The following is a 54,382-nucleotide window of genomic DNA, read 5'->3' as shown; positions in this document are numbered from 1 at the left end:
TCGAGAAGTACCCCGGGCTCGCGGACAGCGCTCGGAACCTGCGAGTAAGCCGGACGCGTACGGCCCGTGAGGAGGACCCCATGCGCATCGGGAACGCAGTGCAGTACGACCACTACGGCAGCTTCGACGTCGTCGAACTCGTGCCCCAGGAACGCCCCCAGGCCGGCCCCGGCGACGTCGTCGTCGAGATCGTGGCCGCCGGACTCAACCACATCGAGCGGTTCCTCCGCGAGGGGAAGCTCCGCGACCACGTCGAGCTCGAGTTCCCGGCCCACCAGGGCGTGGACTTCGCCGGCATCGTCCGGGCCCGGGGCGACGGGGTCCGTGACCTCAAGGTCGGGGACGAGGTCATGGGCCACGCACCGGAGGGCGGCTCCCACGCGACGTGGATCCGTGTTCCCCGTGGAGCCGTCGTCAAGAAGCCGGAACACGTCGGGTGGGAGGTCGCCGGGGGTCTGTACCTGGCGGGCTGCACCGCGGTGTCCGTCGTCCGGTCCCTCCGGCTCGGCCCCGACGACACCGTCGTGATCAGCGCGGCCGCGGGTGGCGTCGGGCACATCGAGTGCCAGCTCGCCCACGACGCCGGCGCGACGGTGATCGCGCTCGGCAGCCCCCGGAACCACGACTACCTGCGGCAGATCGGCACCCTGCCCGTCGCCTACGGGGACGGCGAGGAGGACCGGATCCGGTCGATCGCGAAGGGTCGCCCGATCACCGCCTTCATCGACAACCACGGGGCCGGTGACGCGCGCGGGCTCGCGTCACGGCTCGGCGTCGCCGACGACCGCTTCGTGTCGTCCGAGGAGCGTCGGGACATCGAGATCCGGTTCCTCCGCGCGCCGGCCGAGGACGAGGAAGCCCGGGCGCTGCTGACCATGCTCGGGAAGGCGGTGCAGGAGCACCGGGTCCAGATCCTCATCTCGGGCTTCTACCCGTTCGAGTACATCGTCGAGGCGTACGAGGACCTCGCCCAGATGCGGTCCCGCGGCAAGGTGGTCATCGGCATGCAGACGGTCGAGACCGGGGCGCGGCTCGACTGGTACCGCTCCGAGAAGGCACGGGACCTGCGCGACCGGTACGCCGACGAGCAGGCGGCGGGCACGCTCGCGAGCGGCTCGCCGGCCTCCCAGCCCGACTGATCGCACCAGCGGCGCCCCGGCGTCGCTCGTCGGTCAGGCGTCGCCCATCATCAGGCCCTCGATGTCGTGCTTCTGCTCGATCTGCTGCAGTTCCGGGACGATCGGGCACGACAGGTGTGCCCGCACCCGTTCGGGCAGTGCATCGTAGAACGCGCGGGTGACCGCCATGTCGTGGTGGTCGGCGTTCCCGGCACCCGGAGCGTCGATCCCGAGCACGAGGACCGGCCGGGGCTCGGACGACGTGTTCTTGGTGCCGTGGTGGATGGTCAGTGCGGAGCGGGCCGAGATGTCGCCCATCTCGGGGTACTTCCGGACCGCGCGCTCCTCGTACCGGGGCCACAGGTCCTTCGCGGGGAACATCTCGTGGTCGAAGGCGTCCGACTGGTCGAACTGCGTGCCCGGCGCGATCTCGAACGGTCCCATGGCATCGACGGTGTCGACCGCCGTGAGGTTGAACGCGAGTGACGTGAGTCGACCCGTGCGCTTGGTCTCGTCCGGCATCCGGAAGTCGCGGTGCCACGGCTGGTCGAGCGCGCCGGGGAACGGGATGTCGAAGCCGAGCTCCACGATCTGGTAGTCCGGCCCGAGCACGGCTTCGCTCACCCCGCGCACCCACGGGTGGTCCACCAGGTCGACGAACCCGCGGAGCTGCTCCGGGTGGATCTCGACGTAGAAGCGCCGGCGGCCGCGACCGACCGCGCCCCTGGGGTACCGGAGGGCCTGGTGGAAGGCCTTGTAGACGTCCTCCGCCATGTCGACGGTCCACTCGCGCGAGAACGCGCCCTTCTTCGCGATGGTCCCGTCACCGTAGATGCCCTCGATCCAGCGCACGGCCTCCTCGGAGGCTCCTGCCGGGATCGGGAACTCGTGGGGCCGGTTCTCTGTGACAAGCGAGGTCATCATCGTCCTGTTCTGCTCGGTACGGTCGACGCCGGTGCTCCGGCGAGGAGTGCTCTGTGACGGCCACGGCCACGCGGCCGCTGTGGTGACGGGACCGATCCGCGGTCCCGCGGGGTTGCCGTCATCCCCGTCGTACGCCCCGCGCGGGCGTCAGGCGCTCACGAACCGCGGGGCTCGGACCCGGTGACGGCTCGTCGGATCGCCTCGATCGGCATCTTCGGTTCGCGGTCCTCGGTGAGCAGGCCGTTGGTCTCCTGCAGCGTGTCGGTGAACTGCGTGTAGCAGCTGCCGGCGAGGAACTGACTCGCTCGGATCGCGTCGTAGAGCGCGGTGATCCGCTCGAGCCAGTCCGCGCCGTCGCGTGCGGCGCTGTAGCCCCAGGCGTCCACGCGTTCGACACCGGGCTGGTGGTTCACGCCGCCGAACTCGGTGAGCATCACGGGCTGCCCGCGGTCGACGGCGCCGCCGACGAGCATCCGCCGTCCGGACGGCCCGAACCCCGAGAGCAGGCGGGAGCGCGCGTCGTCGTCGGCGTACGTTTCGGCGAGCACCTCCCCGGAAGCCTCGTAGTCGTGCACCGACAGGATGTCCGAGTTCTGGTGCTCCCAGCCGTCGTTGGAGATCACGGGGCGCGTCGGGTCGAGCGCACGGGTCACGTCGGCGAGGGCCCTGGCGTAGGCCTGCTGCGCGGGGTCGGCGGCGATGTGCTGGACGCCCCAGCTCTCGTTCGCCGGGACCCACGTCACGATCGACGGGTGCGAGGCGTCACGCTCGACGGCGTCCATCCACTCCCGCACGAGGCGCTGGACCGCGAGCGGCTCGAACGCGTAGGCGCCGGGCGCCTCGCCCCACACGAGCAGGCCGAGGCGGTCGGCCCAGAACAGGAACCGCGGGTCCTCGATCTTCTGGTGCAGCCGGGTCGCCGTGAACCCGAGCTCCTTGATCAGCTCGACCTCGCGGCGGAGCGCCGCGCGCGACGGAGCGGCGAGGTGGGACTCCGGCCAGTAGCCCTGGTTCAGGACGCTGCGGACGTCGTACGGGCGGTCGTTCAGGAGGAACGCCCCACCATCCGTCCCGACCGACCGGATCCCGAGGTACGAGCTCACCGCGTCGATCGGTGCGCCCGAGGCGTCCAGGAGCGTGACGACCGCATCGATGAGGCGCGGCGTCTCCGGGGACCAGACGAGTTCCTCGTACGCCTGACCGTTGCGCTGACGGGCGATCGGGACAGTGGCCCGGACCGTGTTCGCGTCGGGGTGGACGTCGACGACGACGGTGCCGAGCGCTTCGTCGTCGTACCGCAGCGCAGCGCGGACCCGTGCACCCTCCGGCACGCGCCCCCTGAGCCGGACGTCGAGTTCCGCGGTCGCCGTGCGGATGTCGGCGGTCCACCGGAGCGCGGCGATGCTCGTCGCGGGGACGGCCTCGAGCCACACCGTCTGCCAGATGCCGGTGGTGCGGTGGTACCAGATGACGTGCGGCTGCTCGTGCCAGTCCTGCTTGCCGCGCGGCAGGGTCGCGTCGTGCGGGTCGTCCTCGGCGCGCACGACGAGCGTGTGTGCTCCGTCCGAGGAGCGTGTGAGCGCCCGCGTGGCGTCGAGGGTGAAGGGGGTGTGCCCGCCCTCGTGGGTGCCGAGGAACTCCCCGTTCAACCAGACGTCGGCGCGGTGGTCGACCGCACCGAAGTGCACCAGGACGCGTGGTGCGTCGTCACTCCGGCCGGCCGCCGCCAGGTCGTCCTCGGTGATGGAACGCGCGTACCAGACGACGGGGTGGTAGCCGGATGCGGCCACGCCCGAGGCGCTCGACTCCGGCGGGAAGGGGACGACGATCTCGTGCGTCGGGGTGAAGCCGTCGGACCACCCGGCATCGCGTCCGGCGTCGTCGTCGTCGTGGCGGAACGACCACGTGCCGTCGAGGTCGGCCCAGGCAGCACGCACGAGCTGCGGGCGGGGGTACTCGCCGTCCTGGTGACTGGCCGTCGGGAGCGCGGCACCGTCATGTCCGGGGCTGTCGGCAGATGGGGTCTCGGAGGGTGCGGCTCCGTCACCGCGCGGCGTGTTCATGCCGCCAGTGTGTCAGAGCATTCCAGCGCTGTAAAACTGGTGTCCGGGCTCAGCTCGTCGGTGCGCTCTCGCGGACCACGAGCGAGAAGTCCACGAGTTCGTGCCGGCCCAGGCCGTCGAACCCGCCGATGCGCTCGGCCAGCAGGTCGAGCGCCCGGGCCGCCAGCTGGCGCGTGTCGACGCGGAGGCTCGTCAGGCTCGGCAGCGTGAACGCGGCCATGTCGATGTCGTCCCAGCCCGTGACCGCGACCTGGTCGGGCACGCTGATCCCGTGGTCGGCGAGCGCCCGCAGGGCGCCGACCGCGGCCTGGTCGTCACGACAGACCAGGCCGTCGATCTGCAGGCCCGCGTCGAGCGCGGCGCGGAGCGCGTTCGCCGCGTGCAGGGGGCTGACCGACTCCGATGAAATCAGGAGCGACATGTCGAGTGCGAGACCCGATGCCTCCAGTCCCGCCTGGTAGCCGAGCAGGCGGATGTCGGACGTGCTCGACCGTTCCCGCTCCTCGTGCCCCAGGAAGCCGATCCGGCGGCGCCCGAGCGCCGCGAGGTGCTGCGTCACGAGGGTCGCTCCGGCCACGTTGTCGGCCATCACGCGGTCGACGCTCAGGGGCGCCGGGCCCTCGCCGAGCAGGACCATCGGCACGTCGAGCCGGTGCATCGCGATCTCCGTGCCCGAGAGCCGTGCCGGCTGGAACAGGACGCCGTCGACGATGCCCGCCTCGGCCGCGGAGGCGATGGCTCGTTCCCCCTCGACCGTCCCGCCGGTCTCCTCGATGAGCAGGCGGTAGCCCCGCTCCGCCGCGACGTCGGACACCACGTGCGCGAGCTCGGCGAAGTACGGGACCCGCAGGTCGGGGAAGGCCAGCGCGATCATGCCGGTCCGCCCCGTCGCCAGGCTGCGGCCGCGCAGGTTCGGACGGTACCCGAGGTCCTTGATGACCCGTTCGACGCGTTCGCGGGTCTCGGGCCGCACGATCGGACGGTTGCGGACGACGTTCGAGACGGTCTTCATCGAGACCCCGGCCACCTCTGCCACGTCCTGTAGCCGGACCTTCGCCATCTGCGTCTCCATTCGCCGTCGTCCCGCACGAAACGGACGCCGCAGAGCCTAGCGTTTGACTTTCGCGATTCCAGCGCTGTAACTTTCGGCAGTCGGTCCCATCGACGCTGGTGTGTCCGCCTCGGACCCGGCTCGTCGTGGGCGTCACTCAAAGGAGAGCAACTCAATGCGGAAACACCTCGCGAAGCGCGTCGTCGCGGCAGCGCTCACGGTCGGACTCGGCGTCGCCCTCACCGCCTGCAGCTCGGGCGGCGGCGGCACCACGGCCTCCGTGTCCGGAGGGGCCTACAAGGGCCCGAAGGTCACGGTGACGTTCTGGAACGGCTGGACCGGCGGCGCAGCCCCGGTGCTCGTGCCCAAGCTCGTCTCGCAGTTCAACGCCAGTCACAAGAACATCCAGGTCAAGGACGTCCCGATGCAGTGGGGCGACATCTCGTCGAAGCTCCCGCTCGCCGTCAAGGCCGGCAAGGGCCCGGACGTCGCCGTCGGGCACGGTGACGACATCGCCACCTACGCCGCGCAGGGCCTGCTGCTGAAGTCGGACAAGATCGTGAAGTCCCTCGGCTACACCGCGTCGGACTTCCCGAAGGGCCTGTTCGCCGGCAACCAGTACAAGGGCGACCAGTACGGCATCCCGTGGAGCGTCACGCCGCTCGGGCTCTACGTCAACAAGGACGTCACCACGAAGGCGGGCATCACCGACCCGACCACGACCGACGGCGCGAAGTACATCGCCAACCTGGACGCGCTGAAGGCGAAGGGTGTCCAGGGGGAGTGGGTCGACGGCTACGTGTTCACCGGCACGTTCGAGTTCGAGTCGCTCCTGTACCAGTACGGCGGCGACCTGTTCAACGGTGACGTCTCGAAGGCGACCTTCGACTCGCCCGCCGGCGTGAAGGCGCTCACCTACATGACGGACGCGATCAAGAAGGGCTACAGCCCGAAGAACGTCGCGCAGGACGGCAACATCAACGCCCTCGTCAAGGGTGACACCGCCTACAACTGGAACGGCGTCTGGCAGACCACGAACGACGCGCTGTCCAAGACGAACTGGGAGGCCACCGAGGTCCCGCAGATCGGGACGCAGAAGGGCGTCTGGGCGAGCTCGACCGACTGGGAGTTCCTCGCCAACAAGGGCCAGGACACGAACAAGACCGCTGCCGCCGCGGTGTTCGTCAAGTGGATGAACGACCACTCGTCCGGCTGGGCCGCGACCGGTGAGCTCCCGGCGAACAACAAGGTCCGCAACGACCCGTCGCTCGTCGCGAAGTACCCGCACCTCAAGCCGTTCCTCGCGGAACTGCCGTACGCCCACTACGAGACGGTCGCGCCCGGCATCACCAACGCCGAGGCCGAGATCACGACCGCGGTGAACAACGCCGTGCTCGGCAAGATGACGCCGAAGCAGGCGCTCGACGCCAGTGCCGCCCAGGCCACCAAGCTGCTCGCGCAGAACAAGGCGACCTACGGTGGCTAGTCTCCCCACCACCCCCGTCGGGCGGGCCGCACGGCCCGCCCGCCGGGGGGCCTCCCGGCGGACCGCGACCGCCTACGTCTTCCTCGCGCCCTTCCTCGTCGTCTTCATCGCGTTCGTGATCGTGCCCGCGGTGATGGGGCTCTGGATCTCGCTGCACCGCTGGAACTCGATGGTCCCGCTGCACCCGTTCGCGGGCCTCCAGAACTACCTCGACCTGTTCACGCCGGGGTCGACCACCTCGGGCGACTTCTGGCAGAGCATGCGCGCGACGGGCATCTTCACGGTGCTGAGCGTGCCCTTCCTGCTGGCGGTCCCCCTGGTGGCTGGCGTCCTGCTCAACCAGAAGCTCCGCGGCACCAACGTGTTCCGCGCGGTCTTCTTCGCGCCGTACGTGCTCGGCGTGGCCGTCATCGGTGTGATCTGGAAGTACCTCCTCGACCCGCAGTCCGGTGTCCTCAACCACCTGCTCGGGCTCGTCGGGCTGCCGAACGACACCCCGTGGACCGTCGACGTGCCGTGGGCCTGGATCTCGCTCGTGGGCGTGACCGTCTGGTGGACCTCCGGGCTGAACACCGTCATCGTCCTCGCGGGCCTCAAGGGCATCAGCGCCGACCTGTACGAAGCGGCGTCGCTCGACGGTGCGGGCCCGTTCCGCAAGTTCTTCAGCGTCACCCTGCCGGGTCTCCGGCCGGTGATGCTCTTCATCTCGACGACCACGATCCTCGCCTCGGCGAACATGTTCGGGCAGTCGTACATCCTGACGAACGGGCACCCCGGGACGCAGACCCGCACGGTGATCATGTACATCGCCGACCAGGGGCTCGCCCAGGGGAACATGGGCGCGGCCAGCGCGATGAGCTACGTCCTGTTCGCCGTGCTCGCGATCATCAGCATCGTGAACTTCCGACTGCAGAGGGAGAAGGCATGACCGCCGTCACCAGTGAGCCGACCGCCGCCGCCGAGCCGAACGGACGGCGGGTCGAGCGAGCTCCACGGCCGACGAACCGGCGCGGTCGGCCTGGACGACCGAACGGTGCCCGGACCGCGCTGTACACGGTGCTCGTCGTGCTGTCGCTGCTCATCGTGCTGCCGCTGCTCTGGATCTTCCTGACGTCGTTCAAGAGCGACTTCGACGCGATCAAGAACGCCGCGCAGCCGTTCCCGAGTCCGTGGACCCTGGACGCGTACCGCACGCTGTCGAACGGGCAGCAGCCGATCTTCCGCTGGTTCCTCAACAGCCTCGCGGCCGGGGCGCTGCAGACGGTGCTCATCCTCGTGACCGCGTCGATGGGGGCCTACGCGCTCGCCCGACTCGACTTCGTCGGCAAGCGCCTGGTGTTCGGCGCCATCATCGCCACGCTGCTGGTGCCCCCGGTCATCTTCCTGATCCCGAACTACCTGATCGTGCAGCAGCTCGGCTGGCTCGACACCATCTGGGCGATCACCGTCCCCGGGGCGGCCGGTGCGTTCGGCATCTTCTTCCTCCGGCAGTTCTTCTCCGGGCTCCCGGTCGAGCTCGAGGAAGCCGCGCGTCTCGACGGTGCGGGCGACTGGCGGATCTTCCTGCAGCTGGTCCTCCCGCTGTCGCGGCCGGCGCTGGCGACGCTCGCGGTCCTGTCGTTCCTGAACAACTGGAACGACTTCCTGTGGCCGGTGTACGTGCTCCTCAGCCCGGAGCACCTGACCCTGCAGCCGGGACTCAACGTCCTGTCCGGCGCCTACTCGACCCACTTCGGCATCGTGATGGCCGGTGCGGTCATCGCGAGCATCCCGGTCCTGGTGCTCTTCACGGTGGCACAGCGGCAGATCGTCGACTCCGTGGCGAGCGCCGGTGTGAAGGGATGACCGTCCGGCGACCCCGGCTGGCCCGGCGACCCCGGCTGCTCATCGCGGCGGCGGCCGTCGCGGTCGCCGCCGGGATCGCCGTCCCCGTCGAGTTGCACGCCGCTGCGGCGCGGGATGCCGCCGCCTGCACGCTCGACAACCCGATCGGCGTCGGTGCCGATCCCTCCGTCGTCCGACACGACGGTCACTACTACCTGGCGCAGTCCGACGGCCAGCGGTCGATCACGATCACGCGGTCGCGCACCATCGCCGGCCTCGGGACCGCCACCCCGACCGTCATCTGGACGGCGCCCGCGGGCACCGACCACAGCGCGGAGACCTGGGCGCCGGAGATCGAGTACCTGCGCGGCCGGTGGGTGGTCTACTTCGCGGCCGCGACCGACCGCGGTGGCGACCCGGCGACGAACGCGACGCACCGTGTGTTCGCCCTGACCGCGGACACCGCCGACGCGACGGGGCACTGGTCGTTCGCCGGAGGCATCGTCGGCGACGCGACCCACTGGGCGATCGACCCCAGCGTGTTCCGGTACCGCGGGTCCTGGTGGATGACGTGGTCCGGCACCCCGGCCGGCAACGGGGGAGACGCCCCGCAGCAGATCACGATCGCGCGCATGACCGACCCGCTCCACGTCGACGCGAGCACGACGACGACGATCGGCCGCCCGACCCGCGCGTGGGAGCACGCGGTGCAGGCGATCGAGGAGGGCCCGGAGCCGTGGGTCGGCCCGGACGGCACCCTCACGATCGTCTACAACGCGGATGCGTCCTGGACGTCCCACTACGCGCTGGGCGAACTCGTCCACGACGGCAGCGCGAACCTCACCGACCCGTCGTCGTGGGGGAAGCGCGGACCGGTACTGACCTCCGGCGGCCACGTGACCGGTCCGGGTGGGGAGTCGGCGCCGGTGCGCGGCCCGGGCGGAGTGCTGTGGAACATCTACCACGCGAAGACCGGGACCCAGGACGGTTGGGACGACCGCGCGCTGTTCGCTGCGCCGGTGCACTGGCGCCCTGACGGCACCCCGGACTTCGGGGGGACCGCTGCCGGGACGACGTCGTTCGACGAGCAGACCGGCCGCGCGTGCCGTTGACCATCGGTCGGCCGGTGCCTAGCTGAGGATGTCCTTCGTCGCGAACCGGCTGTACGCGAGTGCTCCGAACACGACGACGTAGCCGAGCTGCAGCAGCGCGTTGGACCCGAACGAGTCGAACGAGATCGGATCGCGCAGCAGGTCGCCGAACCCCAGCCACTGGTCGGAGAACAGGAACGGGTGCAGCCAGTCCAGCTGCGGGAGTTGGTCGAGGACCTGGGACGCGCCCGCGAGCACCACCGTCGCGGCCATCGCCCCCACCGGGACGGTCGTCAGGGTCGACGCGAAGAGCCCGATCGCGGACAACCCCAGCATCGACAGGGTCACGTACAGCGCGAGCAGCAGGGCCCGCCCCGCGTACGACCAGCCGTCGACCTGCGTGCCCGAGAGCAGCGTGACGGGTCCGATCGGGAAGAGCACCGCGCCGATCGCCGCTCCGACGAGCACGACGAGCACGGTGGCGGCGAGACAGAACGCGATCACCCCGACGTACTTGACGAGGATGAACCGCAACCGGCCGGTCGGCGCGACCAGCAGGTACCGGATCGTGCCGTGGCTGGCCTCGCCCGCGACGGTGTCACCGGCCACGACCCCGACGGTCAGGGGGAGGAACAGGGGGATCGACACCGTCAGCGCGGTGAAGGAGACGAAGAGCCCGTTGTTCGTGATGTCGCCGAGGAACGCCGGACCGCCGGAGTCCCGGCCCGTCGTCAGCCGGACCGCGATCGCGATCAGGATCGGCACGAGTGCGAGCGCGCCGAGCATCGCCCAGGTCCGCCGTCGACGGAAGACGAGTGCGAGCTCGGAGCCCAGGAGCGCGAAGGTCCGGGGCCGGCGGCCAGATGGGGACACAGCGGTCGCCGTCCCGACACGGTCCTCCCGGTCGCCTCCGCCGACGACGGCCGCGTCAGTGTCGGTCCTGGTCCCGGGGGCCGTGTGCTGGTCAGGCTGCGACATCGAATCCCTCTCCGGTGAGCGCGACGAACAGGTCCTCGAGCGTGCCACCGCCCACGGTCAGTCCGCGCACCCGGACGTCCGCGCGCACGAGTTCTGTCGTGATGCTCTCGGGCAGGACCTCGTTCGGCAGGTCGGCGACGAGGACGTCCGCACCGCCCTCGTGCCGTGGCACCAGGCCCAGGCGGGTCAGGACCGATCCGGCCTGGCCGAGGTCGGGCGTGCGGACCGTCACGGTCCGGGCGCCGGTCGAGCGGAGGTCGTCGAGCGATCCCTGCGCGACGATCCGGCCGGTGCGCATCACGGCGGCGTGCGTGCACACCTGTTCGATCTCGGCGAGCAGGTGGCTCGACACGAACACCGTGGTGCCGTCGTCGGCGAGGGAGCGGATGAGGTTCCGGACCTCGCGCGTTCCCTGGGGGTCGAGGCCGTTCGTCGGCTCGTCGAGCACGAGCAGGTCGCGGGGTGCGAGCAGTGCGTTCGCGAGCCCGAGCCGCTGCTTCATGCCGAGCGAGTACGCGTGCGCCTTCTTGTCCGCTGCGTGCGTGAGCCCCACCCGGTCGAGGGCGGCCGCCACACGGTCCTTCCGGGTCGCCGGGTCCGTGGTCGGATCAGCGGCGTCGAACCGGTGCAGGTTGGCGCGCCCGGACAGGTAGGGGTAGAACGCCGGTCCCTCGACCAGGGCGCCGACGCGGGGCAGGACCTCGTGCAGGGCCGTGGGCATCGGTCGGCCCAGGACGTCGATCGTGCCGCTGGTGGCGCTCGAGAGCCCGAGCAGCATCCGGATGGTGGTGGTCTTGCCGGAGCCGTTCGGACCGAGGAACCCGAACACGGCTCCACGCGGGACGGCCAGGTCGATGCCGTCGACCGCACGCTGCTTCCGGAAGACCTTGGCGAGCCCGGTCGTCCGGATCGCCAGCTCGACCCCGGCGCCGGCAGGTGTCACTGCCGCCGATCCGGCCTGGTCGGTCTGGCTCACTTCGCGGCGGCGACCAGGGCGGACACCGGAACGGCACCGGCCAGCACGCGACCGTCGTCGGTCAGGTAGACGGAAACGAGCGAGGTCTGCACCGCACGCCCGCCGGCGACCGCGGTGGTCAGCTGGTCGAGGAGGCCGGAGCCGTCCTTCCCGAGCTTGGAGCTGTCGACGGTCCCGGCGGGGAGCTCCGCGATGGTGTCCCACCCGGTGCCGTGGACCGTCGGGTCGACGCCCTGGCCCGGACGGACCGCGTCGCCGTGTCGTGCGCCGTGTGCGTGGTCACGAGCGGCCGCGTCGGAGAGGTCCTTCGTGGTCACCTTCGCGCCGCTCGGCGGGGTGAAGTCGAAGAGCCGCGCCGCCGGTGCGCCGTAGTCCAGGCTGCTGAACCCGACCGAGAACGCCGGGTCCTGCTGGCCCTTGGCGGTGATCGTCGCGCGGAGCGGCAGGCCGGTCTGCTGGTCGACCGCGATCCGGACCGAGCCGACGAGGGTGTCCGACGACTTCGGGGTCAGGGTGATCTGCCAGGCGTCGTGCCCCGCGACCTGCACCTCGGACGGCGTGGACACCTGCGTGCTCGGCGTGATGGCCGCGATTGCGCGGTCGGCGAGCTGCGCCGGGGTCGCCGTGCCGGCGGCGTCGGTGCCGGAGCCCGCGGTGTCCTTCGGCAGGGTCACGTGGGTCGCGGCGCGCTTCTTGGAGTCCCAGGTCCAGACGGTCGTCCCGTTGCGGACGACGTCCTGTTCGGCGAGCTGCTGGGTCAGCTGCACCCGCTGCTTGTCCGGGCCGTCGACGTAGAGCCGGGCGGTGTGCGACGAGGTGAGGAGGCTCAGCGTGTCGGCCGCGCTGCCCTCAGCGGACGAGCCGCCGGAGCCCGACGGGAGTTGCGGGAGGCCGAGCGCGCTGGTCTGCTCGAGCTTGCCGGAGTACTGGGCGTCGGAGGACTTCGCGACGCTCGCGATGACCTGCGCGGCCGTCGGGTGGTTCCCGGCGATCGGGGTGTTCGCGGCGTTCGCCATCATCGGGGCGGCGACGGCTCCGGCGACGACCACGGGTGCGAGGACGGCGGGCAACCAAGCTGACTTCTTCATCGGATCCCCTCGGGAACGAGCGACGGCAGCGATGCGCTGGAGTCGTGAGCACGGTACGTCCGCCAACCGACAGTCCGCTGGGCGTCGGGGCCCGGCGCTACGATCATCGGGCCCCCGCGTCGAAAGGTCCGCACCATGTCCTCCGAGATCCCGACCGGCGCCGGCACCCCTGCGGGCCCCGAGGGCACCCGGACCCGCTTCCCGCTCGACACCGTCTACCAGGCTGCGCGGATGTACTACCTCGAAGACGCCACCCAGGCGGAGATCGCGGACCGCCTGGGCGTCTCCCGGCCGACCGTCAGCCGCCTGGTGTCCGAGGCCCGGAAGGCCGGGCTCGTCCGCATCGAGGTCGTCGACCCGTTCCAGGACGAGACCGTCGCGCTCGCCGAACGCCTGCAGCTGGTGCTCGGCCTGCAGGCGGTGCACCTGGCAGCCGTCACGCACGCCGCGACGCTCGGGGTCGACCTCGCGCTCCCCGTCGCCGCCGCGGTCGAGGGGATGCGCCTCCAGCCCGGGGACGCCGTCCTGGTCTCCTCCGGCAGCACCGTGCACGACATCGCACACACCGCGATGCCGCCGATGCCGGGCGTGCAGCTCGTCCCGACGGTGGGTGGGCAGGCCGACCCGAACCGGTGGTTCCAGACGAACGAGATCACCCGGGCCGCCGCCGAGCGGTCCGGGGCGATCCCGGCGTTCCTCTTCGCGCCGGCGCTGCCGACCGAGGCGCTCCGGACCTCCCTCGACGCGGACCCCGCGTTCCAGCACGTCGTCGGCCTGTGGGGTCGGGCGAAGGGAGCGATCCTCGGCATCGGCGCCCCCGTCGTCACCCGGCATGCGCTGGCCCGGGGACTCCCCGTCGACGACGACGTGTTCGACCGGGCAGCGGGCGACGTCTGCCTCGACTTCTACGCCGCCGACGGCTCCCCGATCGAGTTCCCCGGGAGCGACCGGATGGTCCGGACCTCGCGTGAGGTCCTCGCGGCCGTCCCGCACGCCGTCGGTGTCGCCGTCGGCGAGCACAAGGTGCCGAGCATCCTCGGCGCGGTCCGCGGAGGCCTGGTGAACGAACTCGTGACGGACGCCGCGACGGCGCGCGCACTGCTCGACGCACTCGCCTGATCGACGCGACGCGCGTCGGGTGGTGGGTCGCGCCTCCAGGCCGGGAGGCCCGGATCGCCTACCGCGTGCGCCGCACGTCCCACAGGTGGTGCACCGGGTCGTGCGCGTAGTAGACCGCGAGCGACGCGACCGTGAACGTGCTGCCGTCGGACCGGAGGCCGGTCCGCTCGAGCTGGTCGTCCCGGACCTCGTCGAACGCGCGGGCAGCCCGGTGTGCGGCCTCGCCGAGTTCGCGTGCCACGACGGTCGGGTCCTGCTCGTCGTACCGGTCCTCCACCGCGGTGGCGTCCTGGTCCCAGTTCGCGAAGGTCGGGGCGTCCTCGGCGAGCATCAGCTGGAGCCGCCCGAGCATCCTGCGGTGCACGTCCCGCACGTGGGCGCCGTACTCCAGCGGGGACCACGTGTGGTCGTCCGGGCGCTCGTGCACGTCTGCTCGGGCCAGCTCGGCGGGCCAGGCGGAGGTGTTCGCGTCCATGATGCCGGGCACGTCCCGGATCGACACCGTGCTGCCGTCGTAGCCGCACTCGGGGCACGGGGAGTCGATGACCCAGGTCCAGTTCTTCGTCTCGGGTTCGATCGCCATGAGCGGGAAGCTACCAGCACGCCGGGCTCGCTCGACATGCGTGCGCATGTTCCGACGAGACGCGCGTCGATCGACAGGTCGATCGTCGCTCGATGCGCACGCACCGGATGTGGGTGCATGAGTCGACCGGGCACGCGTCGATCGACAGGTGGATTGCCGGCGCATGCGCGTGCATGAGCGCGACGCACGCGGCGCGGGTGCGTGCCGGATGAGGGTTCCGGGGCGCACGGGGTCGGCGGCGCTCCGTAGGGTGGCGGCATGCGACTGCTGCTGATCCGCCACGGCCAGACCCCCGCGAACGTCCACGGGATCCTCGATGCCGCGGTGCCCGGCCCGGGGCTCACCGAGCTCGGGCAGCGCCAGGCCGACGCCCTCCCCGCAGCCCTGGCCGACCGGGGGATCGAACGGCTCTTCACCTCCACGATGGTCCGAACGCAGGTCACCGCCGCGCCACTGGCCGCTGCGCTCGGGATCGAGCCGGTGGTGCTGCCGGGCCTTCGCGAGATCGAGGCCGGCGACACCCAGGGCAAGAGCGACAAGGTCTCCGTGCAGACGTACATCGCGACGGTGCACGGGTGGTCGCAGGGCGATCGGAGCACCCGGATGCCGGGCGCGGAGAGCGGCGACGAGTTCTTCGCCCGCTACGCGGACGCCGTGCGGCAGATCATCGCCACGGGCGCCGAGGTCGCGGCGGCGGTCAGCCACGGAGCCGCGATCCGGACGTGGGCGAGTGCTGCCGCGCAGAACACGCCGGACGAGTTCGGGACGCGGCGGAACCTGGAGAACACCGGGATCGTCGAACTCGAGGGATCGTTCGACGACGGGTGGCGGCTCGTGGACTGGGCCGGGGAGCCGGTCGGGGGAGACGACCTCGTCGACCGGAGTGCGCAGGACCCGACGGGCGAGCGGTTCTAGCGGGCGCGCGCCGGGCGGGAGGGGCGGTGCCAGCCGGCACCATGCCTCCCGTCCGCTGCGCGACGGCGGCGTTTGCGCGAGACGGCGGCGCCTGTGCCAGACGCCGGCGTCGCTGTGAGACGCCCCCGGACGCACGAGACGCCGCCGGAAGTGGCGGCGTCTCGCGCACTCGGCGGCGTCTCGGCGGGACGGGGGCGTTTGCGCGAAACGCCTCCGGGGACGCGAGACGCCGCCGGAGACCCGAGACACCTCCGGACGCACGAGACGCCGCCGGAAGTGGCGGCGTCTCGTGGGGTTGGCGGCGTCTCGGCGAGACGGGGGCGTTTGGGCGAAACGCCTCCGGGGACGCAAGACGCCGCCGGAGACCCGAGACACCTCCGGACGCACGAGACGCCGCCGGAAGTGGCGGCGTCTCGCGCACTCGGCGGCGCCTCGGCGGGACGGGGGCGTCTGGGCGGGACGGCGGCGTCTCGGCGAGACGGGCCCGTCCCGCCGCGGGCCGCGCGCTACGCCAGCTGCTGCGCGCTCGTCAGCGGCACGATGACCCCGTGCGACTCGCGCAGGACGTCGAGCGTGTGCTGGACCTCGTCCGCACGCTCCTCGGCGTTCCAGTCGAGCGCCTCGGCCAGCACGTCCGCCAGCTCGTCGAGCAGGTCGATCGTCACCCCGCCGACGAACGCCAGGTTCGTGCGGCGCAGGACCACGTCGATCAGGTGCACGGCGTGCTCGTGCTCGGCGAAGTACCGGACCTCGGCGCGGGTGAGTGCGGGGTCGGACTCGAGCGGCTCGACCGGGCCGTCGGTCAGGACGTCCACGACCTCGGCGGCACGGGTGCCGTAGCGCTCGAGCAGCCCCTCGACGAGTCCGGCGTCCAGACCGTCCCGGTGCGACTTGATCCACAGCGCGCGCTGGGCGTCCGTCGTCGGGAACTCGCGGCCGCCGCCGATCGGCATGCCCGTCGTGTCGACCTTCCGGGCGATGCCGAGCTTCTGGGTCGCCTCGGTGGACAGGTGCGCGGCGAGGGCGCGGAAGGTCGTCCACTTGCCGCCGACCAGCGACAGCACCGTGCTGTTCGGGAGTCCGGCGATCGTGGTGTCGACGATCCGGTAGTCACGTGACACGAACCCGGGGGCGGTGTCCTCGTGGCGGGGGAGCGGCCGGATGCCCGAGTAGCTGTAGACGATGTGGTCGCGCGTGACCTCGATCTGCGGGAACACGTGCTTCACGAGCCCGAAGAAGTAGTCGATCTCCTCGTCGGTCGTGACGACGGGCTTCGCGGGGTCGGCGTCGATGTCGGTCGTCCCGATGAGCACCCGGCCCTTGAGCGGGTAGATGAGGACGATGCGGCCGTCGTTGTTCTCGAAGAACAGCTCGCGGCCCTTCGTCGCTTCGAGCAGCTCCGGGTTGTCGACGACGATGTGGGAGCCCTTCGTGCCACCCATGAACTTCGTCTCGCCACCGAGGGCCTCGTTGGTCAGGTCGGTCCAGGGGCCGGAGGCGTTGATGACGACCTCGGCGGTGAACACGAACTCCGAACCCGTCTCGCGGTCGCGGAGCAGGACGCCGCCGTCGCGGGTGCCGGCGGCCTCGACGTAGTTGACTGCACGTGCATGGTCGGCTCCTGCGGCGATGCCGTCCTTGAGCACGTCGAGGGCGAGCCGCTCGGGCTCGTGCACGCTGGCGTCGTAGTACGTCCCCGTGTACTTCAGGTCCTTGTTGAGCGCCGGCATGTCCTCGAGCGCCGCCTTCTTGGTGCGGAAGACGTGCTTCGGCACCGAGCCGCCGTCACGCGAGAACGAGTCGTAGATCGTCATGCCGATCTTGATGAGCATCGCGCCGCGCTCCTTCGTGGAGCGCTGCTTGTGCGTGAGCATGCGCAAGGGGGCGTTCATGATGCCGGAGAACGTCGAGAAGATCGGCATCGTGGTCTGCAGCGGCTTGACGTAGTGCGGGGCGATGCGGATCAGGCCGTTGCGCTCCTGCACGCTCTCGCGCACGAGCCGGAACTCGCCGTTCTCCAGGTAGCGGATCCCACCGTGGATCATGTGGCTCGACGCCGCGGAGGCGCCGGAGGCGTAGTCGCCGCGCTCGACGAGGGCGACGTCGACGCCCTGCAGGGCGAGGTCGCGGAAGGTGGCGATGCCGTTGATGCCACCACCGACGACGAGGACCTGTGCGTGGGGGCGCTCGGTCAGGGCCGTCACCGTGTTCCGGGGCTGCGTCTTCTTCGACATGTGCATCGCTTCCTTGGTCTGTTCCGTGGGTCGCTTACGATCGTCCGCCTCCGTGGAAAGCCGGGCAACTCGCCTGCACGAACGTGCAGCACACCTGTGGTGCGACCCGGATGCCACTGCCGGGAGGCGCGACAGGGGTTGCAGAGGCCGTGCACGTCCGTGCATGCTCAGTTCTCATGAGTGACGCCGCGCAACCGATGCGCACGCAGCAGGCGCTGCGCGCCGCGCACCTGTACTACCTGCAGGACCTGACGATGGACGCCATCGCGGACGAGCTCGGGACGTCGCGGTCCTCGGTCTCGCGCCTGCTCAAGTACGCCCGGGACACCGGGCTGGTGGACATCCAGATCCGCTCGCCCCTCGACCAGGCCGCCGCGCTCAGCCGGAACATCCGCGCGCGCTTCGGGGTGCACGCACACGTGGTCCCCGTGCCGGACCACACGAGCGACGTCGACCGGCTCGAACGGGTCGCCCTGTCGGCGGCCCGGATCCTCACCCAGTACGTCGACTCGAACATGGTGATCGGCATCTCGTGGGGCTCCACGGTGAGCGCCGTGAGCCGGTTCCTCGTGCCGAAGACCACCCACGGCTCGACGGTCGTGCAGATCAACGGCGCCGCGAACACCCGGACGACCGGCATCGTCTACGCGTCCGAGATCCTCCGTCGCTTCGGCGAGGCCTACGGGGCGTTCGTGCAGCAGTTCCCGGTGCCGGCGTTCTTCGACGACCCCGCGACGAAGGAGGCCCTGTTCCGCGAACGCTCGATCCGCCGCGTGCTCGACCTGCACGAGCGGATGGACCTGGTGGTCTTCGGGGTCGGCGCGCCCCAGGCCCCGGTCCCCTCGCACGTCTACTCCGGCGGGTACCTCGACCCGGCGGACCGCGACGAGCTCTCCCGCGCCGGGGTCGTCGGCGACGTGTCGACGGTCTTCTACCGGGCGGACGGATCGTGGCGGGACATCGGGGTGAACGCGCGGGCCGGCGGTCCGGACCTCGACACGATCAAGCGGGCGCCTCGTCGGGTCTGCGTCGTCGCGGGTCGCTCGAAGGCAGCGTCGTTGCGCGGTGCGCTCGCCGCCGGACTCGTGACGGACCTGATCATCGACGAGAGCGTCGGGCAGGCGATCCTGCAGCCCTGACGACGGGTCGATGCCGCTGCTCGCGCGACTCCTGCGTCAGCGTCTGACCTATGTGATTCAGGAAGCCACCTACTTTTGTCGGTGGTGCGATGTACGTTCTGGTGCATGTCGCCTCAGAGCAAGACCGACACGTCGGCCGCACCGCAGGACACGTCGTCCGCAGTGGGCGGCACGGTCGTCGACGGCTGCCGTTCGGGCCAGCGGTACTTCCGTCGCGTGGTCGGCAGCGACGTCGACCACGCGCTCGCGTTCTTCGGGAGCGACTACGACTTCCGAGCACCCGCGGTCCGACGCACGCGCCGCGAGAGCCACTGGGACTTCGCGGGCGTCGGGGACCAGCGGATGTCGCTGCGGTCGACCCGGTTCATGGTCGACCTGCGCACCGACAGCCGCACCGACGACGAGTTCGTCATCGCCTGGGTCCGCGACGGCACCGCCACGTTCACCTACGCCGGCGAATCCCTCGACCTCGAGGTCGGTGTCCCCGTCGTCCTCCCGTTCGCCGACACCTTCCAGCTGCACGACCGCGACATCGCGCTCAACATGGTGCACCTGGACCGCGACTTCGTGCGGAGCGTGGTGGGCGACGACGACTTCGTGTTCGAAGCACTCCGCCGGCCCAGTGCCGAGGGCATCCGCGCCTGGCAGTCGGTCGTCCGGGCGCACTCGTCGACGTGGCTCGACATGGACAGCGGCCTTTCGCCCGTCGCACAGCGGGACATCGCCGAGTCGTTCGTCAACGCGGCGCTCCAGGCGTTCCCGCAGCGCAGCCGGTGGCGCGCCTCGGTCACCGGCAGCGGGCCGGAGCACGAGCGGCTCCGCCTGGCGCTCGAGTTCGTGCACGAGCACGCCCACGAAGCCATCGGGACGCCCGAGATCGCGGCGGCCGCGGGGCTCAGCCCGCGCGGCCTGCAGCAGTCCCTCCGTCGACACCTGGACCAGACGCCCGGCGACCTGCTCCGGAGCGTCCGGCTGGACGGCGCCCGGGCCGAGCTGCTCCGCGCCGACCGCGACGAGACCTCGGTGGCGGACGTCGCTCGGTCGTGGGGCTTCGGGCACCTCGGACGCTTCTCGGCCACGTACCGAGCGCGGTTCGGGGACCTGCCGAGCGAGACGCTCCGCAGCCGCTGAGCCCGCAGCCGCAACCGCACCCGCAGCTGGCGCGCGCTCGGTAGCGTGTCCGCATGGACATCGTCGTCGCACTCCGGGCCGCCCTCGACGATCCGGAGGGGACCGTCGTGTCGACCGACGCCGCGGTCCTCGACGCGGCGCGGACCGACAAGTCCGGCTGGACCGCACCCGGTGGGCCGGTCGCGTTCGTGGCCGCCTGCACCGTGGAGCACGTCCGCGCGACGCTCCGCACGTGCTCGGCGCACGGCGTCCCGGTCGTCCCGCGCGGCGCCGGCACGGGCCTGGCCGGCGGCGCGAACGGCACCGCGGGCAGCGTCGTGCTCAGTGTCGCGCGGATGGACCGGATCCTCACGGTCTCCGTCGAGGACGAGTACGCGGTCGTCGAACCCGGTGTGCTCAACGGCGCCCTGAACGAGGCGGTCGCCGCCCACGGGTTGCGGTTCGCGCCCGATCCGGCCAGCGCCGCGATCGCGAGCGTCGGTGGCAACATCGCCACGAACGCCGGGGGCCTCCGCTGTGTGAAGTACGGCGTGACGCGGGACGCCGTGCTGGGGCTCGACGTCGTGCTCGCGGACGGACGCCTCATCTCCACGGGGCACCGCACGGTCAAGGGCGTGACGGGCCTCGACCTGACGGCGCTGCTGGTCGGTTCGGAGGGCACGCTCGGCGTCATCGTCGGCGCTACGGTGCGGCTCGTCCCGATCCCGGCGGGCGACCCGGCGACGCTCGGCGCGGTCTTCCCGACGGTCGAGGCCGCCGCACGGGCAGCCGCGCTCGTCGTCACCGGACCGGAACGACCGTCGACGGTGGAGCTCCTCGACGCGGCGGCCCTCGAGGGGATCGCCGCGTACCTCGGTCCGTCGGTGATCGCGGAGACGGTGGGGAGCACCTCGGCGGGTGCGGTGTTCCTGCTCGTCGAGTTCGACGGCCCGACCGCGACCGGGGCTGCGCTGGGAGCCGTCCCGGTCCTCCAGGCCGAAGGCGGCACCGTCCACCTGGCCGCGTCGGCGGCGGAACGCGACCGCCTGCTCACGATCCGTCGGTCCTTCCACCCGGCCATGGAGGCGCGTGGTCGCGTCCTCATCGAGGACGTCGCGGTGCCGCGCAGTCGCCTGGCCGAGATGTTCGACCGGGTCGAGGAGATCGGGCGACGGTACGGGGTCGCGATCCCCACCGTCGCGCACGCGGGTGACGGCAACCTGCACCCCAACTTCGTCTTCGAGGGTGACGAGGTGCCCCCGCACGTGTGGGATGCGGCCGACGCGATGTTCCGGGCGGCGATCGAGCTGGGCGGGACGCTCACCGGGGAGCACGGCGTCGGGGTGCTGAAGCGGCGGTGGATCGGTGACGAGCTCGGGGACGACGTGCTCGAACTGCAGCGCTCCATCCGGCGGGTGTTCGATCCCGCGGGCATCCTCAACCCGGGCAAGGTCTTCTGACACCGAATTCCGTCGCACCGATCGGCCGATCGTTGCCCGGATGTTCGGCGGTAACACGACCGCAACGAATCTCGGCGCTCAATGGGGGAAACCGAAGTCGTCCCCCACGAAGGAGTCCGAGATGCTCGTCGGCGTTCCCACCGAGATCAAGAACAACGAGTTCCGCGTTGCCGTCACGCCCGCGGGCGTCGCCGAGCTGGCGGGCCACGGCCACCAGGTGCTGGTGCAGGCGGGCGCCGGCGCCGGCTCGTCGTTCCCCGATGACGAGTACCGCGCCGCCGGAGCGACCGTCGTCGACACCGCCGACGAGGTCTGGTCGCGCGCCGAACTGATCCTCAAGGTGAAGGAGCCCGTCGCCTCGGAGTACCCGCACATCCGCGAGGGCCAGGTGCTCTTCACCTACCTGCACCTCGCTGCCGACCGGCCGCTGACGTCCGCGCTCATGGACTCCGGCGCGACCGCGATCGCGTACGAGACCGTGCAGCTGCCCGACCGCTCCCTGCCCCTGCTCTCGCCGATGTCCGAGATCGCCGGGCGCCTGTCCGCGCAGGTCGGGGCGTACCACCTGATGCGCACGAACGGCGGTCGCGGGCTGCTGCTCGGCGGCGTGCCCGGGACGCCGAAGGGCCGCGTGGTCGTGATCGGTGGCGGCGTGGCGGGGGAGCACGCGGCGGCGATGGCGCTCGGGCTCGGGGCGGAGGTCACGGTGTTCGACATCAGCCTGCCGCGGCTGCGGGCGCTCGAGGCCCGGTTCGACGGACGGATCACGACGCTGCGGTCCTCGGCACACGCGATCGCGTCGGCACTGACCACGGCCGACCTGGTGATCGGTTCGGTGCTCATCCCCGGGGCGTCGGCGCCGAAGCTCGTGACCGACGCGATGGTCGCCGACATGCAGCCCGGCTCGGTGCTCGTCGACATCGCGATCGACCAGGGCGGGTGCTTCGAGGGCTCCCGGCCGACCACGCACGACGAGCCGACGTTCGCCGTGCACGACACCGTGTACTACTGCGTCGCGAACATGCCCGGGGCCGTGCCGCGGACCTCGACGATCTCGCTGACGAACGCGACGCTGCCCTACGCCGTGGCGATCGCGGACCGCGGGTGGGAGGACGCGCTCGCGGCCGACCCGGCGCTCGCCGCGGGGTTGAACGTGCACGCGGGGCGGGTCACGAACGCTGCCGTCGCGGCAGCGCACGGGCTGGTGGCCGCCGCGCGCTGACCGGCCGGGCCGGGCGGCGGTGCCCCGCCTACGCGGTCCGCGCCGCCGGAGCCGCCCGCCACCCGGCCCGGGCGCGCGTCGCCACCGTCACGACGACCACCACGACGACGGCCACCACCGCGGTCACCGCGGTCGGCACGGACACGAGCGGGCCGTCGAGCCGCGCCACGGCGACCCACGCCAACCCCCAGCCGAGTGCGACCGTCGGGGACAGCCGCCCACGATCCCACACTGCGAGCAGGACCCCCACGAGCCCGGCCACCGCCGCCACGAGCACACCCCAGACGTCCTGCCCGAGGCCGACGCCCCGGAACCCGGCCGCCGTCAGCACCGCCGCGGTGTTCGCCGCCGTCGCGACGCAGACCCACCCGAGGTAGAGCCCGAACGTCCCGTCCGTCACGATCGCACCGACCACGCCGGCCGGACGGGTCCCGCGCAGGATCGCGAACGTCCAGACCAGCACGACCAGCAGCGCGACGATGACGGGTTCGCTGAGCCACAGGAACCCGAACTGCACGGACAGGATCCACGCCGCGTTGAGCAGCAGCGACAGGGTCGCCGGCAGTGCGAGCCGTGCATGCCGTGCGTCGTCAGCGGTCCGGAAGCACTGCCGGACGGCGTACGCCAGCAACCCGACGTAGACGACGCTCCAGATCGAGAACGCGGGACCCGCCGGTGCGATGGCGGTCGAGGATGCCGACAGTGCGCCGCCTGCTGCGTCCTGGATGGGCGTCCCACCCGCCGCACCGGAACCGACGAAGGCCCCGACCACCGCGACGACCGCGCTCACCGCGACCACGATCCTCCAGATCGTCTTCATGTCAGCCCCTTTCGTCAGCATGCTGATGACCTGCAGGCTAGGCCGGATCGGCACCGAGCGCGCAGCGCTCGCCCAGCGAGCGGGGGGACGCGGCCGGGAGGCCCGACCCGCCTCCGCCACGCCCGTCGCGGACCGCGGGGTGCACCACTGCAGTGCGCACTGCGTACGGTGGCGGGGTGAGTGTCGTGCTGAACACCGTCTACGTCGACCGGATCGCGCCGATGGCCAGTCCGTCCCTCGACGACACCTTCCGGATGATCGCGGACCAGGGGGCGAGCGCGTGCATCGTGCTCCACCAGCCGGACGCCGAGGAGCTCGGTGACGTCGCGGTCGCGCTCGGCCTGCACGAACTGGCGGTCGAGGACTCGGCGGAAGGCCACCAGCGACCGAAGCTCGAGCGCTACGGGTCGACGTTGTTCGTGGTCCTCAAGCCGGCGCTGTACCGGGACCAGCAGGAGGAGGTCGCGTTCGGCGAGGTGCACGCCTTCGTCGGCGACAACTTCTTCCTGGTCGTCGTCAAGGAGGACCCGCGGGGCCGAGACAACGTCCCCAGGGCACTGCAGCGCATGAGCGGCAAGCCCGGGCTCGTGACCGTCGGACCGCAGGCGCAGTTGTGGGCGCTGATGGACGCGGTGGTCGACGGGTACGTGCCCGTGATCGACGGTCTGGAAGAGGACATCAACCAGATCGAGGAGCAGCTGTTCGCCGGGGAAGCGGGAGTCTCTCGCCGCGTCTACGAGCTGTTCGGCGAGGTCGTCGACTTCCAGCGTGCCGCCCGGCCGCTCGTGTACATGATCGAGAACATCCACCGTGGCGCGGACAAGTACCACCTGCCGATCGAGATGCAGCGTCGGTTCCGTGACGTCCTGGACCACGCCATCCGCACGGTCGAGCGACTCGACACCTTCCGCCAGCTGCTGCAGAACGCGCTGACGGTCGACTCGACCCTCGCCGCGCAGAAGCAGAACGACGACACCAAGCGCATCTCCGGCTGGGCGGCGATCCTGTTCGCGCCGACGCTCATCGCCGCGATCTACGGCATGAACTTCACGAACATGCCGGAGCTCAGCTGGAAGTGGGGCTACCCGCTGTCGATCGTGGCGATGGTGCTGTTCGCCGTCGTCCTGTACATCGTGTTCAAGGTGAAGCGCTGGTTCTGATCCGGCTGGCGCGTCGAGTTGCGGGAGCGCTCCCAGACCGGGGAGGCTCGAGCGTGCAACGCCGCCGACTGGAGCAATGATGCCGACCGAACCGACCACGCAGGCTGACCTCGTCCACCTCACCGCCGGGGGTGTGTCCCTCGTGCTCGACTGCTCCGAGGACCGACTCCCCGCCGTCCTGCACTGGGGCGCCGCGCTGGGGCCGCTCGACGTCGCCGCCCTCCGAGCGCTCGCCGAGGGGGACGTCGCACTCGTCATGCCGAACGAGGTGGACGCCCCCGTCCGACTCGCCGTGCTGCCCGAGCCCCACCGCGGGTGGTCCGGACGACCGGGCCTCTCCGGACACCGTGACGGCCGTGACTGGTCACCAGCGTTCCGGGTGACCGCACTCGACGTCACGGGTGCGGGATCGGACCAGGGCGGCACGGTCGTGGCCGAGGGGATCGACGAGACGGCGGGACTGGCGGTCCGGGTGACCGTCGAGCTCCTGCCGTCCGGGCTCGTCCGTGCGCGCGCCGCCGTGACGAACCGGGCCCCCGGCGCCTACACCGTCGACGACCTGACGATCGCGTTCCCGGTCCCCGAACGTGCCCGCGAACTCCTCGACTTCGCGGGCCGCTGGGGCAAGGAACGCACCCCGCAGCGTCGCGAGCTCGTGGTCGGCACGCACGCCCGTGACAACCGCAAGGGGCGCACGGGCACGGATGCCGCCACCGTGTTGACCGCCGGCGAGCCCGGGTTCGGCTTCGCCCGCGGCGAGGTGTGGGGCGTGCACACGGCGTGGAGCGGGGACCACCGGCACCACGCCGAGCGCCTGTCCACCGGATCGCAGGTCATCGGCGGCGGCGAACTGCTGCTGCCCGGCGAGGTCCGGCTCGCCGAGGACGCCACCTACGAGGGGCCGTGGGTGTACTTCGCCTACGGGGACGGCCTGGACGACCAGGCACGGCGCTTCCACCGGTGGCTCCGGAGCCGTCCGCAGCACCCGCGCACCCCACGCCCGACGACGATCAACGTCTGGGAGGCGGTCTACTTCGACCACGACCTGGCGCGGCTGATCGACCTCGCCGAGCGTGCCGCGCGCATCGGTGTCGAGCGGTACGTCCTCGACGACGGGTGGTTCCGGCACCGCCGCGACGACCACGCCGGGCTCGGCGACTGGTACGTCGACGAGGACGTCTGGCCGGACGGCCTCGGGCCCATCGTGGACCGGGTCCGAGCACTCGGGATGCAGTTCGGCCTGTGGTTCGAGCCGGAGATGGTGAACGAGGACAGTGGCCTCGCCCGCGCCCACCCGGAGTGGATCATGCAGGCCGACGGGCGACTCCCGGTCCGGTCACGGGACCAGCAGGTGCTCGACCTGGCGATCCCCGAGGCGTTCGACCACGTCGCGGAGCGCATGACGGCGATCATCGGCGAGTACGGCGTCGACTCCGTCAAGTGGGACCACAACCGCGACCTGGTCGAGGCGGGGCACCCCGGTGGCGGTGCCGCCGTGCACGAACAGACCCTCGCGACCTACCGACTGATGGCCTTGCTGAAGGAGCGGTTCCCGGCGCTCGAGATCGAGTCGTGCTCGTCGGGTGGGGGCCGCGTCGACCTCGGGGTCATCGAGCACACGGACCGCGTGTGGGTGTCCGACGACATCGACCCGCTCGAGCGGCAGCAGATGCACCGCTGGACGCAGCAGCTGCTCCCGCCGGAACTGCTCGGCGCGCACATCGCGAGTGGCACGAACCACACCACCGGGCGGAACCACGACCTGGCGTTCCGCGCCGGGACCGCGCTGGTCGGGCACCTCGGCATCGAGTGGGACCTCGTGCAGGCGAGCCCGCAGCAGGAACAGGACCTGACGGCGTGGACCGCCCTGTACAAGGAGCTCCGGAGCGTGCTGCACGGCGGCGACCTCGTCCGGATGGACGAGGTCGACGACACCCGGCTCGTGTCCGGGACGGTGTCGCCGGACCGGCAGCGCGCGGTCTTCTTCGTGGCCAGCGTCGGTCGTTCCGAGGTGTCGCACACGGGCCGGGTGCGCTTCCGCGACCTCGACCCGGACACGCGGTACCGCGTGGACCCGATCGTGATCGGCGAGGTCCACGGGCTCCGTGGTCCGGCGTGGTGGTCGGGCGACCGGGTGTTCTCGGGTCGTGTGCTCGGCACGGTCGGCGTCCAGCCGCCCGACATGCCGGCCGAGTGCGTCGTGCCGTTCCGGCTGACGGCGATCTGACGGAGCGCTGACGGCAGCGGCGGTCCCACCGCAGGACGGGAGGCACGTGACGGCCCCGGCGCGCTCGCTAGGGTTGGTCCCGTGCAGCGCTCCGGTCACGCCACGCCCGTGTGGGCACTGCGGCTCGCCGTCGTCACCGGGCTGGTCGGCGTCGCCGGCGGCGTCGCCGGGATCGCCGTCTGGCTCGCCCTGCAGCTCATCCAGTTCGTCGCCTTCGGGTCACCGTTCGGTGGCCACATCGAGGCCGCCGACGCGCCGTCCGGGTGGAACCGGTTCCTGGCGCTCGTCGCGGCCGGTGTCCTGACCGGGCTCGCCTGGTGGGCCCTCCGCCGGTGGGGCCGCCCCGTCGTCTCGGTCCCGGCGGCGGTCGGCGGCAAGCGGATGCCCGCTGTCGCGACCGTCGCGAACGCCGGCGTGCAGATCCTGGCCGTCGGGCTCGGGGCGTCGATCGGTAAGGAGGTCGCTCCTCGCGAGGTCGGGGCGTGGCTCGCCCAGCTCGTGACCGCCCGGGCAGGACTGTCCGTCCGGGAGACGCGGATCCTCGTCGCGTGCGGAGCCGCAGCCGGTCTCGCCGCGGTCTACGACGTCCCGCTCGGCGGGGCGCTGTTCGCCGTCGAGGTCCTGCTCGGCGAGCTCACCTTCGCCACCGCCCTACCGGCGTTCGCCACGAGTGCGATCGCCGCGTTCACCGCGCGCCTGGTCATCCCGGACGAGGTGCTCTACGACGTGCCGGCCATGCACATGTCGAACTCGCTGCTCGTCTGGGCGGTCCTGGTCGGGCCGGTGCTGGGGTTCGCGGGGGTGGGTTTCGTCAAGCTCACGAACCGGCTGCAGAGCCTGGCGCCCAAGGGGTGGCGGCTGCTCGTCGTGCTGCCCGTCGTGTTCGCGATGGTCGGGCTGATCGCGGTGCCGTTCCCGCAGGTGCTCGGCAACGGACGCGCCCTCGGGCTGGTCGCGATGAACACCTCGTTGGACGACTCCGCGATCGCCGGTCTCTCGCCCGTCGTCCTGCTCCTGCTGCTGGCCGTGATCCGGACGATCACGACCTCGGCGACGATCGGTGCCGGGGCGGTCGGTGGCACGCTGACCCCGTCGATCGCCATCGGGTCGGCCGCCGGGGGAGCCCTCGGTGGTGCCTGGCTGCTCCTCTGGCCCGCGGACGGACCGAGCCTGGCGGCCTTCGCGTTCGTCGGGGCCGCCGCGTTCCTCGCGACGACGATGCGAGCGCCGTTCACCGCGCTCGTGCTCGTCGTCGAGTTCACGCAACAGGGGACCGAGATCCTCATCCCGTCGTTGCTCGCCGTCTCGGGTTCCGTCGCGGTGTCGTACGTGCTGGCCCGTCGGCGGAGTGCCCAGATGGCGTGACCGGGGCTTCCCCCGGACCGTCCGCCGCGCCTCCCGGTCCGACTCACGGGTGACCCGACGTCGACCCGCCTAGCATCGGCGCCACACGCGGCGCACCCGGCGCCGCACGACGACGAGGAGCCGCACCGTGGCCGGATTCGACGACATCACCAAGAAGGCACAGGACCTGCTGAAGAGCGCGAAGGTCCAGGACGTCCTGCAGAGCGAGCAGGCCGCGAACATCAGCGACAAGATCCTCGGCGGCGTCGCGGACGCGGTGAACAAGGCGACCGGCGGCAAGCACGCCGACAAGGTCGAGCAGGCCCGGAAGGCCGCGGACGAGCGCCTGGGCCACCACAAGGACTGAGTCCCGGACCCAGGCCGTGACCGGCGCCCGTGGCCGCGCCCGGACCGGCACCGACTGGACGTTCCCGGGAACAACGACCACCATGGACTGGTCGCCCCGACGGCGACACCAGGAGGACAGACCGTGACCGTCGTGGCACCGAACCAGCCGCTCACCGAGACCGAGGTCGAGCGCATCCGGGCGGACTTCCCGATCCTCCAGCAGGACGTGAACGGGCAGCCGCTGGCCTACCTCGACTCCGGGGCGACCGCGCAGCGGCCCGTGCAGGTCCTCGACGCCGAGCGCCGGTTCCTCGAGCACGACAACGCTGCCGTCCACCGCGGCGCCCACACGCTGGCCGCCCTGAGCACCGACGCCTACGAGGAAGCGCGCGCGACGGTGGCGCAGTTCATCGGTGCCGCCGACCCGGCCGAGGTGGTCTGGACCGCGAACGCCACGGACGCCCTCAACCTCGTCGCTTACGGCATCGCGAACGCCAGTCGTGGGCGGGGCGGCGTCGACGCGGCACGCTTCCGACTGGAGCCCGGCGACGAGATCGTCGTCACCGAGGCCGAGCACCACGCGAACCTCGTCCCCTGGCAGGAGCTGGCGGCGCTCACGGGCGCGGTCCTGCGGTGGGTCCCCGTCGCGGACGACGGCACCTGGACCGCAGCGGACGCCGAAGCGGTCATCGGCCCCCGGACGCGGATCGTCGCGTTCGCCCACGTGAGCAACGTCACCGGCATGGTCGCGCCGGTGGCCGCGGTCGTCGCGGCAGCCAGGGCCCACGGCGCCCTGACCGTCCTCGACGCCTGTCAGTCGGCACCGCACCGCCCTCTCGACGTCGAGCAGCTCGGGGTCGACTTCGCGGCGTTCTCGGGGCACAAGATGCTCGGCCCGAACGGCATCGGCGTCCTCTGGGGCCGCTCGGAGCTCCTCAACGCGCTGCCGCCGTTCCGCACCGGCGGCTCGATGATCACGACCGTGACGATGGAGTCGTCGGAGTTCATGCCGGCACCCGAGCGGTTCGAGGCCGGCACGCAGCCGGTGTCCCAGGCGATCGCCCTCGCCGAGGCCGTCCGGTACCTGCAGGCGATCGGCATGGAGCGGGTGCGCGCCCACGAGGAGTCCCTCGCCCGGCGGATGCTCGTCGGTCTCGCCGCCGTCCCCGGCATCCGGGTCGTCGGCCCGCCAGCCGACGTGCCTCGGTCCGGGCTCGCGTCCTTCGACGTCGACGGCGTGCACGCGCACGACGTCGCCCAGTACCTCGACGCCCAGGGCATCGCGGTCCGGTCCGGCCACCACTGCGCCCAGCCCCTGCACCGCCGGCTCGGGTTGACGGCGTCGACCCGCGCGAGCACGTACGTGTACACGACCGAGCAGGACGTGGACCGGTTCGTGCAGGCCGTCAGCGAGATCCGCGCCTACTTCGGAGCGGACGCGTGAACTCCCTCGACAGCCTGTACCAGCAGGTGATCCTCGACCACGCCAAGGCCCGCCACGGTGACGGCCCGCTCGCGCACGCCGACGCGGAGCACTTCGAACGGAACCCGACGTGCGGCGACGAGATCACCGTGCGGGTGCGGCTCGAGCCGGGCACCGACCGGATCGCGGAACTCGGCTGGCAGGGCGACGGGTGCTCGATCTCGATGGCGTCCGCGTCGGTGCTGACCGACATGGCGCCGGGCCGGACGGTCCCCGAACTCCTCGCCGTCAGCGAGTCCTTCCGCGAGATGATGCGCTCGCGCGGTGTCGGCGAGCCGGACGAGGACGTCCTCGAGGACCTGGTCGCCTTCCACGGGGTCTCGAAGTTCGTGATGCGCGTGAAGTGCGCGATGCTCGCCTGGGTCGCCGCCGAGACGGCCGTCCGGCAGGCGGTCGCCGCTGCGCGCTGACGGGAGGCCCGGCGCACGTCCGCGCGTCGGCCGTCCGTTCGCGGACGGCTGGCTGGCCCGCGACGGATCGGTCCGCCGGTCAGGAGCGGTCAGCGGCTGAGCCGGAGGTCCCGCCAGGTGAAGCCCCCACGGGGCGGGAGCGCCGCGCGGATCTGGTCCTCGTCGAACCGGAGCCGGGGTGCGAGGTCCGCGGGCAACTCGCCGGCCGGTTGCACGGCCTCCGTGACGCCCTCGGCGAGCATCCGGACCTGTGCCTTCGTGACGAGGGGCACCTTCATGGTCCACTCCGTCACCTGCCCGAGGGCCCGGTGCGCGCACACCGGCGCGGGGAAGACGACCACGCGCCGGTCCACCACACGCGCGACCCGGCGGACGGCATCGCTGAGCAGCAGGGTCTCGCCGCCGCGGACGGCGACGGTCTGCCGGCTGAGCCGACCGTCGAGTGCCGCGACGAGCACGTCGACGAGCTCGGCGACCGGGATGGGGCTGATGGTCTTCTCGCGGAGCCCGACCGAGGCGAACACGGGCACGGTCTGCACCGTGTGGCTGAGGTGGTCGACGAGGTGGTCCCCGTGCCCGTAGATCATGCCGGCCTTGAGGATCGTGTAGTCGAGGCCGGAGGAGCGGACCATCTCCTCCGCCTGCCACTTCGTCTCGTGGTACGGCGAGCCGGAGCCGGGACGGGCGCGGAGGAAGCTGAGGAGTACCACCTTCCGGACACCCGCGAGGCGCGCTGCCTCGAGCACCGCAGCGGTGCCCTGGACGTGCACCCGGTCGAACGTCTGCTCGCCGATCTCGCGGTTGATGCCGGCGCAGTGCGCGACGACCTCGACCCCGGCGAAGGCCGCGGTGAGGGCGTCCACGTCGTCGATCTCCACCCCGGTGCTCCGCGAGACGACGACCACGTCCTCCGCGGCGTACCGCTCGGCGAGGTGACGTCCGACGAACCCGGTTCCCCCGGTGATGGCGATGCGCATGCTGCTCAATGTACGGGCTGGGTCGCCGCGGCGAGGACCCTCCGGAGATCCTGATCACCCGTGCCCTCCGGGCGGTTGCGGCCTAGGGTCCGGCCCATGAGCAACGCGACGAACGACGGCGACCTCGACGACTTCCGCGAGGCGCAGGACACGGACTACGAACCGGCCCCGGTCGTCCACGACCCGGACGACCTGCCCATCGACGACGACGGCGACGACGAGGTGTTCCCCGACGACGAGCGTCCGGTGCCGCTCGACCCGGACCTCGACCCCGAGACCGACTAGTCACCCCCGCGCGACGGGGCTGCGAGACTGGCCGCATGCCCTGCTCCGTGACGGCCGAGCGCCCCGCGCGCGATGAACTGCTCCGGTTGTACGCCTCCGTCGGGTGGACCGCGTACACCCGTGACCCGGACCGGCTCGTCGCTGCGGTGGCGGCGTCCCAGCTCGTGCTCGTCGCCAGGACCGACGAGGGTGCCCTGGTCGGTCTCGCGCGCGCGATCTCCGACGGCCTGACGATCGCCTACGTCCAGGACGTCCTCGTGGACCCGGCCGTCCAGAGGACCGGTGTGGGCGGAGCGCTGCTGGACGAGGTCCTGCGGCGGACGGCGGACATCCGCCAGGTCGTCCTGCTCACCGATGCGGAACCGGCCCAGCGGGCTTTCTACGAGTCCCGTGGCTTCACCGAGACGCACGACGTCGCACCGCAGCCACTCCGCTCCTTCGTCCGGATCGCATGACCCGCGTCCGAGAACCTGTTGACAGGGCGTGGCTATTGGGATTAGCTTATGGCTAACACCAATAGCCACGGAGGCGACCATGCTGGAACACCTGCAACTCGACGAGGGAACGCTCGCCTACGACCTCACCGGGGACGGCCCGCTCGTCGTCCTGGCACACGGGATGGGCGACAGCCGCCACTCCTACCGGTTCGTCGTCCCTGAACTCGTCGCCGCCGGGTACCGCGTCGCCAACGTCGACGTCCGCGGCTGCGGGGACTCGAGCACCGGGTGGCCGAGCTACACGCGCGGCGACATCGCGAGTGACCTCGTCGCGCTCGTCCGGCACCTCGGCGGTCCCGCGGTGATCGTCGGCCAGTCGATGAGCGGGGGTGCGGCGACGATCGCAGCTGCTTCGGCTCCCGACGTCGTCACCGGCATCGTCGAGCTCGCACCGTTCACCCGCAAGCAGGACGTCGACCTCGTCGGTCTGGTGCGGAACGCCCGCCACCGTGCCGGCACCTTCCAGCTCGCGAAGGTCATGCTCGCCGGCAGCCTCGCCGGTTGGCTGGCGTACCTGGACCTCGCCATCCCGACGAAGCCCTCCGACTGGGAAACGGAGCGGAACCGCTTCGCGACGACCCTGGGCCAGCCGGAACGCATGGCCGTCCTCCGGTCGATGACCAGGACCTCGCCGGCCGATGCGGGGGTGAGCCTGGCCGAGGTGCGCTGCCCCGTCCTCATCATCGAGGGCAGTGCCGACCCGGACTGGGCGGACCCGCGGGCCGAGGCGGAGCGGATCCTGCGCGACCTCCCCGAGGGCATCGGCGAGGTCGCGGTCATCGACGGCGCCGGCCACTACCCGCACACCGAGACGCCGCACGAAGTCGTCGAGCTGGTCCTGCCGTTCCTCCGCCGGACCCTGCCGCAGTCCGCCGAGGGCCACCGTGCCTAGGGCCGGGTTGACGGCCGCGTCCGTGACCGAAGCCGCCGCGGCGCTCGCCGACGAGATCGGGCTCGCCCAGCTGAGCATGAGCGTCGTCGCCGAGCGGCTCGGGGTGAAGGCGCCGTCGCTGTACAAGCACGTCGACGGACTCCCCGACCTCGTCCGGCGGGTCGCGGTCCTCGCCGCCACGGAACTCGGCGACGCGTTGCGCGACGCGATGCAGGGGAGGGCCGGCCGGGACGCCCTCGAGGCGATGGCGCTGATGGTCCGGCGGTACGTGCAGGAGCACCCCGGCCGCTACTCCGCCACGCTCGGTGTCCGCCGGGGGGCTGACGACGACCCGCTCACCGCGGCGATGGACCGCACGCTGGCGTCCTTCGCCGCCGCGCTCCGCGGGTACGCACTCGACCCGGCCGACGAGGTCCACGCGCTCCGCGTCATCCGGAGCACGGTCCACGGCTTCGCGACCCTGGAGGCCTCGGACGGCTTCCAGATGGCGACGGACGTGGACGCCAGCTTCGCCTGGCTGATCGCGTTCCTGGACCACGGCCTACGCGCCAGCCGGAGCGAAGACGACGTCCGGGGACGCCGCCTCGGTCCGTGACGTCAGTCGGTGTAGTAGCCGGCTTCGAGGTCCTCGACGAGGCTGGGGCCGATCGGGTCCCAGCCGACGAGTCCGCGGGTCAGTGTCGCGGAAGCGGGCTGGTCACCTCCGAGGAGCGCTCCGAACACACCCAGCTGCTCAGCGTCGACGGCTGCCGCTCGGAGGCCCGTCTTGGCCGAGACGACAGCGGCGACGTCCCGCATCGCGACGCCTTCTTCTCCGACCGCGTGCAGGACGGACCCTGCGGGTGCTCGCTCGATCGCGAGGAAGAACAACCGTGCAGCGTCGGTGATGTGCACCGCCGGCCAGCGGTTCGAACCGTCGCCGACGTACGCTGCCACGCCGAGCTGGCGATCCAGTCCGACGAGGGCGGCGATGAGCCCGTTGCGGTCTCCTTCGCCGTGGACGGTGCGAGGCATCCGCACGAGCGCAGCGCGGATGCCCTGTTCGGCCAGGGCCAGGACCGCGTCGGCTGTCCTTGCTCGGGCACCGGCGGGGCCGGCGGGGTCGAGAGGGTCGTCCTCGGTGGCGACTCGGCCGAGGAGGATCGGGGTGCCGGATGCAGCGATGAACGCCTTCCCGCTTCCCGCGAGCGCCGTTCCGATCTTCCCCACGAGTGCCACTTCGTTGTCGACGGTCTCGTCGAACTCGGTGAAGTCGAGGGTGAAGGCGAGGTGGGCGGTCGCATCGGCCCGCACGGCTGCGGCGACGATGAGGTCGTGATCCGACATGTCGCCCAGGATCGCTGTCCCGCCGAGGGCACGGATCTTGTCGGCGGAGGCGTCGGACCGGGCGAGCCCGACGACGTCGTGGCCGACCGCGATCAGCTCGCGTGTCAGTGCAGTACCGATCCAGCCGGACGCCCCGGTGATGAAGACGCGCATGGTGATCCTCTTCTCGTCGCAGCCACATGGGATCGTGTTCGATCCGCAACCGATGTGACTGAGTAACATCACAATACACACGATGTGACCGAGTCACATCACCTAGACTGCTGTCATGGGCAGATGGGAGCCGGATGCGCAGGGTCGGCTCCTGCGTGCCGCGTTCGAGCTGTTCGGCGAGCGAGGGTACGAAGCGACCACGACGGCGCAGATCGCCGAACGTGCCGGCCTGACCAAGACCACGTTGTTCCGCCTGTTCGCCGACAAGCGGGAGATCGTGTTCCAGGCCCAGGGTGCCCTCGTGGCGCTGGTCCAGGAAGGCGTTGCGGAGGCACCGGCCGATGCCAGCCCGTGGATGCTCCTGTCCGACGGCCTTCGGCGCCTTTCTTCCGCACACACCGAGGAACAGCGCGGTACCGGCCGCATCCTCGACTCCCTGCTGCTGACGAGCGCCGAGCTCAACGAACGCGCTGTCCAGAAGCGATTCGTGATCACCGCAGCGTTGGAGACGGCACTCATCAAGCGACACGTGGATCCCGCGCCTGCGGGCATCCTGGCCGACGTCGGGATGCGCGCGTACTACGCGGGGTACGCCGTGTGGGTCGCGGAGGACGGCCCGGAACCCATGACGCGCTTCGTGCTCGATCAGCTCGAACAGTACGCAGATGCGGTGGATCACCTGTACCGGGACCGACACCCCGGTCCGTGACGTCGCCACCGGCCCCCAGCGCCTTGGCGTGCCGATCGCCGGTCGTGCGCACTGACCAGCCGCGCGCCCCTGCGGACCCGCACCGCGCCTCCCGTCCGCCGTCATTGATCGTCACGATGCGTGACGGACGCGACCACCGGCCGTAGCGTCCTGCCCGTGACCACGAACCCCGAGCCCCGGCAGATCCGCTTCAACGCGTTCGACATGAACTGCGTCGCGCACCAGTCGTCAGGACTGTGGCGCCATCCCCGTGACCGTTCCCGGCACTACAACGACCTGTCCTACTGGACGAACCTGGCGCAGCTGCTCGAGCGCGGGCACTTCGACGGGATCTTCATCGCCGACGTGCTCGGGACGTACGACGTCTACGGGGGCACGAACGAGGCAGCGCTCCGCACCGGCTCTCAGGTCCCGGTGAACGACCCGATCCTGCTCGTGTCGGCGATGGCCGCCGTGACCGAACACCTCGGGTTCGGGATCACCGCGGGCACGGCGTACGAGCACCCGTACCCCTTCGCCCGGCGGATCTCGACCCTCGACCACCTGACGAAGGGGCGCGTCGGGTGGAACGTCGTCACCGGCTACCTGCCGAGCGCCGCTCGGAACATGGGGCAGACCGACCAGCTGTCGCACGACGACCGGTACGACGTCGCCGACGAGTACCTCGAGGTCCTCTACAAGCTTTGGGAGGGCTCGTGGGAGGACGACGCCGTCATCGAGGACCGGGAGACCGGCGTCTTCACGGACCCGTCGAAGGTGCACCCGATCGAGCACCACGGCACGCACTTCGACGTCCCCGGCATCCACCTGTCCGAGCCGTCGATCCAGCGCTCGCCGGTGATCTACCAGGCGGGGGCGTCGCCCCGCGGCATCCGGTTCGCGGCGGAGAACGCCGAAGCCGTCTTCGTCGGTGCACCGACCATCCCGCAACTCGCGGAGACGGTCCGCAAGATCCGGGACGCCCTGGAGGCCGCTGGTCGCGACCGGTACGCCGCCCGCGTCTACACGCTGCTCACCGTCATCACCGACGAGACCGACGAGCTGGCGCGGGCGAAGTACGCCGACTACGCCTCGTACGCGTCGGCGGAGGGTGCCCTCGTGCTCAACTCCGGGTGGATGGGCGTCGACCTGTCCCAGTACGACCTGGACGAGCCGCTCGGGAACATCGAGTCGAACGCGATCCAGTCGGCGGCCGCGAACCTGTCGGCGGCGACGGGAGAGGACGGCGCGAACTGGACGGTGCGCGACATCGCTCGGCACACCGCGATCGGCGGACTCGGTCCGGTCGAGGTCGGCAGTGGTGCGACCATCGCCGAGCGCCTCATCGCGATCCAGGAGCAGACCGACGTCGACGGCTTCAACCTGGCGTACGCGGTGACCCCCGGCACGTGGGAAGACGTCATCGAGTTCGTCGTCCCCGAGCTGCGCGCCCGCGGGGCCTACCCGGACGGGTACCGGGAGGGCTCGCTGCGCCACAAGCTGCACGGGCGCGGCGACCGGCTGCCGGACGAGCACCGGGGCGCCGGGTTCCGGGTCGGGGAGCGCGAGGCTGCGACGGCGCGCTGAGGGCAGTCGTAGGGTGGATCGGTGATCACCGGTTCCGTCCCCCACGTCCAGGTGGGGTCGGACGCCGACGTGGCCGAGTGCATCGCGCTCTGGACGGCGGCGGTCGCCACCCGCGACGGCGTGCAGGAGTCCGCGGCGGTCCGTGCTCGCGCTGCCGAGAAGTTCCGGGTGGAGCGTGTCGCGCTCGTCGTGCTCCGCGGCTCCGCGCACCGGCAGGACGGCGTCGACCGGCCGATGCCGCTGGACGGGTTCGCCCTGGTGACGGCGCCGGGTACGGGGCGGCCCGACGACCCGGCGGACGCCGCCTACCTGTCACTGCTCGCCGTCCGACCCGACCTGCAGGCCCACGGCGTCGGTCGTGCGCTGCTGACGGCCGCGGTCGACGCTGCGGTCGCGCGGGGGCATCGGTCGGTCGCGTTGCACGTGCTCACGGACAACGCCCGGGCGGTCCGGCTCTACGCCGCCGCCGGGTTCCGGCCCGTCGGCGTGCCCTTCCCGCACGCCCTGTCCGGGGTCGAGACGCAGACCTTCGTCACCGGCCCGCGGTGAACCCGTCCGCGGGTCCCAGCTCCGCGGCGAGGGCAGCGTTCCGCTCCGTGATGAGGCGCTCGAGGTAGCGGCGGAGCACCAGGACCTCGGCCAGCCGGCCGAGCGGCCCGAAGGGCGCACGGAACTCGATCTCGTCGATCATGCGCGTGCCGCGGGCTGGGGGCATGCGCGCGCCGCGGGCTGGGGGCATGCGCGCGCCGCGGGCTGGGTGCATGCCCGTGCCGCGTGCCGACGGCTCGAAGCGGTGCTCGTGTCGGAACCGGGCGAACGGACCACGCACCTGTTCATCGACGAACCGGTGCGGGGCCTCCAGGGCGGTGATGCGACTCGTGAGCTGCCAGACGACGCCCAGGTGTCGCGCCCGGAACGTGACGGTCTCGCCCAGGCCGATCGCGCCGTTCGTCGTGCCGGCCACGGCGCGTTCGCCCGTCCCCGCGAGGGAGCGCTCGTGCGCACCGATGTCGAGCGAGATCGCGAACACACGCTCCGGTGGTGCGTCGAGCTCGGTGACGATCCGGAAGGACGCGGTCACGGTGCGGCCGGCCAGACCTGCGGGACGGAACGGTCGTCGTCGCGCAGGACGGCGGCGATCAGTTCATCGTGGCGTCGCCCGCGGTGCGTCACGCCGAGCCGTCGGCGCCCCTCGAACCGCAGACCGAGCCGTTGCGCCACCGCCGCCGACGGGGTGTTCGAGGCGATCGCGCGCCACTGCACCCGGAGGAGCCCGAGACCGCCGGGCTCCGATGCGAACGCCCAGTCCAACACGCGCCGCACGGCCTCCGTGACGAAGCCGTGGCCCCGGCCGTCGGGGTGCATGGCGTAGCCGATCTCGGCCGTGCCGTCGGCGAAGCCGAACAACCCGACCGTGCCGAGCAGGCGGGGGTCGTCGCCGACGCGGATCCCGAACTCGCACCGGGAGCCGGACTCCCAGCCCTGCACGACGGTGGTGATCCACTGCGCGGCCTCGGCCCGGCCGTACGGAACGGGCACCGGCGTGTAGGCGATGACGTCGGGATCGTTCGCGTACGCCACCACGTCGGGGACGTCTGCGGGCACCGGGACGGACAGGACCGAGCGCGCGGTCCGGAGGGTGACGGGCTGCATGCACCGAGGGTACCGAGCGCTCCGGTACCGTCTCGGAGATGACGCTCGACGCCTTCACCTTCCCGGTCATCGACGGACACAACGACCTGCCGTGGGAGCGTCGCGAGACCCACGACTCCAGCGTCGAGGGCATCGACACCGAGCACGGGACGCTGCACACCGACCTGCCGAAGCTCCGCGCCGGGGGCGTGGTCGGGCAGTTCTGGTCGGTCTTCGTGCCGGCGGACGACCCGGATCCCGTGCGGACCACGCTGCAGCAGATCGACCTGGCGCACCGCATCATCGAGCGGTACCCCGACGACCTCGCACTCGCCCGGACAGCGGCGGAGGTCCGGGCAGCTGTCGACGCCGGACGGATCGCCTCGCTGCTCGGCGCCGAGGGCGGGCACGCGATCGCGGACGACCTGGCGGTGCTCCGCGACCTCGCCCGACTCGGCGTGCGCTACATGACGCTCACGCACAACGACGACACCCCGTGGGCGGACTCGGCCACCGGGCAGCGACCACACGGCGGGTTGACCGACCGCGGGCGTCAGGTGGTCGCCGAGATGGAGCGCATCGGGATGCTCGTCGACCTGTCGCACACCGCGCCGGCGACGATGCACGACACGCTCGACGTCGCGACGCGGCCCGTCCTGTTCAGCCACTCGTCCACCGTCGCGGTCGCGGACCACCCGAGGAACGTGCCGGACGACGTGCTCACCCGGCTGTCGGCGAACGGCGGGGTCGTGATGATCACCTTCGTGCCCGCGTTCGTGTCGCGGGCATGGGCCGACTGGGAGGCCTCGGGGTCGCTCGGGGACCCGCCCGTCGTGACCGTGTCCGACGTCGCCGACCACGTCGAGCACGCCCGGGACCTCGCCGGGGTCGAGCACGTCGGACTGGGCGGGGACCACGACGGGACGCCGGTGCTCGTGCCGGACCTCGGGGACGTGTCGCGGTACCCGGTGCTCGCGGGGGAGCTGCAGCGTCGGGGGTGGGGCGCGGAGGACCTGCGGGCGCTCGCCGGGGGGAACGTGCTGCGGGTGCTCGAGGCGACTGATGACCGGTTCGCACGGACGGCGTTCGTGCGCTGATCACATCGCGGCTGCCGTGCATACGGATTGGTGGACTGGCGGGGAGCCGCAGTTCCAGTATCGCGGGATGACCGACGCCGACACGCTCCCCGGGGAGTACGCCGAGATGCTCCGATCGATCCGCGACCGGGTGGCGACCGCCAGGGCTCGCGCCCAGTTGGCAGCCAACACCGAACTCGTGCACCTCTACTGGTCGATCGGTGCGGCGTTGCTCCAGCGCTCCCGAACGGGTCGCTGGGGGAGCGGTGTGCTCGCTCAGCTCGCCGATGACCTCCGGGCGGAGTTCCCGTCGATGCGGGGGTTCTCAGCGACGAACCTCAAGTACATGCGCCAGTTCGCAGCTGCCTGGCCTGACGAGTCATCAATCGGTCAACAAGCCGTTGACCAATTGCCGTGGGGTCACATCACCGTGCTGCTCAGCGTCGCGGATGCGAGCGAGCGAGCGTGGTACGTGCGAAGTGCAGTCGACGGTGCCTGGTCGAGAAGCGTCCTCCGACACAACGTCAGACAGGGGCTCGCGACGCGACAAGGTGCCGCGCAGACGAACTTCCACCGCCTGCTGGACGACGACGGCGCAGACCGTGCGCAGGACGTCACGCGTGACCCCTACGTCCTCGACTTCTTGGCGGTCGACGGCGACCAGAACGAGCGGGCGCTCGAGGGCGCGATGGTCGAACGCATCACCGACACCCTCAGAGAACTCGGATCAGGGTTCGCGTTCGTCGGACGGCAGGTGCACTTCGATGTCGACGGCAACGACTTCTTCGTCGACCTGCTCTTCTTCCACGTCGAACAGTTGCGCTACATCGTGGTGGAACTCAAGTGGGGTGACTTCAAGCCGGAGCACGTCGGGCAACTCTCCTTCTACGTCGCCCTCGTCGACGACCGGCTCCGGCTCGCGACCCATGCCGACACCGTCGGCCTCCTACTGGTCCGCGGAAAAAGCGACGCGGTCGTTCACTATTCGCTCGCCTCGACCAACGCCCCCGTGGGCGTCGCTGCCGACGAGCTGCTCCCTCCGGAGCTCCAGCGTTCGCTCCCGACCGAGGAGCAGTTGCAGCGTGCGCTGCTCGGGACGCATTGACGGGGCGGAGGCAGCGGTGCGTCCGGTGGGGAGCGCGCGTCACGGAACAGGGGTGCGTCGGGTCCGGTCGCTAGGATCGGGCGCACACCGCGCCTCCAGTGCTGGAGCGCGTCGCGACCCGAAGAAGGACGGACCGGATGAGCGGCACGATCTACGACAACATCTCGCAGGCGTTCGGGAACACCCCGCTCGTCCGGCTCAACCGGCTGCCGCAGGCAGGCGGGGCCGAGGTCCTGGCGAAGCTCGAGTTCTACAACCCCGGCGCGAGCGTCAAGGACCGCCTCGGTGTCGCGATCATCGACGCAGCCGAGCAGTCCGGCGACCTGAAGCCCGGCGGCACCATCGTCGAGGGCTCCTCCGGCAACACCGGCATCGCGCTCGCACTGGTCGGTGCCGCCCGCGGCTACCGGGTCGTCATCACGATGCCCGAGACCATGAGCGTCGAGCGTCGCGCCCTCATCCGGGCGTACGGGGCCGAGGTCGTTCTGACCCCCGGGCCCGTCGGCATGAAGGGCGCAGTCGCGCAGGCCGAGCAGATCGTCGCCGAGACGCCCGGGGCGATCCTCGCCCACCAGTTCGAGACGGCGGCGAACGCGGCCATCCACCGTCGCACCACGGCGGAGGAGATCCTCCGCGACACCGAGGAACACGTGGACGTGTTCGTCGCGGGTGTCGGCACCGGCGGCACGATCACCGGCGTCGGGCAGGTGCTCAAGGAGCGCGTGCCTGGCGTGCAGATCGTCGCCGTCGAACCGAAGGACTCTCCGCTGCTGTCCGAGGGCAAGGCCGGGCCGCACAAGATCCAGGGTCTCGGAGCGAACTTCGTGCCCGAGGTGCTCGACCGGAGCGTCATCGACGAGGTCTTCGACGTCGAGCTGGACGACGCGCTCCGTGTGGCACGCGCGCTCGGCACCCAGGAGGGGATCCTGGCCGGGATCAGCTCGGGCGCCATCATCCACGCCGCGCTCGAGATCGCCGCTCGCCCGGAGAACGCCGGGAAGCGCGTCGTGGCGATCGTCTGCGACACCGGCGAGCGGTACCTGTCGACGATGCTCTTCGAGGGACTCTCTGCGTGACGCGACCCGCCCCACTCGGGGTGTGGCGGGCCATCCGGGAGGACCTGGCCGCCGCACGCCGTGACGATCCGGCTGCCCGGGGCGACCTGGAGAACGCGATCGTCTACTCAGGTCTGCACGCGATCTGGACCTACCGGGTGACCCATCGGCTGTGGAACGCCCGCAACCTGCCGGGCGCACGCTTCACGGCGCGGGTGCTCTCGCAGATCGCCCGGTCCGTCACGGGGATCGAGATCCACCCGGGTGCCCGGATCGGCCGTCGGTGCTTCATCGACCACGGCATGGGCGTGGTGATCGGTGAGACCGCGGTCATCGGTGACGACGTCGTGGTCTTCCACGGCGTCACGCTCGGCGGCAGGGGCGGTGCCCACGGCCAGGGTGCCCGGCGGCATCCACGGGTGGGGGACCGCGTCGTGCTCGGCGCGGGGTCCTCACTGATCGGCGCGATCACCGTCGCAGCCGACAGTGTCATCGGAGCGAACACCGTCGTCACGAAGGACGTGCCGGCGGGGTCGGTCGTCACCGGCGTCGCCGGCACCGCTCGGCCTCGCTCGGGGCACGAGGGTGTGCCCCCGCTCGGGCCCGACCAGGTCAGCTGAGCTCGCAGGCGATCCCGTCGCCGTCCGCGTCGCTCTTCTTGTTCGCGTTGTAGAGGGCGTCGTCCTTCTTCACCGTGCCCTTGAGCGCGCGGTAGGTGATCTTGCCGCCCGAGTTGACGCGGTTCTGCGTCACCGACTTCTTCGCGATCCCGCCGGAGTACACCTTGTGGATCGCCGTGCAGTTCTTGTAGACCGTGGGGGCCGCCTGGGCTGCCGAGGCGCCACCGACGATCGAGGAGGCGGCCAGGACGATGGCCGCGGCGGTGACGCCGAGCGTGCGGGTGGTGCGCATGGGTTCCCCCGGGGATCATGGAGACCGGTTCCGGCCGCCGCGTCGGGTACGCGGTCCCTCGATCGTACGACCTGATCGAACCTCACGATGACCCCCGATCAGGTGGGTCGATGCAGGTGGGTCGGTGGCGGGTGCGTGTCGGTCGTGGCGGGCATGCTGGTGCGATGGACGGGGAAGCGCTGCACGAGATCGCGATCCGCACGGCGATGGCGCTGCCGGCGGTCGACGAGACGCAGCCCTTCAGTGAGGGCACGTTCGTGTACAAGGTCGTCGGGAAGATGTTCGCGATGACGACCGAGCTGCGCGGCGTGCCGATCGTGAACCTCAAGTGCGCGCCGCCGCACGGGGCGTCCCTCGTGCGGGACCACGACGAGATCACGCCCGGCTGGCACATGAACAAGCAGCACTGGATCACGCTCGCACCGGGTCCCGGGATCGACGAGGAGTTGGTCGAGGACCTGGTGGCGAACGCCTACGAGCTGGTCGTCTCGGGGCTGCCCCGGGCGCGACGCCCGATCGACCCGGCGCGTCGGGCGCAGGCCGACTGACGGCCCGGAACCCGGCCCTCGTCGTCGGTCAGCCTCGTTCGGATGCGACGGCGCTCCGCAGCAACGCGGAGCCGAGCAGGACGGCCACCGCTTCGTCGACCAGCCGGTTCCCCTGTGCACGCGAGATCCGGCGTGACGCGACGAGCCTCGCGATGCCCTGCAGGGTCGCCGCGAACAGCAGCTTGAAGGTCTCCCGCGGTTCCGTGCCGTGCGTCGAGGGGCTCGCTCCCATCGCGTCGTCGAGCACCCCGAAGAGCCGTGCGGCGGCGTCTCGCACCGCGCCCACCTGGCCGTCCGTCTTCGCCTGGAACATGAGGTCCATCAAGGCCGCGTCATCGATCGCGAAGTCGACGTACGCCCGTGCGACCCGTCGGAACCGGTGTTCCAGGGCGCCACCGGCCGCGAGTGCGGTCCGCACATCGTCCGTCAGGCGGTCGAATCCGACCTCGGCCAGGGCGTCGAGCAGTGCCTGCCGGTCGCGGAAGTGGCTCCGCGGAGCGCCGTGGCTGACCCCGGCGCGTCGGGCGAGCTCGCGCAGGGAGAGTCCGTCGAGCCCGGTCTCCCGGAGCATCGTCGTCGCCTCGTCGAGCAGCGCCGAGCGCAGGTTCCCGTGGTGGAAGGGCCGCTCGGTCATGTGGCCATCGTACGTGATCTAGGCATTGCCTATTATCTAGACATCGCCTACATTGGGCGACGAGCAACCAGTGCTCCGCGGTGCCCGTGCCCAACGGGGTGGACAGGATGACGACATGAACGAGCAGAAGACCTTCCTGGTGTTCGGTGGAACCGGGCAGACGGGGCGGCACTTCGTCCGTCTCGCACTGCAACAGGGGCATGCGGTGCGCGTGCTCGCGCGCACGCCCAGCAAGCTCGCGATGGAGCACGAGGACCTGCAGGTCGTGCCGGGGTCGATCACCTCGGAACTCGACCTCGACGCACTCCTCACCGGAACGGACGCGGTCGTGGCCATGCTCGGCGACGTCGCGGCGCAGCGGGAGCGACAGGTGAACACCGAGTTCGTCCGGGCGCTCGTGCCCGCCATGCGACGGCAGGGGGTCAGGCGGTTCCTGTACCAGGCGGGTGGCCTCAGCGCGGCACCGGGGAAGCGCCTCGCACCAGCGCTCCGGCTGGTCCGCAGCACCATCGCCCGCGGGTACATCGGGCAGCACGAGGACAACGAGGCCGTGATGCGGTACCTGGACGAGGAAGCACGGGACATCGAGTGGATGGTGCACCGCGCCGGCATCGGCTCCGACGGTCCGTCGAAGGGCGAGCTGTACCGGTCACCGTCGGCCATCAGCATCGGGACGTTCGTGGACTGCGCCGCCTACAACCTCCGCACGGTCCAGGACGAGCGCGCAGTGCACACGTGCGACCCGAGCACGTACCGACGACCGTCGGGAGACCGAGACCGGGCCTGAGGGACCGGCTCGTCCGGAGTGCGAGCGACTAGGCCCGGACCCGGGTCAACACCTTCGTGACCTCGCGCTCCACCTTCGGCGCGAGCCGACTGCTCGACGCCAGGACCGCCCGTGCCTGCTCCGTCGAGAGTCCGGCGAACAGGTCACCGATCGTGACGCCGTGCTCCGGACGGTGGGTGATGACGACCGGATCACCGGCCGCGACCGGACCCGAGCGCACGACCCGGAGGTACGCACCGGGGCGCCCCTCGGCCGCGAACCGCTTCACCCACTTGTCGAGACGCATCCGCCGGGCGAACGTGCCGCACGGGATGCGCGGGATGGTGACCTCGAGTTCCAGGGTCTCGCCGATCCGCCATCGTTCGCCCGTCACGGCACCGGTGACGTCGATGCCGGTCGTTCGGAGGTTCTCGCCGAACAGTCCCGGAGGGATGTCGCGGTCGAGCATCTCCGCGAAGTGGGCCGCGTCCTCGTCGGCGTAGGCGTACACGGCCTGGTCCTCGCCCCCGTGGTGCTTCCGGTCGGCCTGCACGTCTGCGTGCAGGCCGAGGGGGCGGACACGCACGGCCCCGTCGACGGGACGCTTGTCGATCGCGGTGACGCCGATCGTGCCGGAGTCTGGCAGGAGCTGCGCGACGCGACAGACGGCGGTGACGGTGGCCATGTCGACACTCTGCCGCATCCCGACGCCGGGTGTGGGGAACCGGAACGGATCCGAGATCGGGTGTGACGATCGCGCGGTCCGGTCCGTCCTACCGACAGCGGCCGAGATCCGGTCGCCTGACGAGGAGGACCCCCATGGCCGACACGACGACGCCCACCACGACCGCAGCGACGCCCACCGACGCCACCCGGACCGCCGCGCACACAGGGACGTCCGGCTCGACCGGCTCGACGGGCACGACGGGCACGACGGGCACGACCGTGATCGACGACACCGTCGTCGCGAAGGTCGCCGGCATCGCCGCCCGCGACGTCGCCGGCGTGCACTCCCTCGGCACCGGCGCGGCCCGTGCCATCGGCGCGATCCGCGACGCGATCGGACAGCGCGACCTCGCCCAGGGCGTGAAGGTCGAGGTCGGCGAGAAGCAGGTCGCCGCCGACATCGTCATCGTCGCCGAGTACCCCGTCGCCCTGCAGGACGTCGCCGACGGCGTCCGAACCGGGGTCGCCCGCGCGCTCCAGCAGATCGTCGGCATGGACGTCGCCGAGGTCAACGTCACGGTCCAGGACGTCTTCATCCCCGGTGACGAGGACGAGACGCCGTCCCGGGTGGCATGACGACCAGCAGGACCGGGTGCGGAGCCGGGGCGGTCCACCGTCGGACCGCTCCGGCGCACCTGCTCGCGCAGGCGCGTGTTCACGCGCTCAGCGCCCGACGAGTCGGCGTCACGAAGGTCGTCTCCACCCGCGGTCTCCGGGGCGGACTCCCCAAGGGCTTCGCCGGGGACCACGTCGGCTGAAGCGCTGAGCGGAACGGGGGAGCACCGGAGCTGCACCGCGGAGCGGGCGCTCCGCCGGCCGCGCCACCACCGGCAGGGCACACCACCCGCAGGAGACATCCACCCATGACCAGTAGAAGGAAACCGTGCAGCACCAGCCCCTCGTGGACCTCGACGACGCCGTCCTCGCCGGTCGCGCGTCCGACGGCGACGTCCGGGCGTTCGAGGTCCTCATCCGGCGGTACACACCGCTGCTCCGGGCCTACGCGCGTCGGACACTCGATTCCACCGACGAACTCGACGACGTCGTGCAGGAGACGTTCATCACCGCGTGGAGCCGACTCGACGCGCTCGAGGACCGTGCCCGCGTCAAGTCCTGGCTCATGCGCATCCTCAGCCGGAAGTGCATCGACCGGATCCGCGCCCGCCGTGACCACGACGACGTCACCGAACTCGAGGTCGCCGCGCCGTCCCACGATGCTCCCGACCGCGTGGCCGAGGCGCGTTCGCGCGAGGAGGCGGTGGAGGTGGCACTCGCGTCCCTGCCGGACGAACAGCGGCGGTGCTGGATCATGAAGGAAGTGCTCGAGTACCGCTACGAGGACATCGCGGAGGAGCTCGGCCTCCCGGCATCGACCGTGCGTGGGTTGCTCGCACGGGCGCGGAAGAACATGATCCGACTGATGGAGGGATGGCGATGACGGAGCCGGACCGAACACTGCCCGACGTCCCCGGTGACCTCGACGGTCACACGATCGACGAACTCGCGGACTACCTCGACGCGGGGATGGTGCCCGCGGACCCGACCATCGACGACTCGCCGTCCTGTCAGAACGCCCTCGCCGCGATCGTCCGGCTACGGCAGTCGTCCCTGCGCGCGCTGGAGGAGGCGGCGGCGGACGAGCCGCCGGCGGACGAATCCTGGATCAGCGGCGTCCTCGCGAACATCTCGCTGGAGGCACGAGCTGGTCGTGACGTCCCGCTGCGACCCGAGGCCGTCACCGAACGCCCGGTGATGACCGAGGGAGCGATCCGGTCGCTCGTCCGCACCGCCGGCGACGGTGTGTCGGGCGTCGTCGTGGCGCGGTGCTCCCTCGACGGGGACGTGACGGAACTCGGCGCCCCCGTCCGCGTCGTGGTCGAGATCGCGATCCGGCAGGGGTACCCGGTGCAGGTGACCGCGACACAGGTGCGATCGACCGTGGTCGCCGTGCTCGCCGAGCAGACCGACCTGGTGATCGACGCCGTGGACATCGTGGTCCGGGACCTCCTGCCGCCCCTCCCGGAGGACCGGGACACCCCCGAAGCCGCGACGATCCCCGGTGACCCCGGTGACCCCGGTGACCCCGGTCGCACCGACAGCACCACGGGCATCGAGACCCCCGAGGAGGACGCATGAGCACCGACGCAGAGACCCTTGCCACCGTGGACGCGGCCGTCCTCGCGGTCCCCGGGGTGGCCGAGCTCTACCGCGCACGCCCCACGGTCGAGAGCGCGATCACGGCCGCACGCGGCCTGGTCCGCGGTGCAGGGGCCCCGCGGGTCGTCCTCGATGACGACGTCCTGCGGGTCGTCATCGGCACGGACGGTGTCCTTCCCGCTCCGGAGACGGCTCGAGCGGCCCACCTGGCCGCGCTCGCCGCGGCGACCGCAGGCGGTCTCGTCGTCGCCCGCGCCGACGTCCGGGTCGCGCGCGTCGGCTGACGGGGCCGAGGCGGACAGGAGGCACGTCGAGGCCACGACATGACCCAGTACATCCTGGGCAACGAGTACACGATCGACTGGCCCCTGGGCACCGACGAGGAAGGCAGTTGCCCACCCGGCGAACCGGCACTCAGCGAGGGTCTGCAGGCCGAGATCTGCGAATGGGCTGCGACGTTCAACGACGGGTACATGCCCGACTCCGGCTGGCAGACGAAGAGCGCTGCGGTCGCCCACAGACACCAGGCGGATCGCCTGGTGTCCCTGATCGCCGGAGAACTCGGGCCTGGCGACACGATCATCCTGCGGTACTGGGAGACGTTGTACGTGGAGCGGTGACGGGTCGGCCCGAACCACGGCTTCTGTCGTTACGGTGTTGCACGTGACCATTGCGCTTCTCTTCGGGGCGGCCGGGGATACTCTCTGGGGGCCATGGGTGGCGTGGCCATTGCTCGCAATCGCGATCTACTCATCCTGTTCGGGCGATCGGAGAAACGGCGCCCGTGATCACGGACTGCTTCTGGCTCTCCCGAGTGGATGATCAGTCAAAAGAGCCGCATCACCTTTCGAACCTCTTCACCGCCTGGTCGAGTCCGGGCAACGCTGGTACAACGCCTCGGCGCTGAAAGACACCCTCGACGACCCTCTCGACCCCGCGAGCGGAAACCGCCGCACGCGCTCGTCGAGACGGGCGCCCGTCCGGGTTACGGTCCGCCGAACCAGAGGGCAACAGGGGCGAGCGTGAGCAAGGCGGCGCTCACCCCGCAGACGGTCCCGGACAGGCGGTTGCGGTCCGCGTTCTGCGCAGTCGCGCTGAGGATCACGGCGAGGAGCGCGGCGGACCACGGGAGAGCACTGAGCAGGAACACAAGGGGCCACAAGAGCAGTGACGACTCAGATCCCGTCAGCCAAACCGGCAACCAGAGCACGAGAAAGAGCACCACGAAGGTGGCGAAGCTGAATGCGGCAAGCACGGTCGCTCCGATTTGCAGGCCACCAACGGGCTTGCTGTGAGGAACCGTCGCTTGACGCACGGCAGCATGCTAGCCGAGCCCGAGCCCGAGCCCGAGCCCGAGCCCGAGCCGCAAGCTGTGACCGAACACGACCGTTTGGGGCGTGACCACTGCAGCGTGACTCTGTCGATGCGGCACTCAGCCCTACCAACGCCGACCGCCACGCGTACGCGGGCGATGGCTCCATCAACAGCAGCAACGCGGCCGGAGGGACCACTCTTCCTCGAGGTTTAGGACTCGCGTGCCCCGTCGTGGGCGCGACCAGGCCCTTCGCAACGGCGAGCGGAGTCGGTATCGCCGCCGCACCCTTCGTGCGGGCGGCTGCTTCGGCGCTCAACGTCGCATTTTCGCGGTCGGCGGGGCCAGCGGAGGAGCCATAGCTACTGCGGCGGTGACCGGAGCCCGTTCAGCGACAGGGTCCACCTGAGCCCACAGACGCATGGCGAAGGGGATCTCCTCGTCCTGTCGTGCGTCGTCAGTAGACTCGCCAGTATGTCCGATAGGCCTTCACGCTGCAGTGGAGGAGATCCGTTGGAGTTCGTCTTTTACCCAGATGCTCCGGAGCCGACGGCAGCCGCTATCGCTGCTGCCGCGGACGAGTTTCACGATCTGATGCACCGGGCCGGACGGCTGTGGTCGCCGTACAACTGGCCGCTTGAGAAGCGCCGCTTCACGAAGCGCCTCGAGGACGCGTGTGCCGGCTCTCTGGTCCCGGTCGAGCACGTCAAGGACATCGACCGTGGCGCCCACGAGTACCTGTTTGAGATCCGTTGGAAGATCAAGGTGCTCGAGCAGCTTCCGGATGGCAAGCGAGTGAACCGGTCGGTTGAAGTCCGGCTCTACCATGCAGAGCCCGCCACGATCACGGACGCGTTCGTGGGTCTGCACCTCCACGAGAAGCAGATCGTTGAGGGTGACAAGCGTGCGACGCGCGACCTGCAGGACGCTCAGATCAACATCGCGATTGGTCGCTTCCACGAGGGACGACCCGTGAGGTGGGGGCTTCCCTGAGTGGACGCCACACCCCCAGGGCTATAGAGTTTAAGTTATGAACGACGCTAGTGCACGTCTCGACGCGCGCGCAGACGCTCTTCTCGACACGACCAGCTCCCTCCTGAGAGGCCTGGTTGAGCTTCGGCACAAGCACCGCTTGACGCAGGCTGAGGTCGCTGAGCGCATGGGGGTCAGCCAGCCGGCCGTTGCCAAGTTTGAGCGGTACGACGCCAACCCCACCCAGACGACCATCCAGCGGTACGCGATGGCCGTTGGCGCGCGAATCAAGGTGGAGATCATCGATGACTGCGAGGACGAGCAGGTCAGCCCCGACCGCATCTCGCAGGTCGTCAACATGAACGCGCTCGGCACATGGTCTCGTGCCCGCGAAGTGAGCACGATGTCGTACTCGACGGAGTACCAGGTGACGCGTGTCTGACGTATCCCCGTCACCGGAACTGCGCGCCCTCGTTCAAGCCGCCGATCTGGTCGGCATCAGCTACTTCGAGCTGAGCGCACTCCGTGACGAGGGAGCATCGACGACGCCAGAGGGGTTGACCGAGCTGCAGCTCTCGCAGGAGATGGGGTACGGCTTCCGAGAGGATGACGCGGCGTTCCGTGTCCGCGTCCGTACGACAGTCAAGGCTCCCGGGCAGGGCGAGATCGTCGTCGGGTTGAACGGTGAGTGGTCGTACGGAGGGGGCAGTGCCAAAGGGATCGAACAGTCGACCCTCCTCGACTTCATCAACAACGTCGCGATGATGGTGCTGCTGCCGTACCTGCGAGAAGCGACCGCCGACTTGAGTCGACGGGTTTTCGGCAGCGCCTTGCTACTGCCGTTGATCCAGCGCGGCGACATCGAATTCACGTCGGAGCACCTGAACCCAGGGGAAGCCGTCTAGTCCGACGACTCACTGTCGGGCGGACCCAGCCTCTCTCAGTGGGCGTTCAGTGGCAGGGTGGGCAGCTTCGGCGCCAGACAGCTGCGTCCCACAGAAACCCTCGCGGCTGGCTGCGTTGCTTGCCGAGTTCGCGGCGCATCTGGTTAGAAGAAGCCGAGTAGCTAGTGAACGTGGTTGGTCCTAAGCGGTTTGCGAATCGCTTGGAATCGACGTCGCGTGTCGGGTGCGACGCCGGGGTTCACTAACCCACGCTATCGCCGCCATCGGCATCGGTGGGCCCCCTTCGGTTGGGGCCTTCGCGACGGATCTGTCACTATCGCCTCAGACTTGGCGGTGTCCGCGCCAAGCGGGAGGCACTGTGGCTGCCCGGTAACGACCGTTTCCGGGCACCGCCGGAGCGAGGCCGACACGCCGGAGCTGTAGCTGTCCGGAACGCATGACCGAAACTGTGAGCGGTTCACGAACGGTTGGACCGGTTTCGGGCTGTTCGGGGCTGCCCCTGATCGGCCGCAAGGTATCCGCCTCGCTGCGGGGTCCTGATGGCAGCAGGGGCGCCTCCAGCCCACCGGATCGCCTGTCCGCATGTGGGATTGGCGGACGTCACGTCTCGCGGTGTTCAGCGATGTCCAGGACGACCACGATGGCCGCGACGAGCAGTGCGGTCGCCACGAGGGTCACCGACGGGACGGCGATCACCGCCAGGACTGCGAGCGCCAGCACGACCACGACGACGTTCCACCGGGTGGACAGCGTCGGCCGGAGCGCGAGCGCCCAGATCGCCAGCACGAACAGCGCCACCGGGACCGCGATCGCGGCGGCGACGGCGGTGCGGGAGAGCTCCGCCTCGCCGGCGTCCGCGCTCACGGCGACCTCGATGCCGGCGGGCAGCGCTCCGGCCGCGGCGAACACGAAGTAGTGCCCGTAGCCGAACACCAGCGCTGTGGGCAGCGACCGGATGTGTGCGTGCTGCTCGCGCGAGAAGTAGATCCACCACAGCCCCGCCACGATGACGAGGCCGCAGGCGGCGAGCACGAGCAGCGGGCCGAGGTGGTCAGCGTGGGCCAGCCCGTCGATGACGGCGTTGGCGGACGCGACCAGTCCCTCGCCGAGCACGATGAGCGTGAACAACGAGTACCGCTCCGCGATGTGCCGTGTGTGCCACGGCGTGGTCTGCGCGCCGGCTTCAGCGAAGGGCGGGACCAGGACCTCGAGCAGGATGAGCACGGGCGTGATGAACGGTGCCACGGTGGGCGGCACGAAGACCAACCCGACCCAGAGCGCCTGCACGACGATGATGCTGCTGGCGTACCGGACGGCCGTGCGCCGGTACTCGGGCGCCGACACCCCTGCCCGGATCCACTGTGCGACGAGGGCCAGGCGCATCACGACGTACCCGATGACCACGATGGTCACGGTCCCGTCGACCATCGCGGCCCGGACCCCGGCGGCCAGCACGAGGACGCCCGCCATCTGCACGAACGTCATGACCCGGTAGAGCCAGTCATCGGTGTCGAACGACGTGCCGAACCACGTGAAGTTGATCCACGCCCACCAGATCGCGAAGAACAGGAAGGCGTACGACAGCACCGCAGACGTGATGTGCCCGGCCGCCTCGATCTGGTGCAGGTTCGTCGCGGCGAAGCCGACCGCGACGACGAAGACCAGGTCGAAGAGCAGCTCGAGGGGGCTCGCGGCGCGGTGACCCTCGGCGGGGTCCCTGGGCGCCATCCGGCGGAGTCCGATGGTGGTCACCCGGTATGCCTACACGACGACGACCCCGGGTGGGGAACCCGGGGTCGTGCGTCGTCGGTCGGATGACCGGTCGATCAGTAGAAGTTGCTGGCCTGCGAGTGCGCCCACGCGGCACACGGCGTGCCGTAGGAGGCGCTGATGTACTGCAGTCCCCAGGTGATCTGGGTGGTGGCGTTCGTCCGCCAGTCCGCGGCGATGGTCGCCATCTTCGAACCGGGCAGTGCCTGCGGGATCCCGGTCGCGCCGCCGTTCGCGTTCACGGCCTGGTAGTTCCAGCCGGACTCCTTGGTCCACAGGCTGTCGAGGCACTGGAACTGCGCGGAGCCCCACCCGTACCGGGACGCCGCGAGTGCACTCGCAGTCGCCTTCGCTCCCGCAACGGTGTTACCTGCGGCGAGGGCGCGCGCTGCCGCCGCGGCCGCGGCCTGCTCGGCGGCAGCGCGCTGGGCAGCGGCGGCCGCCTGCTTCGCGGCTGCTGCCGCGGCGGCAGCGGTGTCGGCGTCACGCTTGTCCTGCACGGCACTCGCGGTCGCGACGGCCTGGGCGGCGTCGACGGTCGAGGAGATCCGCGAGGTGATCGCCGCACTGGAGAGGTCCCCGGTGTGGTCGAGCTGGTCGAGGCGCCGTTCGAGGACGGCCGTGTCGGTCTTGTGGTTCGCCGTGGCGAGGACCGTCTGCGCGGTCGTCGCCGTCGCCTGGGCCTGCGCCCGGGCGAGCGCCGTCCCGGCGAGGCCCGGGGTGGCGGTCGCAGCCGCGGTCGGGACGCCGAGGGCCTCGGCGATCGTGGGCTGCGTGCCGACCGCGAGGGCACCGCCGGCGACGGCGAGGAGCGCCGCTCCGCCGACGACGGCCGTCGTCCGCGTGCGGATCATCCGGCGGAACCGCCGGGAGGGGCTGTCGAGGGCCTGCCGTCGTGTGGCGGGGGAGGCGGGAGCAGGTGCGGGGGTGGGGGTGGGGGAGGTGGTGCGGTGTGTCATCGGTTCCGGTGGTCGGCCGGCTCGTGTGGCGGTCCGCTCGATCAACGGGCACGCGGGTGGCGCGTGCCGGTGTGATCCGGTGCCGAGGCACCCGAGGAGTGGATCCGCGAGCCGGGGGAGGACCGGACGGTGGTGTGGGGCCCGTCCGTCCGCCGTGTCGGTGGCCGTGGGGAGGCCGCCGCCGGGCGAAGTCGACACCCTGACCCGGGTTGCTGGGTACGGCGTTCAGGCTCGCTGGCAGAACCTTCCGTCCACCCCGTGGTAACGGTCCGGTAACGGACCGGCCCGGGTCAGAAGGTGTGGGGTTCCTGAGGACGGTCACCCTGCGCCACACGCTCCAGCGCGTCGAGTGCTGCGGCGATCGCGTCGACGTCCGGCCCGGGCAGCTCGGCGATGAGTTCTGCGACGATCCCGGTGCGCGCCGACCGGGCCTGTTCGACCGCGTCGATGCCGGCCGGGGTGGCCGTCACCATGAACGCGCGGCCGTCACGGGGGTCGGCCTCGCGCTCGATGAAGCCGCGCTGTTCGAGCTCCGTCAGGATGCGGGTCATCGTCGGCTTCGTGACCACCTCGAGCCGCGACACGTCGCCCGGGCGCAGGGGTCCGTGCCGTTGGATCGTCGCCAGGGCTGAGACGATCCCGTACCCGAGCGAGGCGGAGTCGGAGCGGGCACGACGGTTGATCCGGCCGACGGCCGCGGCCAACCTCGCGGCGATCTCGGCGCGGTCCGGCGGGGGAGTGGTCATGCGGTGCTCCGGGTCACTCGGGGACGGTCGCCCGCGATGCTATCGGCTCACCCCATGACGGCGCTGGCACGGGGGAGGGACCCGGGGGACGCGCCCGCCCGACGACGGAGCCGCCCGGCCCCGAGGCGGGTTCCGGACGGCTTCCTGTGTTGATGTACAGCAGGGTTCAGGACTTCTCGCCCGGCAGCAGGTGGATGGCCTCGGTCGCGAGCTCCGCGGCGATGTTGTCGCCGGACTCCGTGGCCGCGCGCAGTCGGCGGAAGTCGGCGGTCATCCGGTCCCAGTCGACGAGCTCGTCGAGGTTCGGCAGGCGGAGGCGGAAGGCCAGGCCGTCCATGGTGTCCCGGCAGACCCGCTGCAGGTTCTCGTTGCCGCACTCCGCGACGTACAGCGCGAAGACGTCGAGCGAGTCGTGGTTGACGGCCTGGACGTCGTGGGCCTCGAAGTCCGCGATCGTCTTGTCGAGCTGCGCGAGGATCTTCTTGCGCGTGGCCGTCCCGAGCCGCGGGACCGCGAGACGGACCACACC

60 protein-coding genes (1 of these 60 running past the window's edge) are annotated in these 54,382 nt (G+C 71.1%); 39 read left to right on the top strand and 21 right to left on the bottom strand.

From position 1 onward, the window contains the following. Nucleotides 1–80: 80 nt before the first annotated feature. A complete protein-coding gene (locus J7E22_RS13475) occupies nt 81–1,139 on the top strand; it encodes an NADP-dependent oxidoreductase (RefSeq protein WP_214982323.1) in 1,059 nt (352 codons plus the stop codon). A 33-nt stretch (nt 1,140–1,172) separates the two neighbouring features. Here the strand turns inward: J7E22_RS13475 and J7E22_RS13470 are convergent, their stop codons facing one another. The 3 genes from J7E22_RS13470 to J7E22_RS13460 form a co-directional block, all read right to left on the bottom strand. Further along, nucleotides 1,173–2,039 carry a phytanoyl-CoA dioxygenase family protein gene (locus J7E22_RS13470; protein WP_214982322.1) on the bottom strand — a complete coding sequence of 289 codons (867 nt, stop codon included), beginning with the start codon at nt 2,037–2,039 and terminating at the stop codon, nt 1,173–1,175. A gap of 158 nt (nt 2,040–2,197) precedes the next feature. Further along, nucleotides 2,198–4,105 carry a glycoside hydrolase family 2 TIM barrel-domain containing protein gene (locus tag J7E22_RS13465; RefSeq protein ID WP_214982321.1) on the bottom strand — a complete coding sequence of 636 codons (1,908 nt, stop codon included), beginning with the start codon at nt 4,103–4,105 and terminating at the stop codon, nt 2,198–2,200. A gap of 49 nt (nt 4,106–4,154) precedes the next feature. Then, nucleotides 4,155–5,165 carry a LacI family DNA-binding transcriptional regulator gene (locus J7E22_RS13460; protein ID WP_214982320.1) on the bottom strand — a complete coding sequence of 337 codons (1,011 nt, stop codon included), beginning with the start codon at nt 5,163–5,165 and terminating at the stop codon, nt 4,155–4,157. A gap of 166 nt (nt 5,166–5,331) precedes the next feature. Here J7E22_RS13460 and J7E22_RS13455 point away from each other — a divergent pair, with 166 nt between their 5' ends. The 4 genes from J7E22_RS13455 to J7E22_RS13440 are packed head-to-tail and all read left to right on the top strand — an operon-like array spanning nt 5,332 to nt 9,578. Then, nucleotides 5,332–6,642 (top strand): ABC transporter substrate-binding protein, encoded by a 1,311-nt coding sequence (locus J7E22_RS13455; RefSeq protein WP_214982319.1) that lies wholly within the window; start codon nt 5,332–5,334, stop codon nt 6,640–6,642. Then, on the top strand, nt 6,635–7,570 hold the full coding sequence (locus tag J7E22_RS13450; protein ID WP_214982318.1) for a carbohydrate ABC transporter permease: 936 nt from the start codon (nt 6,635–6,637) through the stop codon (nt 7,568–7,570). The genes J7E22_RS13455 and J7E22_RS13450 overlap by 8 nt, the downstream gene beginning before the upstream one ends. After that, nucleotides 7,567–8,487: a carbohydrate ABC transporter permease gene (locus J7E22_RS13445; RefSeq protein ID WP_214982317.1), complete on the top strand. Its 921-nt coding sequence runs from the start codon at nt 7,567–7,569 to the stop codon at nt 8,485–8,487. The genes J7E22_RS13450 and J7E22_RS13445 overlap by 4 nt, the downstream gene beginning before the upstream one ends. Beyond that, nucleotides 8,484–9,578 (top strand): family 43 glycosylhydrolase, encoded by a 1,095-nt coding sequence (locus J7E22_RS13440; RefSeq protein WP_214982316.1) that lies wholly within the window; start codon nt 8,484–8,486, stop codon nt 9,576–9,578. Before J7E22_RS13445 ends, J7E22_RS13440 begins: the two co-directional genes overlap by 4 nt. An 18-nt stretch (nt 9,579–9,596) precedes the next feature. Here the strand turns inward: J7E22_RS13440 and J7E22_RS13435 are convergent, their stop codons facing one another. The 3 genes from J7E22_RS13435 to J7E22_RS13425 are packed head-to-tail and all read right to left on the bottom strand — an operon-like array spanning nt 9,597 to nt 12,599. Further along, nucleotides 9,597–10,535 (bottom strand): ABC transporter permease, encoded by a 939-nt coding sequence (locus tag J7E22_RS13435; RefSeq protein WP_285439910.1) that lies wholly within the window; start codon nt 10,533–10,535, stop codon nt 9,597–9,599. Then, nucleotides 10,522–11,511 (bottom strand): ATP-binding cassette domain-containing protein, encoded by a 990-nt coding sequence (locus tag J7E22_RS13430; RefSeq protein WP_308159257.1) that lies wholly within the window; start codon nt 11,509–11,511, stop codon nt 10,522–10,524. Before J7E22_RS13430 ends, J7E22_RS13435 begins: the two co-directional genes overlap by 14 nt. Next, nucleotides 11,508–12,599 carry an outer membrane lipoprotein carrier protein LolA gene (locus tag J7E22_RS13425; protein WP_214982315.1) on the bottom strand — a complete coding sequence of 364 codons (1,092 nt, stop codon included), beginning with the start codon at nt 12,597–12,599 and terminating at the stop codon, nt 11,508–11,510. The genes J7E22_RS13430 and J7E22_RS13425 overlap by 4 nt, the downstream gene beginning before the upstream one ends. Nucleotides 12,600–12,734: 135 nt before the next feature. Between J7E22_RS13425 and J7E22_RS13420 the strand changes: the two genes are divergently transcribed. Beyond that, the gene (locus J7E22_RS13420; RefSeq protein ID WP_214982314.1) at nt 12,735–13,718 is read left to right on the top strand and encodes a sugar-binding transcriptional regulator; all 984 of its coding nucleotides are present in this window, start codon (nt 12,735–12,737) and stop codon (nt 13,716–13,718) included. Nucleotides 13,719–13,776: 58 nt separating this feature from the next. Here J7E22_RS13420 and J7E22_RS13415 read toward each other — a convergent pair whose 3' ends face one another. Further along, complete coding sequence (locus tag J7E22_RS13415) at nt 13,777–14,301, bottom strand: DinB family protein (RefSeq protein ID WP_214982313.1); 525 nt, start codon at nt 14,299–14,301, stop codon at nt 13,777–13,779. A 258-nt stretch (nt 14,302–14,559) separates the two neighbouring features. Here J7E22_RS13415 and J7E22_RS13410 point away from each other — a divergent pair, with 258 nt between their 5' ends. Beyond that, a complete protein-coding gene (locus tag J7E22_RS13410; protein WP_214982312.1) occupies nt 14,560–15,216 on the top strand; it encodes a histidine phosphatase family protein in 657 nt (218 codons plus the stop codon). 506 nt (nt 15,217–15,722) lie between these two features. Here J7E22_RS13410 and J7E22_RS13405 read toward each other — a convergent pair. Beyond that, on the bottom strand, nt 15,723–17,456 hold the full coding sequence (locus J7E22_RS13405; protein WP_214982311.1) for a glycerol-3-phosphate dehydrogenase/oxidase: 1,734 nt from the start codon (nt 17,454–17,456) through the stop codon (nt 15,723–15,725). 170 nt (nt 17,457–17,626) lie between these two features. Here J7E22_RS13405 and J7E22_RS13400 point away from each other — a divergent pair, with 170 nt between their 5' ends. The 4 genes from J7E22_RS13400 (at nt 17,627) to ald (ending at nt 22,381) form a co-directional block, all read left to right on the top strand. Next, on the top strand, nt 17,627–18,589 hold the full coding sequence (locus tag J7E22_RS13400; RefSeq protein ID WP_251009114.1) for a sugar-binding transcriptional regulator: 963 nt from the start codon (nt 17,627–17,629) through the stop codon (nt 18,587–18,589). Between the two features lie 105 nt (nt 18,590–18,694). Next, on the top strand, nt 18,695–19,720 hold the full coding sequence (locus J7E22_RS13395; protein WP_214982310.1) for an AraC family transcriptional regulator: 1,026 nt from the start codon (nt 18,695–18,697) through the stop codon (nt 19,718–19,720). A gap of 53 nt (nt 19,721–19,773) precedes the next feature. Further along, nucleotides 19,774–21,159: an FAD-binding oxidoreductase gene (locus tag J7E22_RS13390; RefSeq protein WP_214982309.1), complete on the top strand. Its 1,386-nt coding sequence runs from the start codon at nt 19,774–19,776 to the stop codon at nt 21,157–21,159. A gap of 121 nt (nt 21,160–21,280) precedes the next feature. Further along, nucleotides 21,281–22,381: an alanine dehydrogenase gene (ald, locus tag J7E22_RS13385; protein ID WP_214982473.1), complete on the top strand. Its 1,101-nt coding sequence runs from the start codon at nt 21,281–21,283 to the stop codon at nt 22,379–22,381. Between the two features lie 28 nt (nt 22,382–22,409). Here the strand turns inward: ald and J7E22_RS13380 are convergent, their stop codons facing one another. Beyond that, on the bottom strand, nt 22,410–23,201 hold the full coding sequence (locus tag J7E22_RS13380) for a tryptophan-rich sensory protein (protein WP_214982308.1): 792 nt from the start codon (nt 23,199–23,201) through the stop codon (nt 22,410–22,412). A 176-nt stretch (nt 23,202–23,377) separates the two neighbouring features. On the opposite strand from J7E22_RS13380, the gene J7E22_RS13375 reads away from it, so the two are divergent. The 6 genes from J7E22_RS13375 (at nt 23,378) to sufU (ending at nt 30,173) form a co-directional block, all read left to right on the top strand. After that, nucleotides 23,378–24,361 carry a magnesium and cobalt transport protein CorA gene (locus tag J7E22_RS13375; RefSeq protein ID WP_214982307.1) on the top strand — a complete coding sequence of 328 codons (984 nt, stop codon included), beginning with the start codon at nt 23,378–23,380 and terminating at the stop codon, nt 24,359–24,361. Between the two features lie 79 nt (nt 24,362–24,440). Then, nucleotides 24,441–26,588: an alpha-galactosidase gene (locus J7E22_RS13370; RefSeq protein ID WP_214982472.1), complete on the top strand. Its 2,148-nt coding sequence runs from the start codon at nt 24,441–24,443 to the stop codon at nt 26,586–26,588. Between the two features lie 81 nt (nt 26,589–26,669). Beyond that, on the top strand, nt 26,670–27,953 hold the full coding sequence (locus J7E22_RS13365; RefSeq protein ID WP_214982306.1) for a chloride channel protein: 1,284 nt from the start codon (nt 26,670–26,672) through the stop codon (nt 27,951–27,953). Between the two features lie 127 nt (nt 27,954–28,080). Then, nucleotides 28,081–28,299: an Rv0909 family putative TA system antitoxin gene (locus J7E22_RS13360; RefSeq protein ID WP_214982305.1), complete on the top strand. Its 219-nt coding sequence runs from the start codon at nt 28,081–28,083 to the stop codon at nt 28,297–28,299. A gap of 132 nt (nt 28,300–28,431) precedes the next feature. Beyond that, a complete protein-coding gene (locus tag J7E22_RS13355; RefSeq protein ID WP_214982471.1) occupies nt 28,432–29,724 on the top strand; it encodes an aminotransferase class V-fold PLP-dependent enzyme in 1,293 nt (430 codons plus the stop codon). Continuing rightward, on the top strand, nt 29,721–30,173 hold the full coding sequence (gene sufU / locus J7E22_RS13350; RefSeq protein ID WP_214982304.1) for a Fe-S cluster assembly sulfur transfer protein SufU: 453 nt from the start codon (nt 29,721–29,723) through the stop codon (nt 30,171–30,173). Before J7E22_RS13355 ends, sufU begins: the two co-directional genes overlap by 4 nt. 89 nt (nt 30,174–30,262) lie before the next feature. Here the strand turns inward: sufU and J7E22_RS13345 are convergent, their stop codons facing one another. Next, entirely contained in the window at nt 30,263–31,150 is an 888-nt protein-coding gene (locus J7E22_RS13345; RefSeq protein WP_214982303.1) for an SDR family oxidoreductase, read from the bottom strand. 96 nt (nt 31,151–31,246) lie between these two features. On the opposite strand from J7E22_RS13345, the gene J7E22_RS13340 reads away from it, so the two are divergent. The 4 genes from J7E22_RS13340 (at nt 31,247) to J7E22_RS13325 (ending at nt 33,419) form a co-directional block, all read left to right on the top strand. After that, nucleotides 31,247–31,435, top strand: coding sequence for a hypothetical protein (locus J7E22_RS13340; RefSeq protein WP_214982302.1), 189 nt, complete (start codon nt 31,247–31,249; stop codon nt 31,433–31,435). A 35-nt stretch (nt 31,436–31,470) separates the two neighbouring features. Continuing rightward, complete coding sequence (locus J7E22_RS13335) at nt 31,471–31,890, top strand: GNAT family N-acetyltransferase (RefSeq protein ID WP_214982301.1); 420 nt, start codon at nt 31,471–31,473, stop codon at nt 31,888–31,890. Between the two features lie 79 nt (nt 31,891–31,969). Then, nucleotides 31,970–32,824, top strand: coding sequence for an alpha/beta fold hydrolase (locus tag J7E22_RS13330; protein WP_214982300.1), 855 nt, complete (start codon nt 31,970–31,972; stop codon nt 32,822–32,824). A 22-nt stretch (nt 32,825–32,846) separates the two neighbouring features. Next, entirely contained in the window at nt 32,847–33,419 is a 573-nt protein-coding gene (locus J7E22_RS13325; protein WP_308159256.1) for a TetR-like C-terminal domain-containing protein, read from the top strand. Nucleotides 33,420–33,421: 2 nt separating this feature from the next. Here J7E22_RS13325 and J7E22_RS13320 read toward each other — a convergent pair whose 3' ends face one another. Beyond that, a complete protein-coding gene (locus J7E22_RS13320; RefSeq protein ID WP_214982298.1) occupies nt 33,422–34,303 on the bottom strand; it encodes an NAD-dependent epimerase/dehydratase family protein in 882 nt (293 codons plus the stop codon). Between the two features lie 115 nt (nt 34,304–34,418). Between J7E22_RS13320 and J7E22_RS13315 the strand changes: the two genes are divergently transcribed. The 3 genes from J7E22_RS13315 (at nt 34,419) to J7E22_RS18290 (ending at nt 37,127) form a co-directional block, all read left to right on the top strand. After that, nucleotides 34,419–35,012: a TetR/AcrR family transcriptional regulator gene (locus J7E22_RS13315; RefSeq protein ID WP_214982297.1), complete on the top strand. Its 594-nt coding sequence runs from the start codon at nt 34,419–34,421 to the stop codon at nt 35,010–35,012. Between the two features lie 156 nt (nt 35,013–35,168). Next, nucleotides 35,169–36,578, top strand: a complete 1,410-nt coding sequence (locus J7E22_RS13310; protein WP_308159255.1) for an LLM class flavin-dependent oxidoreductase — start codon at nt 35,169–35,171, stop codon at nt 36,576–36,578. Nucleotides 36,579–36,599: 21 nt separating this feature from the next. Then, nucleotides 36,600–37,127 (top strand): N-acetyltransferase, encoded by a 528-nt coding sequence (locus J7E22_RS18290; protein WP_214982296.1) that lies wholly within the window; start codon nt 36,600–36,602, stop codon nt 37,125–37,127. Here the strand turns inward: J7E22_RS18290 and J7E22_RS13300 are convergent. Together J7E22_RS13300 and J7E22_RS13295 are read right to left on the bottom strand one after the other, a co-directional pair. Then, a complete protein-coding gene (locus J7E22_RS13300; RefSeq protein ID WP_214982295.1) occupies nt 37,111–37,659 on the bottom strand; it encodes an SRPBCC family protein in 549 nt (182 codons plus the stop codon). The genes J7E22_RS18290 and J7E22_RS13300 overlap by 17 nt on opposite strands. Beyond that, a complete protein-coding gene (locus J7E22_RS13295; RefSeq protein WP_214982294.1) occupies nt 37,656–38,231 on the bottom strand; it encodes a GNAT family N-acetyltransferase in 576 nt (191 codons plus the stop codon). Before J7E22_RS13295 ends, J7E22_RS13300 begins: the two co-directional genes overlap by 4 nt. Before the next feature lie 38 nt (nt 38,232–38,269). Between J7E22_RS13295 and J7E22_RS13290 the strand changes: the two genes are divergently transcribed. From J7E22_RS13290 to epsC, 4 genes are all read left to right on the top strand, one after another. Further along, on the top strand, nt 38,270–39,307 hold the full coding sequence (locus tag J7E22_RS13290; protein ID WP_214982293.1) for a dipeptidase: 1,038 nt from the start codon (nt 38,270–38,272) through the stop codon (nt 39,305–39,307). A gap of 67 nt (nt 39,308–39,374) precedes the next feature. Continuing rightward, nucleotides 39,375–40,391 carry a YhcG family protein gene (locus J7E22_RS13285; RefSeq protein WP_214982292.1) on the top strand — a complete coding sequence of 339 codons (1,017 nt, stop codon included), beginning with the start codon at nt 39,375–39,377 and terminating at the stop codon, nt 40,389–40,391. Between the two features lie 137 nt (nt 40,392–40,528). After that, nucleotides 40,529–41,467, top strand: a complete 939-nt coding sequence (gene cysK / locus J7E22_RS13280) for a cysteine synthase A (RefSeq protein WP_214982291.1) — start codon at nt 40,529–40,531, stop codon at nt 41,465–41,467. After that, the gene (gene epsC, locus J7E22_RS13275; protein ID WP_374193278.1) at nt 41,464–42,066 is read left to right on the top strand and encodes a serine O-acetyltransferase EpsC; all 603 of its coding nucleotides are present in this window, start codon (nt 41,464–41,466) and stop codon (nt 42,064–42,066) included. The genes cysK and epsC overlap by 4 nt, the downstream gene beginning before the upstream one ends. Here the strand turns inward: epsC and J7E22_RS13270 are convergent. Next, nucleotides 42,059–42,358, bottom strand: a complete 300-nt coding sequence (locus tag J7E22_RS13270) for an excalibur calcium-binding domain-containing protein (RefSeq protein WP_214982290.1) — start codon at nt 42,356–42,358, stop codon at nt 42,059–42,061. The two genes, epsC and J7E22_RS13270, sit on opposite strands and share 8 nt — an antisense overlap. A 164-nt stretch (nt 42,359–42,522) precedes the next feature. Here J7E22_RS13270 and J7E22_RS13265 point away from each other — a divergent pair, with 164 nt between their 5' ends. Next, nucleotides 42,523–42,906: an MmcQ/YjbR family DNA-binding protein gene (locus J7E22_RS13265; protein WP_214982289.1), complete on the top strand. Its 384-nt coding sequence runs from the start codon at nt 42,523–42,525 to the stop codon at nt 42,904–42,906. A 28-nt stretch (nt 42,907–42,934) separates the two neighbouring features. Here J7E22_RS13265 and J7E22_RS13260 read toward each other — a convergent pair whose 3' ends face one another. Then, nucleotides 42,935–43,540 carry a TetR/AcrR family transcriptional regulator gene (locus J7E22_RS13260; RefSeq protein ID WP_214982288.1) on the bottom strand — a complete coding sequence of 202 codons (606 nt, stop codon included), beginning with the start codon at nt 43,538–43,540 and terminating at the stop codon, nt 42,935–42,937. A gap of 115 nt (nt 43,541–43,655) precedes the next feature. On the opposite strand from J7E22_RS13260, the gene J7E22_RS13255 reads away from it, so the two are divergent. Continuing rightward, nucleotides 43,656–44,327, top strand: coding sequence for an NAD(P)-dependent oxidoreductase (locus tag J7E22_RS13255; protein ID WP_214982287.1), 672 nt, complete (start codon nt 43,656–43,658; stop codon nt 44,325–44,327). A 28-nt stretch (nt 44,328–44,355) separates the two neighbouring features. Here the strand turns inward: J7E22_RS13255 and J7E22_RS13250 are convergent, their stop codons facing one another. After that, entirely contained in the window at nt 44,356–44,991 is a 636-nt protein-coding gene (locus J7E22_RS13250; protein WP_214982286.1) for an MOSC domain-containing protein, read from the bottom strand. Nucleotides 44,992–45,125: 134 nt separating this feature from the next. Here J7E22_RS13250 and J7E22_RS13245 point away from each other — a divergent pair, with 134 nt between their 5' ends. The 6 genes from J7E22_RS13245 to J7E22_RS13220 all read left to right on the top strand — a co-directional run bounded on the left by J7E22_RS13245 (nt 45,126) and on the right by J7E22_RS13220 (nt 47,809). Then, nucleotides 45,126–45,608, top strand: a complete 483-nt coding sequence (locus J7E22_RS13245; protein WP_214982285.1) for an Asp23/Gls24 family envelope stress response protein — start codon at nt 45,126–45,128, stop codon at nt 45,606–45,608. Beyond that, nucleotides 45,605–45,790, top strand: coding sequence for a hypothetical protein (locus J7E22_RS13240; protein ID WP_214982284.1), 186 nt, complete (start codon nt 45,605–45,607; stop codon nt 45,788–45,790). Before J7E22_RS13245 ends, J7E22_RS13240 begins: the two co-directional genes overlap by 4 nt. 125 nt (nt 45,791–45,915) lie before the next feature. Beyond that, a complete protein-coding gene (locus tag J7E22_RS13235; protein ID WP_214982283.1) occupies nt 45,916–46,470 on the top strand; it encodes an RNA polymerase sigma factor in 555 nt (184 codons plus the stop codon). After that, nucleotides 46,467–47,168, top strand: coding sequence for a hypothetical protein (locus J7E22_RS13230; protein ID WP_214982282.1), 702 nt, complete (start codon nt 46,467–46,469; stop codon nt 47,166–47,168). The genes J7E22_RS13235 and J7E22_RS13230 overlap by 4 nt, the downstream gene beginning before the upstream one ends. After that, nucleotides 47,165–47,473 (top strand): hypothetical protein, encoded by a 309-nt coding sequence (locus tag J7E22_RS13225; RefSeq protein WP_214982281.1) that lies wholly within the window; start codon nt 47,165–47,167, stop codon nt 47,471–47,473. The genes J7E22_RS13230 and J7E22_RS13225 overlap by 4 nt, the downstream gene beginning before the upstream one ends. Nucleotides 47,474–47,512: 39 nt before the next feature. Continuing rightward, nucleotides 47,513–47,809, top strand: coding sequence for a hypothetical protein (locus J7E22_RS13220; RefSeq protein ID WP_214982280.1), 297 nt, complete (start codon nt 47,513–47,515; stop codon nt 47,807–47,809). 365 nt (nt 47,810–48,174) lie between these two features. Here the strand turns inward: J7E22_RS13220 and J7E22_RS13215 are convergent, their stop codons facing one another. Then, a complete protein-coding gene (locus J7E22_RS13215) occupies nt 48,175–48,504 on the bottom strand; it encodes a hypothetical protein (protein WP_214982279.1) in 330 nt (109 codons plus the stop codon). Between the two features lie 510 nt (nt 48,505–49,014). Here J7E22_RS13215 and J7E22_RS13210 point away from each other — a divergent pair. From J7E22_RS13210 to J7E22_RS13200, 3 genes are read left to right on the top strand one after another with little or no spacing between them, the layout of a single operon-like run. Continuing rightward, entirely contained in the window at nt 49,015–49,494 is a 480-nt protein-coding gene (locus J7E22_RS13210; protein ID WP_214982278.1) for a hypothetical protein, read from the top strand. Between the two features lie 37 nt (nt 49,495–49,531). Beyond that, entirely contained in the window at nt 49,532–49,915 is a 384-nt protein-coding gene (locus J7E22_RS13205; RefSeq protein ID WP_214982277.1) for a helix-turn-helix transcriptional regulator, read from the top strand. Further along, a complete protein-coding gene (locus tag J7E22_RS13200; RefSeq protein WP_214982276.1) occupies nt 49,908–50,378 on the top strand; it encodes a hypothetical protein in 471 nt (156 codons plus the stop codon). Before J7E22_RS13205 ends, J7E22_RS13200 begins: the two co-directional genes overlap by 8 nt. 600 nt (nt 50,379–50,978) lie before the next feature. Here the strand turns inward: J7E22_RS13200 and J7E22_RS13195 are convergent. The 4 genes from J7E22_RS13195 to J7E22_RS13180 all read right to left on the bottom strand — a co-directional run. Further along, on the bottom strand, nt 50,979–52,130 hold the full coding sequence (locus J7E22_RS13195) for a low temperature requirement protein A (RefSeq protein ID WP_308159254.1): 1,152 nt from the start codon (nt 52,128–52,130) through the stop codon (nt 50,979–50,981). A gap of 74 nt (nt 52,131–52,204) precedes the next feature. Continuing rightward, nucleotides 52,205–53,107 (bottom strand): phospholipase, encoded by a 903-nt coding sequence (locus tag J7E22_RS18000; RefSeq protein ID WP_214982275.1) that lies wholly within the window; start codon nt 53,105–53,107, stop codon nt 52,205–52,207. A 290-nt stretch (nt 53,108–53,397) separates the two neighbouring features. Next, complete coding sequence (locus J7E22_RS13185) at nt 53,398–53,853, bottom strand: MarR family winged helix-turn-helix transcriptional regulator (RefSeq protein WP_214982274.1); 456 nt, start codon at nt 53,851–53,853, stop codon at nt 53,398–53,400. A gap of 166 nt (nt 53,854–54,019) precedes the next feature. Beyond that, nucleotides 54,020–54,382 carry the 3' portion of a GntR family transcriptional regulator gene (locus tag J7E22_RS13180; RefSeq protein ID WP_214982273.1) on the bottom strand. 288 nt of this gene lie beyond the right edge of the window, so 363 of the gene's 651 nt are visible here — the last part of the coding sequence; its start codon lies beyond the right edge, outside the window — the gene reads right to left on this strand; its stop codon occupies nt 54,020–54,022.

The sequence above is a fragment of the Curtobacterium sp. ISL-83 genome (assembly GCF_018613895.1).
Classification (GTDB): Bacteria; Actinomycetota; Actinomycetes; order Actinomycetales; family Microbacteriaceae; genus Curtobacterium.
The sequence above is the reverse complement of the archived record's forward strand: the minus strand, read 5'-3'. Positions and strand labels throughout refer to the sequence as shown.

Excerpts from the sequence above, each read along its gene's own strand:
- J7E22_RS13475 (WP_214982323.1), top strand. The coding sequence starts at position 81 with ATGCGCATCGGGAACGCAGTGCAGTACGACCACTACGGCAGCTTCGAC.
- J7E22_RS13470 (WP_214982322.1), bottom strand. The coding sequence starts at position 2,039 with ATGACCTCGCTTGTCACAGAGAACCGGCCCCACGAGTTCCCGATCCCG.
- J7E22_RS13465 (WP_214982321.1), bottom strand. The coding sequence starts at position 4,105 with ATGAACACGCCGCGCGGTGACGGAGCCGCACCCTCCGAGACCCCATCT.
- J7E22_RS13460 (WP_214982320.1), bottom strand. The coding sequence starts at position 5,165 with ATGGCGAAGGTCCGGCTACAGGACGTGGCAGAGGTGGCCGGGGTCTCG.
- J7E22_RS13455 (WP_214982319.1), top strand. The coding sequence starts at position 5,332 with ATGCGGAAACACCTCGCGAAGCGCGTCGTCGCGGCAGCGCTCACGGTC.
- J7E22_RS13445 (WP_214982317.1), top strand. The coding sequence starts at position 7,567 with ATGACCGCCGTCACCAGTGAGCCGACCGCCGCCGCCGAGCCGAACGGA.
- J7E22_RS13440 (WP_214982316.1), top strand. The coding sequence starts at position 8,484 with ATGACCGTCCGGCGACCCCGGCTGGCCCGGCGACCCCGGCTGCTCATC.
- J7E22_RS13435 (WP_285439910.1), bottom strand. The coding sequence starts at position 10,535 with ATGTCGCAGCCTGACCAGCACACGGCCCCCGGGACCAGGACCGACACT.
- J7E22_RS13425 (WP_214982315.1), bottom strand. The coding sequence starts at position 12,599 with ATGAAGAAGTCAGCTTGGTTGCCCGCCGTCCTCGCACCCGTGGTCGTC.
- J7E22_RS13420 (WP_214982314.1), top strand. The coding sequence starts at position 12,735 with ATGTCCTCCGAGATCCCGACCGGCGCCGGCACCCCTGCGGGCCCCGAG.
- J7E22_RS13415 (WP_214982313.1), bottom strand. The coding sequence starts at position 14,301 with ATGGCGATCGAACCCGAGACGAAGAACTGGACCTGGGTCATCGACTCC.
- J7E22_RS13410 (WP_214982312.1), top strand. The coding sequence starts at position 14,560 with ATGCGACTGCTGCTGATCCGCCACGGCCAGACCCCCGCGAACGTCCAC.
- J7E22_RS13405 (WP_214982311.1), bottom strand. The coding sequence starts at position 17,456 with ATGCACATGTCGAAGAAGACGCAGCCCCGGAACACGGTGACGGCCCTG.
- J7E22_RS13400 (WP_251009114.1), top strand. The coding sequence starts at position 17,627 with ATGAGTGACGCCGCGCAACCGATGCGCACGCAGCAGGCGCTGCGCGCC.
- J7E22_RS13395 (WP_214982310.1), top strand. The coding sequence starts at position 18,695 with ATGTCGCCTCAGAGCAAGACCGACACGTCGGCCGCACCGCAGGACACG.
- J7E22_RS13390 (WP_214982309.1), top strand. The coding sequence starts at position 19,774 with ATGGACATCGTCGTCGCACTCCGGGCCGCCCTCGACGATCCGGAGGGG.
- ald (WP_214982473.1), top strand. The coding sequence starts at position 21,281 with ATGCTCGTCGGCGTTCCCACCGAGATCAAGAACAACGAGTTCCGCGTT.
- J7E22_RS13380 (WP_214982308.1), bottom strand. The coding sequence starts at position 23,201 with ATGAAGACGATCTGGAGGATCGTGGTCGCGGTGAGCGCGGTCGTCGCG.
- J7E22_RS13370 (WP_214982472.1), top strand. The coding sequence starts at position 24,441 with ATGCCGACCGAACCGACCACGCAGGCTGACCTCGTCCACCTCACCGCC.
- J7E22_RS13345 (WP_214982303.1), bottom strand. The coding sequence starts at position 31,150 with ATGCGCATCGCCATCACCGGGGGAACCGGGTTCGTCGGACGTCACCTC.
- J7E22_RS13340 (WP_214982302.1), top strand. The coding sequence starts at position 31,247 with ATGAGCAACGCGACGAACGACGGCGACCTCGACGACTTCCGCGAGGCG.
- J7E22_RS13335 (WP_214982301.1), top strand. The coding sequence starts at position 31,471 with ATGCCCTGCTCCGTGACGGCCGAGCGCCCCGCGCGCGATGAACTGCTC.
- J7E22_RS13330 (WP_214982300.1), top strand. The coding sequence starts at position 31,970 with ATGCTGGAACACCTGCAACTCGACGAGGGAACGCTCGCCTACGACCTC.
- J7E22_RS13320 (WP_214982298.1), bottom strand. The coding sequence starts at position 34,303 with ATGCGCGTCTTCATCACCGGGGCGTCCGGCTGGATCGGTACTGCACTG.
- J7E22_RS13315 (WP_214982297.1), top strand. The coding sequence starts at position 34,419 with ATGGGCAGATGGGAGCCGGATGCGCAGGGTCGGCTCCTGCGTGCCGCG.
- J7E22_RS13295 (WP_214982294.1), bottom strand. The coding sequence starts at position 38,231 with ATGCAGCCCGTCACCCTCCGGACCGCGCGCTCGGTCCTGTCCGTCCCG.
- J7E22_RS13290 (WP_214982293.1), top strand. The coding sequence starts at position 38,270 with ATGACGCTCGACGCCTTCACCTTCCCGGTCATCGACGGACACAACGAC.
- J7E22_RS13285 (WP_214982292.1), top strand. The coding sequence starts at position 39,375 with ATGACCGACGCCGACACGCTCCCCGGGGAGTACGCCGAGATGCTCCGA.
- cysK (WP_214982291.1), top strand. The coding sequence starts at position 40,529 with ATGAGCGGCACGATCTACGACAACATCTCGCAGGCGTTCGGGAACACC.
- J7E22_RS13270 (WP_214982290.1), bottom strand. The coding sequence starts at position 42,358 with ATGCGCACCACCCGCACGCTCGGCGTCACCGCCGCGGCCATCGTCCTG.
- J7E22_RS13265 (WP_214982289.1), top strand. The coding sequence starts at position 42,523 with ATGGACGGGGAAGCGCTGCACGAGATCGCGATCCGCACGGCGATGGCG.
- J7E22_RS13260 (WP_214982288.1), bottom strand. The coding sequence starts at position 43,540 with ATGACCGAGCGGCCCTTCCACCACGGGAACCTGCGCTCGGCGCTGCTC.
- J7E22_RS13255 (WP_214982287.1), top strand. The coding sequence starts at position 43,656 with ATGAACGAGCAGAAGACCTTCCTGGTGTTCGGTGGAACCGGGCAGACG.
- J7E22_RS13250 (WP_214982286.1), bottom strand. The coding sequence starts at position 44,991 with ATGGCCACCGTCACCGCCGTCTGTCGCGTCGCGCAGCTCCTGCCAGAC.
- J7E22_RS13245 (WP_214982285.1), top strand. The coding sequence starts at position 45,126 with ATGGCCGACACGACGACGCCCACCACGACCGCAGCGACGCCCACCGAC.
- J7E22_RS13240 (WP_214982284.1), top strand. The coding sequence starts at position 45,605 with ATGACGACCAGCAGGACCGGGTGCGGAGCCGGGGCGGTCCACCGTCGG.
- J7E22_RS13230 (WP_214982282.1), top strand. The coding sequence starts at position 46,467 with ATGACGGAGCCGGACCGAACACTGCCCGACGTCCCCGGTGACCTCGAC.
- J7E22_RS13225 (WP_214982281.1), top strand. The coding sequence starts at position 47,165 with ATGAGCACCGACGCAGAGACCCTTGCCACCGTGGACGCGGCCGTCCTC.
- J7E22_RS13220 (WP_214982280.1), top strand. The coding sequence starts at position 47,513 with ATGACCCAGTACATCCTGGGCAACGAGTACACGATCGACTGGCCCCTG.
- J7E22_RS13205 (WP_214982277.1), top strand. The coding sequence starts at position 49,532 with ATGAACGACGCTAGTGCACGTCTCGACGCGCGCGCAGACGCTCTTCTC.
- J7E22_RS18000 (WP_214982275.1), bottom strand. The coding sequence starts at position 53,107 with ATGACACACCGCACCACCTCCCCCACCCCCACCCCCGCACCTGCTCCC.
- J7E22_RS13185 (WP_214982274.1), bottom strand. The coding sequence starts at position 53,853 with ATGACCACTCCCCCGCCGGACCGCGCCGAGATCGCCGCGAGGTTGGCC.